Below are 55,221 nucleotides of genomic sequence, written 5' to 3' on the forward strand. Positions count from 1 at the left end.
GGTCTCCCCGCTCAGCGCCAAGCTGCTCCAGCTGCTCATCCGCATCGGTGGCGTACGCCGGGTTCTCGAGATCGGCACGCTCGGCGGGTTCTCCACGATCGCGATGGCCCGTGCGCTGCCGGGGGACGGGCGGCTGCTGACGATCGAGGCGGAGCCGCGCAACGCGGAGGTCGCCCGCACCAGCATCGCGCGGGCCGGGGTCGACGACCGCGTCGAGGTGCGGGTCGGTCGTGGCGCCGACGTGCTCCCCGACGTCGACGAGGAGTTCGACCTGGTGTTCATCGACGCCGACAAGGAATCCAACACGATCTACCTCGACCACGCGGCGCGATTGACCCGCCCCGGTGCGATCGTCGTGGTTGACAACGTCGTCCGCGCCGGACGTGTCAGCGATCCCGCGACGGAGGACGAGCAGGTGGCGGGCACCCGCCGAGGACTCGAGATGCTCGCCCGCGACCCGCGGTTCGACGCGACCGCCCTGCAGACCCTCGATCTCAAGGGCTGGGACGGGGTCGCGATCGCGCTGCGCGTCGACCCCGCGTCATAGTCCCGGCAGGCCCGCTGGCGGCATCCGCGCTCATCACTAGACTCAGAGTGGACCGACGACGCTCCACGACTCACCCTCCACAAGCAAGGAGTACCCCTGTGGCACTGATCGAGGCTGTAGGCGCACGCGAGATTCTGGATTCGCGTGGCAACCCGACCGTTGAAGTGGAGGTGCTCCTCGACGACGGCATCGTCCAGCGTGCGGCCGTCCCCTCCGGCGCTTCCACCGGCGCGTTCGAAGCGTACGAGCTCCGCGACGGCGACAAGAGCCGCTACGGCGGCAAGGGCGTGCTCAAGGCCGTCACCGCCGTCATCGACGAGCTCGGCCCCGCGATCGAAGGCGTCGACGCGAGCGAGCAGCGCATCATCGACGAGATCCTCATCGAGACCGACGGCACCGAGAACAAGTCGCGCACGGGCGCGAACGCCATCCTCGGCGTCTCGCTGGCCGTCGCGAAGGCCGCGGCCGACTCGGCCGACCTGCCGCTGTTCCGCTACCTCGGCGGACCGAACGCGCACGTCCTGCCCGTCCCGCTGTTCAACGTCATCAACGGTGGCGAGCACGCCGACAACGGCATCGACATGCAGGAGTTCTTCCTCGCGCCGATCGGTGCCGAGACCTTCAGCGAGTCGCTGCGCTGGGGCACCGAGGTCTACCACGTCCTCAAGGGCGAGCTGAAGGCTGCCGGCTACGCCACCGGTCTCGGCGACGAGGGCGGCTTCGCGCCCGACCTGCCCAGCAACCGCGAGGGCCTCGAGTTCCTCGTCAAGGCGATCGAGAAGGCCGGTTTCAAGCCCGGCTCCGAGATCGCCCTGGGTCTCGACGTCGCGGCGACGGAGTTCTTCAACGACGGCGTCTACCGCCTCGACAACAAGGACTGGAACGCCGAGCAGCTGACGGACTACTACGTGCAGCTCGTCAACGACTTCCCGATCGTCACGATCGAGGACGCCCTCGCCGAGGACGACTGGGACAACTGGACCGCGCTCACCGAGAAGCTCGGCGACAAGGTGCAGCTCGTCGGCGACGACCTGTTCGTCACGAACCCGGCACGCCTGGCCGACGGCATCCGCCGCAAGGCCGCCAACTCGCTCCTGGTGAAGGTCAACCAGATCGGCACGCTGTCCGAGACGCTCGACGCGATCGCGGTCGCGCACCGCGCCGGCTACACCACGATGCTCTCGCACCGTTCGGGTGAGACCGAGGACACGACCATCGCCGACCTGTCGGTGGCGGTCAACGCCGGTCAGATCAAGAGCGGCGCGCCCGCGCGTTCGGAGCGCGTGGCGAAGTACAATCAGCTTCTGCGCATCGAGGAGGAGCTGGGTGACGCCGCGGAGTTCATCGGCCGCGCTGCGTTCCCGCGATTCCAGGGCTGATCTGCGCTGAAACGTCATGAGAGGGGGAGCCGTGGTCAAGACGACGGCTCCCTCTTCTCGTTCCCGGCGGCGTGTCGACGTTCGCGAGTGGATGGGCGGCATCCGGGTGTCGGGCTTCGCCTTCATCATGCTGGGACTCGTCGTGCTGGCCGCCTGCGTGCTGGTCCCGTCGGTCAGCACCTACCTCGATCAGCGCGCCCAGATCGCCGCGCTGGAGGAATCGGTCCGCGTCGGTCAGGACGAGGTCGACGCCCTCTCGGCCGAGCGCGAGCAGTGGCGGGATCCGGCGTTCATCATGACCCAGGCGCGCGATCGGCTCTATTACGTGCGTCCCGGCGAAGTCGTCTACCTCATCGACGACGATCTCCCGGCATCCGCCGTGCCCGATGATCCGGCGGCGGTCTCGAGCGACGTCGAACGCACCCGCACCGACTGGATGTCGCAGTTCGTGCGTTCGGTCGTGACCAGCGGATCCGCGCGCACGGCCGCCACCGGCCCGTGAGCACCGGCGCCGTGCCGCCCCAGGAGCCAGCCAGCGGCGGACGGTAGCCTGTCAGGGTGACTGCTCCCGCTCTGACGCCCGCGACCGACGCCGACCTCGAGGTCATGCGCGAGCAGCTGGGACGCCCGATGCGCGGTGTGGTGGGCATCGCGGCGCGCTGCGTGTGCGGCAACCCGACGGTCGTGTCGACCGAGCCGCGGCTGCCCGACGGCACGCCGTTCCCGACGTTCTACTACCTGACCCACCCCGGCGCGACAGCGGCCATGTCGGCCCTCGAGGCGACCCATGTCATGCGGGAGCTCTCCGACCTGCTGGCCGACGACTCCGACATCGCCGCGGCCTATCAGCGTGCCCACGAGCGGTACCTCGCCGACCGTGCCGCGTACGGCGAGGTCGACGAGATCGCCGGCATCTCCGCCGGAGGGATGCCGACGCGCGTCAAGTGCCTGCACGCGGTCGCCGCCCACGCACTGGCTGCCGGCCCGGGGGTCAACCCCATCGGCGACCTCGCGCTGGAGCGATCCACCTGGTCGCCCGAGCGGTGCACGTGCGCGAACCCCCGGGTGGCCGCGTGACGCGGCGCGTCGGGCGGTTCCTGCGCGCGACCGTCGTCGGCGTGCTCGTCGTCACCGCGGCGACGGCGGGAGCGGTGGTGCCCCCGGCAGACCCGGCGCGTCAGGCGGAGTACTGGCTCGACGACTACGGCATCCGCACGGCGTGGCAGACCACGCGCGGTGCAGGAACGACGATCGCCGTCATCGACACCGGCATCGGACGCGGCCCGGCCGAGTTCGAGGGGGCGGTCAGCGCTGGAGCGGACTTCTCGGGCTCGGGCAGCGCCGACGGCCGCACTCCGGTGGGAGGCGACGACCGCGACCACGGCAGCTGGGTCGCTTCGCTGGCGGCGTCCCGCGGCACCGGTCCCGACACCGGGATGATCGGGGTGGCGCCCGAAGCGAAGCTGCTGTCGCTGTCGATCGGATTCGGCGGCAGCTCTGACATCCCGTTCGCCACGCAGGTCGCCGACGCCATGACGTGGGCCGTCGACCAGGGCGCCGACGTCATCAACCTCTCCTTCACGACGAACCTCCTCGAATGGGACCCGTCGTGGGACACGGCCTTCCAGTACGCGTACGACCACGATGTCGTGGTCGTCGTCGCCGCCGGCAACCGGGGGACCGGCACCGACCGCGTCGGGGCCCCGGCGACGATCCCGGGCGTCCTCACCGTCGGCGGTGTCGACCGCGGCGGAGTCGCGAGCCAAGAGGCGTCGACGCAGGGCATCACGATCGGCATCTCGGCGCCGAGCGAGGGCCTGCTCGGGGTCTCCGCCGACGGCCGGATCGTGGTGTGGGACGGAACCAGTGGCGCAGCCCCGATCGTCGCGGGCGTCGCGGCGCTGGTGCGCTCGGCGCACCCTGGACTCGACGCGAACAACGTCATCAACCGCATCATCAAGACCGCGCGGGCCGTGCCCGGCGTCTCGGCGAAACCCGACCCGCTCTACGGGTACGGGCTGCTGGATGCCGCGGCCGCGGTGACCGCCGCTGTTCCGGCCGTGTCGGAGAACCCGATGGGCGATCTCGCGGAATGGGTGCGCATCTATCGCCGTGCGGAGCAGGCGCCCGCACCGCAGCCCACGACCTCGCCCGTCGCGCTTCCGGAGCTGCCCGCCGCCGACCCTCCGTCCGAGGCCGGTTCGCCGCTGCTGCCGAGCATGAATACGCTGCTGTACGGGACGGTCCCGCTCGTGGGTGCGACCATGGCCGCTATACTGGTGGCGCTCGGCGTCACTGCTGCTGTCCGGCGCATCCGATCGGCCCGCGCGTCGCGCTAGCCGAGCCCCCGATCAAGGAGTTCTTCCGAACGTGTCCACATCTGTGCCCCAGATCCTCGTCGTCGGTGGCGGCTACGCCGGCTTCTACACTGCGTGGAAGCTCGAGAAGCACCTCCGCAAGGGTGAGGCCGAGGTCACCATCGTCGACCCGCTGCCGTACATGACCTACCAGCCCTTCCTCCCCGAGGTCGCGGCCGGTGAGATCGAGGGCCGCCACGTCGTCGTGGGTCTCCGTCGTCACCTCAAGCGCACGAACGTCGTCAACGCGAAGGTCACGAAGATCGACCACGCGAACAAGGTCGCCACGATCACGCCCGCCGAGGGCGAGCCGTGGGAGCACCGCTACGACCAGATCGTCGTGACCGCCGGCGCCGTCTCGCGCACCTTCCCCATCCCGGGCATCGCCGACAACGCGATCGGCCTGAAGACGGTCGAAGAGGCCATGGCGATCCGCGACCGCATCCTCACCAACTTCGACCGCGCGGCGAACCTCCCGGCCGGTCCCGAGCGCGACCGTCTGCTGACCGTCGTCGTCGTCGGCGGCGGCTTCGCGGGCATCGAGGTCTTCGCCGAGCTGCGCGCCATGGCGTCGTCGCTGCTGAAGAACTACCCCCAGCTGCGCTTCGAGGACACGCACTTCCACCTCATCGAGGCCATGGGCCGCATCATGCCGGAGGTTTCGCTCGAGACGAGCCAGTGGGTGCTGAAGGACCTCGCGAAGAAGGGCGCCAACGTGCACCTGGACACGCAGGTCCAGGGCGCCGAGGGCGGCAACGTCGCGCTGTCGACGGGCGAGGTCATCCCGACCGACGTCATCATCTGGACCGCCGGTGTCATGGCGAACCCGACCGTCGTCCGCGGCAGCGACCTGCCCGTCGAGGAGCGCGGCCGCATCCGCACGCGCGCCGACCTCCGGGTGGGCACGCCCGAGGAGATCGTCGAGGGCGCGTGGGCTGCCGGTGACATCTCGGCCGTCCCCGACCTGAGCGGCGGCGGCGTGGGCGGCTACTGCGTGCCCAACGCGCAGCACGCCGTGCGTCAGGCCAAGCTCCTCGCGAAGAACCTCGTCGCGGTGCTGCGCGGTGAGACGCCTCGGGAGTACTTCCACAAGAACCTCGGTGCGGTCGCCGGTCTCGGCCTCGGCAACGGCGTGTTCCAGTCGGGCAAGATCGCGATCAAGGGCTTCTTCGCCTGGGTCGCGCACCGCGGCTACCACGGCCTCGCTATGCCCTCGTGGGAGCGCAAGTGGCGCGTCGTCGGCGACTGGTGGATGAACTTCTGGCTCGGGCGCGACAACGTCGCGCTTCAGGGCACGCTCACCCCGCGCGCCGCGTTCGAGGAGTTCGCCGCACGTCCGCGCCCCGCGCAGCCGGCCGCCGAGAACCCGCAGCCGCCGATCGACCCCAAGAGCGTCGCGAAGGACGAGGGCGCCGCGGCGGTGGCCCCGGCCGAGAAGGACAACAAGGTCAACGCGAGCTGACACCCAGCCGCCGCGAGGCCCCCGCACCGCACGGTGACGGGGGCCTCGTCGTTTCTGCTCACGGCGCCCCTGGCGCGGGTTGGCGGGTCGCGCCCCTTCGCGGGCTGTGAGCGGGCGTGTGCTGCCAGGCGAGGGGCCGGCGCGGGGCCGGTAACGTGGGACCGGGCCCCCGTAGCCCAATGGCAGAGGCAGGCGACTTAAAATCGCTTCAGTGTGGGTTCGAGTCCCACCGGGGGTACGCGCGGCGTCTTCGGGCGCGGCTGCGCCACCGCGGCCGTGACCGATGCGAGCACAGCCACCAAGCCGAGGGCTTGCAGTGTGCTCAGGGTCTCTCCCGCGACGATCAGCCCGAGCAGGACGGCCACGACGGGGCTCAGCAGTCCGACGAAGGCGGGCAGGCGCGTCGGCAGCGACCGCACGCCCCGGAACCACAGCACGTAGGCGAGGGCGGTGCCGATGAGCGTGAGGTACGCGTAGGCGCCGACCTCGGTCGCCGTCGGCAGCGCGTCCGGGAGCGGCTCGACGAACGCCGTGAGCACGGCGAGCAGGAGCCCGCCGGCGAGCAGCTGCCACGCCGTCATCGCGAGCGGCGGCTGGCCGGAGCCCCAACGTTTGGTCAGCACGGTCCCGACGGCCATCGACACGGCTCCGCCGAGCGCCGCTGCGACGCCGACCGGGTCGAGGGCCGCGCCGCCCGGCGCGACGATGAGTCCGACACCGACGACCCCGGCGGCACCGGCGAGTACCGTCACGACGGGGAGACGCTCCGACAGGATCCGCCACCCGAGTACCGCTACGAGGAGCGGCTGGATGCCGCCGACGACGGCCGCGACACCTCCGGGGAGCCGATCGGCGGCGACGAAGAGGTACCCGAAGAACGCGGTGAAGTTCAGGGCGCCGAGCACCCAGGAGCGCCACCACCACGATCCGGAGGGGAGCCGCCGGGCGGCGAGGAGCAGGATCAGTCCGGCCGGCAGCGCGCGTACCGTCGCGATCAGCAGGGGATGCCCCGGCGGGAGGAACGTCGTCGTGGTGAGGTACGTGGTTCCCCACGCGACGGGCGCGATGGTGGTGAGGGCGACGAGAGCGGCACGATTGCTAAGCACTTAGCCACTATAGCGAAGTGCTTAGCGACTAGGATGACGGACATGGACCACGTGGACCGGATCCTCGAACAGTGGGCACGCGAGAAACCCGGGCTCGACGTGAGCCCGATGGCCGTCATCGGGCGACTCGGGCGGGCTGCCGCATCCGTCGATGCGCGGCTCGCCGCGACCTTCGCGAGCCACGGCATCGACGCCGCGACTTTCGACGTCCTCGCGACCTTGACCCGGCAGGGCGCGCCCTATGAGCTGACGCCGGCCGCACTCGCTGCCGACGCCATGATCACCTCCAGTGCCGTCGCGCAGCGGCTGAACCGGCTCGAGGGTCTCGGCTACGTCAGCCGCCATCCCGACCCGGCCGACGGGCGGGGCAAGATCGTCCGGCTGACCGCGGAGGGTCGCGCCGTCGTCGAACGCGTGCTCCCCGACCATCTGGAGACCGAGCGGGTAGCGCTCGCTCCGCTCTCGGACCCCGAACAGGCGCAGCTCGCCAAGCTGCTCTCCCGACTCGCCCCCGGTGGGTAAGACCTGCGAGTTCCGCCGCGCGGCGGATTCGGCCGGAGGCTCGCTGGTTAGACTGGTCGCGGAGAGAGGGGACATGCAATGGAGTGGCTGATCCCGGTCATCGTCGTCGTCGCACTGCTTGCCATCGTCGGCATCTATCTGTGGGCGACGTACAACTCGCTCGTGGCGCTGAACGTCCGTGTCGACGAGGCCTGGAGCGACATCACGGTGCAGTTGAAGCGCCGCGCCGACCTGCTCCCCAACCTCATCGACACCGTTCGTGGCTACGCCGCTCACGAGAAGGCGGTGTTCGAGAACGTCACCCGTGCCCGCGCGGAGATCCTGTCGGCGAGCGGACCCGCGGAGGCGGGCGTGGCGGAAGGCCACGTGCAGCAGGCTCTGAAGTCGCTCTTCGCGGTTGCGGAGGCGTACCCCCAGCTGCAGGCCAGCCAGAACTTCCTCCAACTGCAGCAGGCGCTCGTCGACACCGAGGACAAGATCCAGGCGTCTCGCCGCTTCTACAACGGCGGCGTGCGCGAGCTGAACACCAAGATCAAGGTGTTCCCCAACAACCTGTTCGCCCGCAGCCTCGGATTCACCGAGCGCGAGTTCTTCGAGGTCGAGAACGGGGCGGCGATCGCCGAGCCCCCGCGCGTCCAGTTCTGAGCACCCGCTCTGAGACGGCTCCGGGCGGTCGGGCGTGCCTCCGCCGGAGTCTTAGACTGACGGGATGAGCGACGACAAGGTCGGGCGGTCGTTCCTCGACGCCCTGCGCAACCGCACCGTTGCCACCGAGACGTCGACGAGCATTCCTCGCGGCCTGCGTCTCGCTACGGCGTACTCGTGGCGACTGCTCGTGGTCGCGGCCGCCGCCGGCGTGGCTATCTGGATCATCATCCAGTTGAAACTGCTCGTCATCCCGCTGCTCATCGCGATCCTCATCGCCGCGCTCCTGTGGCCCGGGCTTCTCTGGATGCTGGAGCACCGCGTGCCGCGCTGGGCCGCGATCGTGCTGAGCGTGCTCGCGACGATCGCCGTCATATCGGGCCTGCTCTGGCTCGCGATCTGGCAGATCAGCCGGCAGTGGGCATCGGTGCAGGCGCGCACGGTCGAAGCGGTCGGTCAGCTGCGCCAGTACCTCATCGACGGACCGCTCCATCTCACCTCGACGGAGATCGACGACCTCCTCCAGCAGGGCTGGGGCTTCCTCGAGCAACAGGCGTCGTTGCTGTGGTCGGGTGCCCTCGCGATCGGTTCGACCGTGGGTCATGTCGCGACCGGCGCCCTGCTGGTGCTGTTCATCCTGCTGTGCATCCTCGCTGACGGCGGGCGCATCTGGCGCTGGGTCGTCCGCCTCTTCCCGCGTCAGGCTCGGCCGGCGGTCGACGGCGCCGGGCGCACCGGATGGCGCACGGTCGTGACCTACGCCCGGACCCAGCTCCTCGTCGCGACGATCGACGCGACGGGCATCGGTCTGGGCGCCCTGTTCCTCGGCGTGCCGCTGGCCGCTCCCATCGCGGTGCTGGTGTTCCTCGGAGCGTTCATCCCGTTCGTCGGTGCCGTGGTCACGGGAGCTCTCGCCGTCTTCCTCGCGCTCGTCTACAACGGCCCCTGGATCGCCCTGTGGATGCTCGTCATCGTGCTCGGGGTCCAGCAGGTCGAGGGCCACATCCTGCAGCCGCTCCTGATGGGATCCGCGGTCAAGGTCCACCCGCTCGCCGTCGTCATCGTCGTCGCCGGGGGTGCGATGGTGGCCGGCATCCCGGGGGCCCTGTTCGCCGTGCCGCTGGCGGCATTCGTCAACGTCGTCGTGCTCTACATATCGCGACGTTCGTGGGAGACAGGGGTCGCCCCGCGACCCGATGAGATGATCTGGAGCACCGTGCCCCGAGACCGGAGGAAGAACGCATGACCGGACCCACTCCGGCCGATCTCGACGCCGCGGCAGCCGTGCTCGACGGCGTCGTCACCCGCACGCCGATGGAATACTCCGAGCACCTCTCGGATCTCCTGGGCGTGCCCGTGCACCTGAAGCTCGAGAACCTGCAGCGCACCGGGTCGTTCAAGATCCGCGGTGCGACCTACCGCCTCTCCCGCCTGACGGCGGAGGAACGCGCTCGCGGTGTGGTCGCGGCCTCGGCGGGCAACCATGCGCAGGGCGTCGCGCTCGCAGCGCAGAAGCTCGGCATCCCCGCGACGATCTTCATGCCGCTCGGGGTTCCCGTTCCCAAGCTCCTCGCGACCCGCGGTTACGGCGCGGACGTCGTGCTCGAGGGCGCGACTGTCGAGACGCCGCTCCGGCTGGCTGCGGAGTTCGCGGAGCGGACGGGCGCGGTGCTCATCCATCCGTTCGACCACCCCGACGTCATCACGGGGCAGGGGACGCTCGGGCTCGAACTCGTCGAGCAGGTGCCCGACATCGAGACGCTCCTCATCCCCATCGGGGGAGGCGGGCTCATCGCCGGTGTCGCCGCCGCGGTCAAGGGCCGCGCCGCCGCCGAGGGGCGACGGGTGCGCGTTATCGGCGTCCAGGCGGAGAACGCCGCCGCCTATCCCTCGTCGCTGGCGGCAGGGATGCCGCTGGCGGTCGAGACGACGCCGACCATCGCCGACGGCATCGCGGTCGCGCGGCCCGGTGATGAGACGTTCGCGGTGATCCGCGAGCTCGTCGACGAGGTCGTGACCGTTTCGGACGACGACATCGCCCGCGCGCTCCTGGTGCTCCTCGAGCGTGCGAAGCAGGTCGTCGAGCCGGCGGGGGCCGTCGGCGTCGCCGCGATCCTCGCGGGAAAGGTCACGGCGTCGGGGCCGACCGTCGCCGTCCTCTCCGGCGGGAACATCGATCCGCTGCTGCTGCAGCGGGTCGTATCCCACGGGCTGGCGGCATCCGGGCGCTACATGACGCTGCAGATCCCGCTGCCCGACCGTCCCGGTCAGCTCGCACGCGTCTCGGAGCTGCTGTCGGTCGCGGGGGCCAACGTGATCGAGGTGCTGCACACCCGCCACGGGCAGGGACTGCAGATCAGCGAGGTGATCCTGCAGCTGAGCGTCGAGACGCGGGGCGAGGAGCACCGCGCACAGGTGATCTCGATCCTCGAGGATGCCGGCTTCGCGCCGACGGTCGTCGCCGATTGACGGACGCCGGCGCGAAGCCGAGGGTCACTGACCCGAGTAGGTCTCGACCTTGACGATCTCCACGGAGATCTCGCGTCCGTTGGGCGCGGTGTAGGAGGTCTTGTCGCCCTCCTTGAGGCCCAGGATGGCCTCGCCCAGCGGCGACGCCTCGCTGTAGACGTCGAGTTCGGAGCCGGCGGCGATCTCGCGACTGCCGAGCAGGAAGACCTCCTCGCCGCCCGCGACGAGCGCGGTGACGACGGTGCCCGACAGCACGGTGCCATCGGACTCGGGAGCCTCGCCGACGGTGGCGTCCTTGAGCAGCTGCTGGAGCGTGCGGATGCGCGCCTCCTGCTTGCCCTGCTCGTCCTTGGCGGCGTGGTAGCCGCCGTTCTCCTTCAGGTCGCCTTCCTCGCGAGCGGCCTCGATGCGCTTGGCGATCTCTTCGCGGCCCGTGGTCGACAGGTGTTCGAGCTCCGCGACGAGACGGTCGTAGGCGTCCTGCGTGAGGAAGGTGACGGGAGCGTCGTTCGACATGTGATCTCCTTGCACTGGCGCGGCACACAGCCGCCTATGGCGAACGCCCCGGCATCCGACCGGGGCGCACAAGAAAGACCTAGACTACGGGATCCAGCAAGAGGTCACCAAACCATTCGTCGCGAGGGCGACGGTCGGGATCGTCTCGGTGAAGGCTCGCGAGACGCCGTCCGCGGCGGGGTATTCCACGACGCGCCAGCCGACGACGCCGTGCTCGGTGTCCTGCGCCTCGAGCGCGCAGGCGAGCGGCTTGTCGCGCGCGCCGCTGACCTGGAACGAGACGACGACCGAATGCTCGTCGACCACCTGGAACCCGGTCGCGTCGGTGTCGACGGAGGTGACGGCCCCGCTGACCGTCGTCCAGGCCACGAGCCCGAGGACAGCCGCACCGAGGACGCTCGCCACGGCGATCAGGATGCGGCGGGAACGCTTCTCGCGCGTCCGACCGTAGCGCTGGTCGAGCTTGAGCTGCGTCGTCATCGTGGCGGTCTCCGAGGGGGTTCTGACGGGATTAGGCTGGTGGTTCCAGGCTAAGCGCTTCTCGCGCAGATCGAGGAACCATGAACTCCCTCCTGTGGCTCACATCGGCGGCGACACCGATCCCCGAGATCACGGTCGACCCCACGTCGGTCACCCCCGGTCCGTGGGGCTTCGGAGCGATCGTGATCCTGACGATCGCGGTCGTGCTCCTGCTGCTCGACATGCTGCGACGGGTCCGTCGCGGCCGCTACCGTGCCGAGGTGCGCGAGCAGCTCGACGAGGAGGATGCCGCCGCGCGCGGCGAGCAGGACGCCGACACGCGCTGAGCCCGGACGCGGCTCAGCCCGCGTGGTATGCGGGCTGGAGCGCGATGAGCAGGCACGCCGTCCAGTGGCAGAGGAACGCCAGCACGGTGCACACGTGGAAGATCTCGTGGAATCCGAAGTGTCCCGGCCACGGGTTCGGCTTCTTCAGGGCGTAGACCACAGCGCCGCCGCTGTAGAGCAGGCCGCCGATGATCACGAGGATCATCATGGCGGCGTTGGCCTGGAACAGCGGCACGATGTACATCACGGCGGCCCATCCCAGGGCGAGGTACAGGGCGACGTAGAGCCAGCGGGGTGCGTGTATCCAGAACACGCGGAAGAAGATCCCGGCGATCGCGCCGCCCCACACCAGCGACAGCAGCAGCACGGTCTGCTCGGTGGGAAGGGCCAGCACCGCCAGCGGCGTGTACGTTCCGGCGATCAGGAGGAGGATGTTCGCGTGGTCGATCCGCTTGAGGATGGCCTTCGTGCGCGGCTTCCAGTCGAATCGATGGTAGAGCGCGGAGTTGCCGAACAGCAGCAGCGAGGTGGTCATGAACACGGCGCTCGCCCACTTCGCCGGTGCGCCCTGCGCCAGGACGATCAGGACGATGCCGGCGGCGATCGCCACGGGGAAGGTCGCCGCGTGGATCCAGCCGCGCCACGACGGGCGCAGCTCGACCTGAGCGCTGACGGCAGCGGCGTCCAGAAGGGGAAGCTGGGGCATGTCGGCGCCCTCATCGGGTGCGGGTCGGGTCACAACACGAGCGTACGCTCCGCCATATGCCAGCGTTCACATGAGGGCGGGGAGTAGCGTAGGGGAGTGGCTGCGAACCGCGGACGAGGACCCCTCTATCGACTGTATGCGTCCCGGCTGCGCCGGCACCTGACGCCGGAGACCGTTCCACATCACGTCGCCATGATGATCGACGGGAACCGGCGGTGGGCTCGCCAGGCGGGGTACCCGACGCCCGCGGAGGGGCACCGGGCCGGAGCCGCGAAGATGTACGAGTTCCTCCGCTGGTGCGACGAGCTCGGCATCCGCGTCGTGTCGCTCTACCTGCTCTCCCACGACAATCTCGCCAAGCGCGACTCGCGCGAGCTCGCCGACCTGCTCGAGATCATCGCCGAACTGGCCGAGACTCTCTCGAGCGAGCCCGGATGGCGCGTGCAGCACGTCGGCCGCGCGGCGCAGCTGCCCGAGGACCTCGCCCGGGTCCTCGCCAAGGCCGAGGACCGCACCCGGGAGAACACCGGTCTGCACGTCAATCTCGCGGTCGGTTACGGCGGGCGGGGCGAGATCGTCGATGCCGTGCGCAGCATCATCACGAGTCACCACGAACGTGGCGGGTCGATGGAGGAGCTCGCGGAGAGCCTGACGCCCGAGCAGATCGGCGAGCACCTCTACACCGGCGGACAGGCCGACCCGGATCTCGTCATCCGGACGTCGGGCGAGCAACGCCTGAGCGACTTCCTGCTGTGGCAGTCCGCGCACAGCGAGTTCTACTTCGTCGAGGCTCTCGGCCCCGACCTGCGCGAAGTGGACTTCCTGCGCGCGATCCGTGACTTCGCGACGCGCGACCGCCGCTTCGGCGGCTGACGCGCCCGTTCCGCAACGCAGAGTTCACCATCGCGAAACGTTCGCGGGCGTGTCGGTTTCGTTCGCCGCGGGTCGGCCGCCGTACTGTCATCGCAACGGGCACGGCGCCCGTTCGAGTCGGCCTTCTCACGACTCGTGACCCCTGGTCGACTCGTGTGAATCGGGTGAGACACCCGAGGCGGGGAGTGGGTTGTGGCCGCACGAGCAACAGAGCAGCAGCGTCGCGTCATCCACGGCGGAGGTGAGGAGCTCGACCAAGAGCTGCGCACCTACGTGCTGGACACGTCGGTCCTGCTGAGCGATCCGCGAGCGTTGTTCCGCTTCGCCGAGCATTCGGTGGTCGTCCCCGTCGTGGTCGTCACCGAGCTCGAGGGAAAGCGGCACGATCCCGAGATCGGGTACTTCGCGCGCCAGGCGCTCCGCCACCTCGACGACCTGCGGGTCGAACACGGCCGGCTCGACTTCCCCGTTCCCGTCGGCGAAGGCGGCACGTTGCGCGTCGAACTGACGAACACCGACCCCTCGGTGCTCCCGGCGGGGATGCGCCTGGGCGACAACGACACCCGCATCCTCGCCGTCGCCATGCACCTCGCTCAGGAGGGGCAGCCCGTCACGGTGGTGTCGAAGGACCTGCCGATGCGCGTCAAGGCGGCCTCGCTCGGCATCAGTGCCGAGGAGTACCTCGCCGAGCAGGCCGTCGACTCCGGGTGGACCGGGATCGCCGGCATCGACCTCTCGGGCGACGAGATGAGCGACCTCTACGAGAGTGAGGTCGCTACGAGCGACGAGGTGCGCGGGGTGCCCGTGAACACCGGACTCGTGATCCATTCGGAGCGGGGCTCCGCGCTCGGCCGGGTGACGGGCCCGGGCTCGTTCCGGCTCGTCCGGGGCGATCGCGACGTCTTCGGACTGCACGGACGATCGGCGGAGCAGCGGATCGCGATCGACCTCCTGCTCGACCCCGAGGTCGGCATCGTCTCGCTCGGCGGCCGCGCCGGGACCGGCAAGTCCGCCCTCGCGCTGTGCGCGGCCCTCGAATCGGTGCTCGAGCGGCAGCAGCAGCGGAAGATCATCGTGTTCCGCCCTCTCTTCGCCGTCGGGGGTCAGGAGCTCGGGTATCTTCCCGGCGACGCCCAGGAGAAGATGAACCCCTGGGGTCAGGCCATCTTCGACACTCTCGGGTCGGTCGTCTCCGGCAACGTCGTCGAGGAGATCATCGCCCGCGGCCTGCTCGAGGTGCTGCCGCTCACCCACATCCGGGGGCGTTCGCTGCACGACGCGTTCGTCATCGTCGACGAGGCGCAGTCGCTCGAGCGCAACGTCCTGCTGACGGTGCTGAGCCGCATCGGTCAGAACTCGCGTGTCGTGCTCACCCACGACGTCGGGCAGCGAGACAACCTGCGGGTGGGACGCCATGACGGGATCGCCTCGGTGATCGAGACGCTCAAGGGGCACGACCTGTTCGGGCACGTGACGCTCATGCGGTCGGAGCGTTCGGCGATCGCAGCGCTGGTCACCGACCTCCTCGAGGCGGGCGAGCTCAGCTGATCCCGAGTGAGGCCGGCCTCGGGAAGACCGGGGCCGGCCTTACTCCCAGCGGTAGCCCTCGCCGCGCACCGTCACGATGCGCGACGCGCCGACCTTGCCTCGCAGATAGCGCACGTACACGTCGACGACGTTGGAGCCCGGGTCGAAGTCGAGCTCCCAGACGCGGCTGAGCAGGGTCTCGCGACTGAGGACCTCCCCAGCGTGCCGCAGGAACTGTTCGGCGAGGGCGAACTCGCGCGCCGACAGATCGATGTCTCGCCCGTCGACCGTCGCGCGGCGGGTCAGCATGTCGAGGCTCACCCCGTCGCGGGTGATCACGGTGGCCGGGCCCGGGCTCTCGCGCAGTCGCGAACGCACCCGGGCGAGGAGCTCGGCGACGACGAACGGCTTCGGCACGTAGTCGCTCGCGCCGGCGTCCAAGCCCTCGACGGTGTCGTTCGTGCCGCTGCGCGCGGTCAGCATGATGACGGGCACGGCCGAGCCCGACCCGCGGACGCGTCGCAGCACGTCGAAGCCGTCGATGCCCGGGAGGCCCACGTCGAGGATGATCAGGTCGACCTCCTCCGTCTCGAGCAGCTCGAGCGCCGTCTCGCCGTCCTCGGCGACGAGGGGTTCGAGCCCGTCGGTGCGCAGCGCGCGCTCGAGGAGGGCGATGATGTGGGGCTCGTCGTCGACGAGCAGGATGCGGGTCATCCGATCTCCTTGCGCTGGAGGACGACTTCTCCCGCCCGGACCGGCGCCGGAAGACGCAGGCTCGAACGGAGCGGAATCGTGATGGTGAAGGTCGCGCCGCCGCCGGCGGTGTCGGTGACGGCACAGGAACCGCCGTGGCCCTTGGCTATCGCGTCGACGATCGCGAGGCCCAGCCCCGAGCCGCCGGCCGAACGGCGACGGCCGCCGCGGTCGAACCGGCGGAAGATGCGGTGCCGGGCCGCCGGCGGGATGCCGGGGCCGTGGTCGCGCACCCAGAGGTGGAAGGCTCCCGCGTAGACGCCGCTGCCGAGCTCGATGGCCGTGCCGGCCGGTGTGTGCTTCGCGGCGTTGTCGGCGAGCTGGAGCCACGCTTGCAGCAGGCGGTCGGCGTCGCCGTGGATGATGCCGCGCTGCGTCGCCTCCACCGTCCATTCGTGTCCGGGGATCACGGTGACGAGGTCGACGACCCGCTGGGTGAGGCTCTCGATGTCGACCTCGTCCATGGCGAAACGCTCGCCTTCGACCGAAGCGAGGAGGTCGATGTCGCCGATGAGACGCGTCATCCGGTCGAGCTCGCCGATCGCGATCTCGCGAACGGCGTCGACATCCGCGGGATCGGTCGCGTCGACGAGTTCGAGGTGCCCCCGCACGATGGCGATCGGTGTCTTGAGCTCGTGACGCACGTCGTCGAGCAGCCGTCGCTGCGACTCGACCGCCGCATCGAACGCGTCCTGCGCCGCCGCCTCGCGCGGCGGGGTGGCCAGGAGCGGCCAGCCCACGAGCCACACGGTCACGAGGGTGCCGGCGCCGACGGCGGCGAACACGAGGACCGCTGCCCAGGGGAGGTCTGCTCCGAGCAGGAGGAAGACCAGCAGCGAGCCGATGGCGGCGACGACGAAGCCGGCGCACACGATCACCAGGACGATCCCCAGGATGCGCGCGCGCCGGGCTTCCGACCGCGACGGGTTCACCCTCCGATTATCAACCAGGGTGGGTCATCGACAGCAGGTCGAGCTTCTCGTCGAGCTGCGCCTCGGTGAGCTCGCCCCGCTCGACGTAGCCCAGGTCGATCACGGCCTCGCGCACCGTGATGCCCTTGGCGACGGAGTGCTTGGCGATCTTCGCGGCAGCCTCGTACCCGATGAGCTTGTTCAGCGGGGTGACGATCGACGGCGACATGCCGGCGAACGCGGCGGCACGCTCGACGTTCGCCTCCAGGCCGGCCACCGTCTTGTCGGCGAGCACGCGCACGGCGTTCGAGAGAAGGCGGATCGACTCGAGCAGCGCGGTGCCCATCACCGGGATGGCGACGTTCAGCTCGAACGCGCCGGATGCTCCGGCCCACGCGACCGTCGCGTCGTTTCCGATCACCCGGGCTGAGACCATCAGCACCGCCTCGGGGACGACGGGGTTGACCTTGCCGGGCATGATCGACGACCCGGGCTGCAGGTCGGGGATGTGGAGCTCGCCGAGTCCGGTGTTCGGCCCCGAGCCCATCCAGCGGATGTCGTTGTTGATCTTCGTCAGCGACACGGCGATGGTGCGCAGTGCGCCCGACGCCTCGACGAGGCCGTCGCGGTTGGCCTGCGCCTCGAAGTGGTCCTTCGCTTCGGTGATCGGCAGTTCGGTCTCGGCCGCGAGCAGCTCGATGACCTTCTGCGGGAAGCCGAGCGGCGTGTTGATGCCCGTCCCGACGGCGGTCCCGCCGAGGGGGACCTCGCCGACGCGGGGGAGCACGGCCTGGACGCGCTCGATGCCGAGGCGCATCTGGCGCGCGTAGCCGCCGAACTCCTGACCGAGGGTGACCGGCGTGGCATCCATGAGGTGGGTGCGACCGGACTTCACGACGTCCTTCCACTCCTCGGCCTTTGTCTCGAGAGCGACCGCGAGGTGGTCGAGGGAGGGGATGAGGTCGTCGATGAGCGCCTGGGTCACGGCGATGTGCACCGACGTGGGGAAGACGTCGTTCGACGACTGCGACGCGTTGACGTGATCGTTCGGGTGCACCGTGCTGCCGAGCGCGCGGGTCGCGAGGGTGGCCAGCACCTCGTTCATGTTCATGTTCGACGACGTGCCGGAACCGGTCTGGTACGTGTCGACGGGGAAGTGCGCGTCGTAGCGCCCGGTGACGACCTCATCGGCTGCTCCGGCGATCGCGTCCGCGATGGCGGGGTCGAGCGTGCCGAGCTCCTTGTTGGCGAGCGCGGCGGCCTTCTTGATCCGTGCGAGTGCGGCGATCTGGCTCGACTCGAGTCCCGAGCCCGAGATCGGGAAGTTCTCGACCGCGCGCTGGGTCTGCGCAGCGTAGAGGGCGTCCTTCGGGACGCGGACCTCTCCCATGGTGTCGTGCTCGATGCGGTACTCGATGTCGGTCACGTCGTTGTTCCTCTCTCGGTGGGATGTCGTCAGGATGCGGCGTCGTCGTGGACGTCGCCGAGGATGATGGAAGCCTCGGCGGCGCCTTCGCCGAGGCGGTAGTTCGCTCCGATGATCGCCAGCCGCCCCTCGGCGACGGCCGTGCTGATGAGCTCGGACGCGTGGAGCAGCTGGCCGACGGTGTCGCGCAGGTGCTCGCGGCCCACGACCTCGGGGTCCACGGTCTCGGGCGTCACGCCGGCGTCGGCTCCCGCCCGCAGGACGCGGCGCACGGCGGGCACGATGGGGGAGATCTGACGCCAGATGAGCGGGGGCAGCGGGGGAGCGTCGATACCCGTGCTGTCGATCGCGGCACGCACGGCGCCGCAGGCGTCGTGGGCGAGCACGACGATCAGCGGGACGTTCAGCACGGCGACGGCGTACTCGAGGCTGCCGACGACGGAGTCGGAGATGACCTGACCGGCGTTGCGGATGACGAAGAGGTCGCCGAGGCCCTCGTCGAAGATGATCTCGGCCGCAAGGCGCGAGTCGGAGCAGCCGAAGAGCGCAGCGCGCGGAGTCTGCGAGCCGGCGATCTCGTGGCGGCGCTCGACGTCCTGTCGGGGGTGGCGCGGGGTGCCTTCGACGAATCGGATGTTTCCCGCGCGCATCTCGTCCCAGGCTTCCTGGGGGGTGGGGGATGCCGGAGCGGCCGCGGTCGACGTCATGGTGTCTCCTCCTGCAGTTCGACGATCTGGGTCGCGAGACCGCGCGCAGCGGTGCGCACGGTCTCGGCGTCGATGGCCCCGCCGCCGTAGACGAGGATGGTGTCTGCTCCCGCCTGCGTCGTCAAGGCGTACGAGATGTTCCCGGCGCGCGCGGGGTCGGGGATCTCGAAGACGTCCCACGACACGCCGTCGATGGTCTCGGTCGACGTGGTGCGCGAGCCGCTGATCTGCCGCGACGCCCAGCCTGCGTCGGCGTCGAACGCCTGCTGGACGTTGACGTATCCGCTCGCCGGGGCGTAGACGATCTCCCAGGTCTGGACGTCGTCGCCGGCGAGCTCCGCCTTGTTCACGCGCCACGTCTCGGGGACATCGGGAGCCACGAGCTGGCGGCCGATGCCGGAACCGACATCGGTGGCGACCGCCGCGACGTCGATACCGGGCTGCTCGGGGACCGAGCCGCGCGGCACCGCGAAGACGATCACCGCCACGACGGCGACCGTGACGATGAGCGCTGCGAGCAGGTTCCGGACGTTCTGACTCGAGCGATAGACCTGCGACGACGCGGCCTTCCGTGCCGCGGTCTCGTCGGGCGTCTCGGGCCGCCCGAGCTCCGCGACGACGCGGGGCCCCTTGGCCATCACGCGTCGTCCGCGCGCGTGGCGCGCGCTTCGTCGAGCCGGCGTTTGGCGCCGAGCAGCCATTCCTCGCACCGGGCCGCGAGCTGCTCGCCGCGCGTCCACAGGGCGAGGGACTGCTCGAGGGTCGGCGCCCCCTGTTCGAGTTCGGCCACGACGCGGACGAGCTCGTCGCGCGCCTGCTCGAAGCTGAGGGTCTCGACGTCGGCGGAGAGCCCTTCGGCCGGCGGAGTCATGTCAGCCATTCTAGGACGGGTCCGCCGGTGCGCCCGTCGCGTTCGCCGGTGCGCCCGTCGCCTCAGCGGGCGCGGCCCCATCGTCGACGATGCCCTCGGACCGCGCCGCGAAGGCCCCGCGGCCGACGGTGACGGTGACGTGCGCGCCCGCCGGGGCCTGCGCGGCATCGCGGATGATGACTCCCTCGTCGAGATGCGCGATCGCGTAGCCGCGGTCGAGCGTGGCGCCCGGAGACAGCGCCCGAAGAGTCGCGCGGAGCCGGGCCACGTCGTGGCCCGCGGCGTCCATGCGGCGCGTCACGACGTCTCGACCGCGCGCCGTGAGGACGTGGAGTTCGTGGGCACGGGTCGTCATGAGCGATTCCGGGTTGCGCAGCACCGGTCGAGAGCGCAGCTGCTCGAGTTGCGCGAGATCGTGCGAGACGCGCTGGGTCAGTCGCGTGCGGGCGCGGCTGCGCAGCTGCTCGACGAGCGCGCGCTGCTCCACGACGTCGGGCACGACCCGCTTGGCGGCGTCCGTCGGCGTCGAGGCGCGGAGGTCGGCGACGTCGTCGAGGAGCGGATGGTCGTTCTCATGGCCGATCGCCGAGACAACGGGTGTGGTCGCCGCGGCCACGGCGCGCAGCAGGCGCTCATCGCTGAAGCCGAGGAGCGTCTGCGGGTCGCCGCCCCCGCGCGCGATGACGATCACGTCGACCTCGGGGTCGGCGTCGAGGGTGCGCAACGCCGCGATGGTCTCGGGTACGCACCGGTCGCCCTGCACCGCCGCATGCACCGTGCGGAAGGCGACATGGGGCCAGCGCAGCTCGGCGTTGCGGTGCACGTCGCGCTCGGCGTCGCTGCGCTCACCCGTGATCAGGCCGATCGTGTGGGGGAGGAAGGGCAGGGTCTTCTTGCGCGAAGCGTCGAACAGACCTTCCGCCCGAAGCTTCGCGCGCAGACGCTCGAGCTGGACGAGCTGATCGCCGAGGCCGGTCGGGCGCATGGCCGAGACGGTGAACGAGAAGTCGCCGGACTTCACGAAGTAGTCGCTCTTGACGCACGCGACGACGCGGTCGCCGACCTGCGGGCTCGAGCCGAGCCGCTGCAGCGTGCTCGACCAGAGGCGGAACGACAGCGCGGCATCCGCTTCGGCATCCTTCAAGCGGCCGAAGACATGACCGCCGCGGAGGTTCCACGAGGTGATCTCGCCCTCGACCCATACGGCGTTCCACCGCTGTACGAAGTCGCGGATGGTCTCGTTGAGCCGCGAGATCGAGGTCGGCGTCTGGGGTGAGGAGTCGCGGGGATGAACGGCATCCGGCGGCGGCGTCTGATCGGGCGCGGTCTCGAACGACGGCATGGGGCTCCTCACGGCCGGTTCCGAGCGGCCGGCAGGATGCGCCTCGTAGAATCGAGGAGTGAGCACTCCCGCCGTCCGGCTGCCCGTTCCCCGCGTGCCGGGGCGTCACGGCCGTCTCCAGGATATCCCTGTGGGCGCCGCCAAGCGGGTGCTCCTGGCCGCCCCGCGCGGCTACTGCGCCGGGGTGGACCGGGCGGTCGTCGCCGTCGAGAAGGCCCTCGAGCGCTTCGGCGCCCCCGTCTATGTGCGCAAGCAGATCGTGCACAACGTCCACGTGGTGCGTGAGCTCGAGGAGCGGGGAGCCGTCTTCGTCGACGAGGTCGACGCCGTGCCCGAGGGCGCGCACGTCGTCTTCAGCGCGCACGGGGTGTCTCCCGCGGTGGTCTCGGCGGCGTCCGATCGGGGGCTCCAGGCGATCGACGCGACGTGTCCGCTCGTGACCAAGGTGCACCGCGAGGCCGTGCGGTTCGCGCGCGACGATCGCGAGATCCTGCTGATCGGCCACGAGGGGCACGAGGAGGTCGAGGGGACCGCGGGCGAGGCGCCCGAGCACATCACGATCGTGACGTCGCCCGAGCACGCCGACACCGTCGAGGTGCGCGACCCGTCGCGGGTCGTGTGGCTCTCGCAGACGACGCTGTCGGTCGACGAGACGATGGAGACCGTTCGGCGGCTGCGCGTCCGGTTCCCCGAGCTGCAGGATCCGCCGTCGGACGACATCTGCTACGCCACCCAGAACCGGCAGGTCGCGATCAAGAAGATCGCGGCCGAGACCGACCTCGTGATCGTCGTGGGGTCAGCGAACTCCTCCAACAGCGTGCGGCTCGTCGAGGTCGCGCTCGAGTACGGCGCCCGCGCCGCGCACCGCGTCGACTACGCCGACGAGATCCGTCAGGAGTGGCTCGACGGCGTCCGCACGGTGGGGGTCACGAGCGGTGCTTCGGTTCCCGAGGTGCTCGTGCAGCAGGTGCTCGCGAGCCTCGCGGATGCCGGTTACGCCGACGTGGACGAGGTCCGCACCGCGGAGGAAGACCTGATGTTCTCACTGCCGAAGGAACTGCGGACGGATGCCGCCGGCAAGCAGGACGCCCGCGCACGCGGCGGACGGGGCCGGTCATGAGCGAGCAGGAACGTCCGCGCCCGCAGTACGGCGAGTACGCCACCCCCGAGGAGCAGCGCGCCCGCATCGCGGCACTGGGCGGGGAAGCGCCGCACCCCGATGTGGTCGAGACGGCGCAGGTGCCGGCCGGCTCAGCGGCATCCCGTCCCCACGAGTCCGCACGACAGCAGCTTCCGTCGCCGCGGCCGACCACGTCGGCGGCTCGCCCCACGCGGCTCGCCGACCGGATCATCACGGTGGCCCTGCTCGCGTACGGGCTGGTGACGGTGCTCGGCGCCATCCCGCAGCTGGTGGACTTCACGGGCTTCGCGCAGACCTGGATGGACATGGCGGGAATCGAGGGGACGCTCGCCGACCCGGCGGGCGGGCGAGCCTGGGGCATCGCCGCCGCTGTCGTCTACGGAGCCGGTTGGCTGCTGACAGCGGTGCTGTCCTGGTGGTCCCTGTCGCTGCGCCGCCTGTCGTGGTGGATCCCGCTCGTCGGCGCGATCGTGACGTTCGTCATCGTGAGTCTGCTGCTGGCGGCTCCGCTGCTGTCGGACCCGGGCGTGATCGACGGGTTCTCGACCGGACGCTGACGCGCGCCTGAGGACGACAGAACGGCGCCCCGCGGACGAATCCGCGGGGCGCCGTTCCGTGTGGTGGGTGGTCAGCTCTGCGACTGGCCGAACGAGCCGAGCTGGCGGGTCGCCTCGACGACGCGAGCGGCCATCGCCGACTCCGCCTTCTTGCCCCAGGCGCGCGGGTCGTACGCCTTCTTGTTGCCGACCTCGCCGTCGACCTTCAGGACGCCGTCGTAGTTCTGGAACATGAACCCGGCTACCGAGCGCGTGAAGGCGTACTGCGTGTCGGTGTCGATGTTCATCTTCACGACTCCGTTGGCGACGGCGAGGGCGATCTCCTCGTCGGTCGAGCCGCTGCCGCCGTGGAAGACGAGGTCGAGGGGCTTCTCGCCGGTGCCGAACTTCGAGGCGATGCCGGCCTGGATCTCGCCGAGCAGCTCGGGCTTGAGCTTGACGTTGCCCGGCTTGTAGACGCCGTGGACGTTGCCGAACGTGAGCGCGGCGATCCAGCGCCCCTGGTCACCGAGGCCGAGGGCCTCGACGACCTGGGTGACGTCGCCGGTCGTCGTGTAGAGGGCGTCGTTCGAGCCCTCGTGCTGCACGCCGTCCTCCTCGCCGCCGACGACGCCGATCTCGACCTCGAGGATCGCGCGGATCGCCTTGATGCGGGGCAGGAGCTCCTTGGCGATCTCGATGTTCTCGGCGAGCGGCACGGCCGAGCCGTCCCACATGTGCGACTGGAAGATCGGCTGACCTCCGTCGGCGACGGCCTCCTCGGATGCCGCGATGAGCGGCAGCAGGAAGTCGTCCAGGGCCGGCTTCGGGCAGTGGTCGGTGTGGAGTGCGACCGTGATGGGGTAGTTCTTGGCGACTTCGTGCGCGAACTTCGCGAAAGCGAGCGCGCCGGTCGCGCGGCCCTTCACGGTGTGGCCGGCGAAGTAGTCGGCGCCACCGGTGGTGACCTGGATGATGCCGTCGGAGCCGGCCTCGGTCAGACCCTGGAGGACGGCGTTGATGGACTGCGAGCTGGCAGCGTTGATGGCGGGGTAGGCGAAACCACCGGCCTTCGCGCGATCCAGCATCTCTGCGTACTGTTCGGGGGTGGCGATGGGCATGGAAGCTCCTCAGATCGGCGGTGTTACCGAGCCCACTTTATCGAAGGCCGCTGCCGCCGTCGGCGGGGCGGCCGGAGAAACGACGCGGCTTGTTGCCACGGGTTCGCGGCGCGGCCGGATGTACGGAATCGTTAAGAATCCCTATTCCTTCGTGGGCGCGCGGCCGAAAGCGGCGGATCCTCGCGCTTGCCCGCACCTATGCTGTGGCCCATGGTGAGTTTGACCGCCGACATGAGTCCGCTGCATCCCGATCGAAACCTCGCACTCGAGCTCGTGCGCGCGACCGAGGCGGCGGCGATCCGTTCGGTGCCGTTCATCGGCCGCGGCCAGAAGGAGCTCGCCGATGGGGCGGCGGTCGATGCGATGCGCGCGTTCCTCACCACCGTGAACTTCGACGGCGTGATCGTCATCGGTGAGGGCGAGAAGGATGCCGCTCCCATGCTGTTCAACGGCGAGAAGGTCGGCACCGGTCGCGGACCGCAGGCCGACATCGCCGTCGACCCGATCGACGGCACGACCCTCACCGCGGAGGGGCGTAACAACGCCCTGTCCGTCATCGCGGTGGCCGACCGGGGAGCCATGCTCGACGCCTCGTCGGTGTTCTACATGGACAAGCTCGTCACCGGCCCGGCTGGTGTCGGCGTCGTCGACATCCGACTGCCGATCGCCGAGAACATCCGGCGGCTCGCGAAGGCTCTCGGAAAGCCGGTCGACGAGCTGGTGGTCTCGGTCCTCAACCGTCCGCGTCACGCGCAGCTCATCCAGGAGATCCGGGATGCCGGCGCGGGTACGCGGCTGATGAGCGACGGCGATGTCGCGGGTGGGATCAACGCGGCGCGGCACAACGCGCGCACCGACATGTGCGTCGGTATCGGCGGCAGCCCGGAGGGCATCGTCACGGCATGCGCGATCAAGGCCCTCGGTGGCCACATCCAGGGACGGCTCTGGGCGCGCGACGACGACGAGAAGCAGCGTGGGATCGACGCGGGCCTCAGCCTGGACGGTCACGTGTATGAGGCTGACGACCTGGTGCGCGGCAAGAACACGATCTTCGTCGCGACCGGCGTGACCAACGGCGAGCTGGTCGGAGGCGTTCGGCGCGAAGGCGACTACGTCTACACCGAGAGCGTCGTCCTGCGCGGCGCTTCGGGGACGCTGCGCCGGATCACCTCGGAGCACCTCACCTCGAAGTGGCTCTGACACTGGTGGCGGGCGGGGCAGTGTAACTATCACGACACGACCGCGTGTCAACCACTGATGCTCCCAGCATCGCTCTGTCACAATGGGCAGCGGTATCAACGGCGATGACCACCTTCACGTCAGCACCCGGGAGAACCATGTCGATGACAGCAAACAACCCGCCGACCGGTCAGGTCGCGGTGACGATCGACCCCGCGCGACGTCCGGACGTGCTGCTGCGTCGACGCCACCCCGAGGGGCATCAGATGAGCGCGTGGTGGATGATCGGCGCTTTCGTCGCGGTCTCCGTCGCCGTCGTCGGACTCGTCAACATGTTCCCGGCCTGACCCGCGACCCTCACTTTTTCACACGCTCCACCGCTTTTCACACGCTCCACCGCGACGTCATAGCCGTTCGCGAAGCTCGCCGACATCTGCGCTGAGCAGCTCGGGAGCTGTCGTCATCCGCGTCGATGCCTCGATCGGGCTCGGCGCATTCGTCGCCTCGAGCCGGGTCTCGTCGATGCCGGGGAACTTCCGTGCCGTCACGAGCACTCTGCTCTCCAGCGTGCCCACGAACTTGTTGTAGGACTCGACCGTCCGCTCGATCGCACGCCGCAGGTCGTTCGCGTGCGACGCGAGGCCGCCGAGCCGCTGGTACAGCTCGTTGCCGAGGTCGAACAGGCGCCGGGCTTCGTCGGAGACGTCCTGCTGCGTCCACGTGTAGGCCACGGTCTTCAGCACCGCCCACAGGTTGACCGGTGATGCGAGGGCGACGCGCCGGCTGAAGGCGTAGTCGAGCAGCGCCGGGTCTTCGTCGAGGGCGGCGGCGAGGAGCGATTCGCTCGGGATGAAGCAGACCACGAACTCGGGACTCGAGCTGAGCCCCTGCCAGTAGGCCTTCTTCGCGAGCGCATCGACGTGGGCGCGGACCGCTTTGACGTGCGCCGCCAGCAGCGCTTTGCGGCGTCGCGCCTCTTCACCCTGCGCGGTGACGGGGATCGCGCTCGCCTCGAGGTAGGAGTCGAGCGGCACCTTCGCGTCGACCGCGAGCGCCTTGTCGCCGGGGAGGCGCACGACCAGATCGGGTCGTCCCGCGCCGCTGTCGGACGAGATGCTGGACTGCAGTTCGAAGTCGACGTAGCGCGTGAGCCCCGCGGACTCGACGATGCGTCGCAGCTGCGTCTCGCCCCAGACGCCGCGCGCGGCGCTCGAGCGCAGGGCGCCGGCGAGCGACTCCGTCGTCGACCGGAGTGCCTCGTCGGTCTCGCGCCCGAGGCGCAGCTGCTCTGCGACCGAGCCGAACTGCTCGCTGCGTTCGCGCTCGAGGAGCTCGACCTTGGCCTGCATCGCCTGGAGCGACTCCTGGACCGGGGCGAGCGCACGCAGCACGGCCTGCTCGCGGCGTTCGCGTTCATCGCGAGCGGCCTGGTCGAGCCGCGCCTGGGTTCCCAGCTCGCGCTGCAGTTCACGCTGTCGTTCCAGTTGCTCGGCGTGGGCGTCGCGCTCGGCCTCGGCCACCGCCGCGCGAGCCTCGAGCCGCGCGCGGTCGGCTGCTCCCTCACGTGAGGCGCGAGCGGACCCCGCGAACCAGCCGCCGGCTGCGGCGATCGCGGCGACGACGATGAGGATGAAGACGAGAGCGGCGTCCATGCGTCCAGGATGCCGGGTGGCTCCGACATCGCCCGGAGGCGGGGTATGCGGCGCGGCGCGTTCCGCGCCGGAAGGGGGCCGGTGAGCGAGGATGTCGGTATGAACGGCTACGTGCGTCCGGCCATCGACACGCCGGTGTTCCGCGACGCCGACGGAGAGGTGATCCCGTACGGCAACCGTTGGCCGGGCTCGCCGCCCGAGGAGACGTACTCGGTCGACACGCATCCGGAGCGCTTCGCGCCGTTGCATGCGGTCGCCGACGCTCTCGTCGCGTTCCTGCGCGAGACCTTCGAGATCGAGGTCGAGGACGGCGTCCACGTCGCTGAAGACCTGAACAGGCCCAGCTCCTTCGATGTGCTCCGTGCAGTGCGCCTGCGCCCGACCGATCCGCGGTGCGCGCCCGTCACTTTCGTGTTCGACGCCTATCCGGGGCTTTCGGTGCACTCGGGACTGCTGTTCGACGCTCACTACCCGCTCTGCGGTTGCGATGCATGCGACGAGGAATGGCAGACGGTCGCACGCGAACTCGAGCAGCACGTCTTCGCGGTCGTGACCGGCAACTTCCGCGAGGCCGTCGTGCCTGATGTCGAGCTTCCGGTGCAGCACGCGTTGACCTTCCCCGAGGGAGACGCGTCCGGCCAATCGCGTGCGGAGGGCTTTCCGCCAGATCGGCTCGCCCGGGCCCGCGAGGTGCTCCACGACGTGCCGAACGGGTGGGTGGCATGGCCGCACGCGCGGCCGTCGCCGGGTGACGGCGCGTAGTTCCGCACCCACGCGCGCGGCGCCGACGCGGGGCCACGAACTGACCGAGCCGGCAGCCGAACCGGCGACCAGCGCCGGCCGGACCGGGGACCCGTCAGAACGGCGGAGCCCCCGGTGGGGTTTGTCTGTGCACGCCGAACCGGCGACCCTCACTGGCGAAGCGAAGACCCGCGCACGCCCGAGATCGCGAGCAAGCGCACGCCGAACCTGCGGCCCGTGCAAGCTGATCCCCCGACCAGCGCCTACCGAACGGCGGACTCGTCAGAACGGCGGCGGACCCGGGTCGGGTGGCTCGGCGATGGTGAAGGCGACGAGTGGTGGTGGTGCGTCTTCGCGGTAGATGCGTCCGGTCGGTGAGGTCCACACGAGCCGCCCACCCGGGAGTTGTCGGACGTGCCATCGGGTGTGGTGTTTGACGTCGTGGTGTCTCTTGCAGAGGTTCGCGAGGTTGCACACGTGCGTCGCCCCGCCCTCTGAGGCGGCGATCGTGTGGTCCAACTCGCAGCGGATGGCGGGTTGTCGGCATCCGGGGAATCGGCAGTGCCGGTCACGGGCGCGCAGCAGTCGCACCATGGCGGCGGTAGGCCGGTAGCTGTCGCATTCGAGCACGGTTCCGGTGACGGGGTGGGTGAGCAGCCGGTCCCAGGAGGTCGCGTTGCCGGCGAGCTTGCGTGCGGTGGCGGCGTCGATGGGGGAGCGCCCCGCGAGGTCGGCCGGACCCTCGTCTTGCCCCATCAGTGTGAGGGCGGACACGGCCACTTGCACGTGCGCGCGGATCGCGCCGAGCGTTCCGTCGCCGTCACCTGTGCCGGTGGGATCGAGGGCGGGTGTCCCGGCGAGGAGAAGGTCGGAGAAAACGTCGGCGCGGACCTGGTCGATGGTTCGGGCGTCACCGACGAACGACGACCCGTCGCGAATCGTGGTGTCGGCATCGGGTGCGCCACCGTTCCCGTCGGCGCCCGCGTCGGGTGCGTCGGCTCGCCCCTCAGCGACGCCGGCCGCAGCGTCAGCCTGTGCCCGCGCGTTGATGATCTCCCGCGCCTGCCGCGTCAGCCGGTCGACGATCCCATCCGCGATCACCGTCGGCAGCGTCGCGATCAGGTCCGACATCCCGTCTGCCCCGGACTGCACCCGCACGCACCGACCGGCCGCGGCCTCCTCGTGCCGCTCGGTGAACGTCCGCGGGTGCATCCGCTCCGCGATCATCCGCAACGCCTCCAGCACCCGGTTGGGCCTTTCGCCCTCGCACCGTTCGACCGCGACCCGTTCGAACTCTGCCCGCTCCTCCACGGGCACCAGGCATCCGACCTCTTGAATGACCCGCACGTGCCCGCGGACGATGCGCCCGTCCTCCCACGCCGTCATCGTCACCGGATAGTTCTCAACCAGATCGCGGGCTTCATCGATCCGGCGTTGCAGGGTCCGGTCGGTCGTGACGAACACTCCGGCGAGCTCCGCGGCGATCCCGCGAAGCGCCATCTCTCGCGCCTTGATCTTCTCCGACGACCCGGCGGCCGGGGACTCAGCCAGCTGGCCGGCGGCGGCGAGGAGACGAACCTCCCGGACCTGTGCCGCCCGTGCGGCATCCGCTATGCCCTCGGCATCCGCGACGAGCTGAGCGAGGACGTCGACGTCACCGTCGCTGCCGATCCCGCTACCGAGTCCGCCATTCGAATGCATGTTCGAATCATGTCACGGACCTCCGACATCGCTCCGGAACTGTCCCCAGGCCCGAGACCGGCGAGCGGTTCGGTCAGGCCGGGCTGAGCAGCGAAGCCCCGATCGGCTCGTGCTCGGGCACGCGCACCCCCAGCAGCATCGCGAGCTCGACGAGGTCGTGCGCGCCGGCCCGACGGGCCGCATCGATCGTGATGTGTGCGCACGCGAGTGCGTCCGCCAGGGCGTCGTGGTGAGCGAAGTCGAGGAAGCCGACGGCGGCGGCCACGAGCGGCAGTCGGTAGGAGTCGAGCTGATACGTCTTGCGTGCCAGCTGCACGCTGCACACCGAGCGGATCGCGGGGAGCGCGGCATCCGTCGCCTCGCACGCGCGGCGCAGCACGGCCATATCGAATCCGGCGTTGTGTGCCACCAGTACGTCGTCACCGATGAATTCGAGAAGCCGGGGGAGTTGCGCCACCCAGCCGGGAGCATGCTCCACCGCGTCGGCGGTGATCCCGTGGATGGACACGTTGATGTCGAAGAATCGGTCGTGGCCGGAGGGCGGGCGGATCAACCAGCCGTCGGAAGCGACGACCTCGCCGTCGCGAACGCGGACGAGTCCGACCGAGCATGCGGATGCACTGGAGGAGTTCGCCGTCTCGAAGTCGATCGCGGTGAAGTCCAGTGCCACGGGACAAGCGTCACCCGCGTTCGGAGCAGGGGAGGGGAGGCGCGCCGCCGAGCCGGGCGATCCGGATCGGTCGGAGGCGATGCCGGCGGGCCACGTAGACTGGATGCCCGTGGCTCTCACCATCGGAATCGTAGGACTGCCCAACGTCGGCAAGTCGACCCTCTTCAACGCCCTGACCAAGAACCAGGTTCTCGCCGCGAACTACCCGTTCGCGACGATCGAGCCGAACGTCGGCGTGGTGAACCTCCCCGACCCGCGCCTGAAGGTGCTGGCCGAGATCTTCCACTCCGAGCGCATCCTTCCCGCAGCGGTGTCGTTCGTCGACATCGCCGGCATCGTGCGCGGTGCGTCGGAAGGTGAGGGGCTGGGCAACCAGTTCCTCGCGAACATCCGCGAGGCCGACGCCATCGCGCAGGTCGTCCGCGGCTTCGCTGACGACGACGTCGTGCACGTCGAGGGCGCCGTGAACCCGCAGAACGACATGGAGACGATCAACGCCGAGCTGCAGCTCGCCGATCTCCAGACCCTCGAGAAGGCGATCACGCGCTACGAGAAGGAGGTTCGCGGCAAGAAGCTCGACCCCTCCGTGCTCGACGCCGCCAAGGCTGCGCAGGACGCCCTACAGCGTGGCGAGTTGCTCTCGGGATCGGGCATCGACCTCGCGCCCATCAAGGAGCTCGGTCTGCTGACCGCGAAGCCCTTCATCTTCGTCTTCAACGTCGACGAGGCCGTGCTTACGGATGACGCGCGCAAGGCGGAGCTCGCCGCGCTCGTCGCGCCCGCGCAGGCGGTGTTCCTCGACGCGAAGATCGAGTCGGAGCTCATCGACCTCGACCCCGAGGAAGCCGCCGAGCTGCTCGCGTCGACCGGTCAGGACGAGTCGGGCCTCGACCAGCTCGCGCGCATCGGGTTCGACACGCTGGGCCTGCAGACCTACCTCACCGCGGGTCCGAAGGAAGCGCGCGCCTGGACGATCGGCAAGGGCTGGAAGGCTCCGCAGGCCGCCGGCGTGATCCACACCGACTTCGAGAAGGGCTTCATCAAGGCCGAGGTCATCTCGTTCGAGGACCTCGTCGCCACGGGCTCCGTCGCCGAGGCCCGCGCGAAGGGCAAGGCGCGCCTCGAGGGTAAGGACTACGTCATGCAGGACGGCGACGTCGTGGAGTTCCGCTTCAACGTCTAGTCCTGCTCGCTCCATTCCTGCCAAAGTGGCGATGTGGAGCTTCGTGAAACACGACCTGCAGGTCCGTTGGCAAGGGTGCTGCCCGCGATCGTCATTCTTCTCGCGACATGGCTGCTCCTGTGGCTGGCTCAGGGTATTCCGGTGTTGTGCGCGCTCGCGAATCCCTGCCCGGCTCCCGATGTCCGCGTCGCCCCGGCCCTGTTGTTCGGCGCTCTGATGATCGTGCCGACCGCGGCCTTGGTCCTCACTGCTCGGGGCGGCGAGCGGGCGTGGGAGTGGCTACGGTCCCTCTCGTACATCGTGCTGGCGGGGTTGGCGGTTGTAGGGCTTTTGGCGGCGCTGTTCTCCGGCGGGTTCACCGTCCCGTTCATCTTCTGAGACCGTCGCTCGATCGGCCACGAGTCGGGGCCCCACATACGACGCGTATCGATCAAACGGTTGATCTTCCCTCGTGGGTGCTCCATATGCCTCGCTTTGTGGTGGAAGGATTTTTCCCGTCCGTTCCCCGCGGGAGACTGCAAAACACCGAGACCGATCATGAGACGTAAGGGGGGAACCGTCAGCCGCTGCCGCCAGTCCCGTTCGCGCCTCCATTCTGTCTGCTCGTACAGTCGACAACGAATCTCATCCATCGTTGTTTCGCGTCGGGGTCACCGACAGCTCTGTGCGGAATGCGGCTGAAGAAGGAATGCCATGACTACTGACTGGCCGATGTTCTGGGTGCAGGTCGTTGTCGGCCTGGGAACGCTCGCTCTCGCGTGGGTGTCGAGTTCGGCCGCGCGACGCGCTGTCGAGTCCTCGCGCGTCGCCAACGCGCTCAGCGCGAAGGCATCGGAGGATGCGGCCGCCGCGCATCGCCGCGACGCCGAGAAGAGCGAACGAGAGCAGGCCAGCAAGATCTGGGTGTCGATGATCGTGATCACGGATTCGTCGCGGGCAGGCGCTCCCATCCACGGTGTACTGCTCATTCGCAACAGCTCGGATCGTCCCGTCAGCGACATTCGTATTCTCAGCCGCGGCTGGAGCAGTGCAAAGAAGCAGTGGTTCGCCAAGGAAGAGTGTCGTATACCGGTTGTGTATCCGGGCGACACGACGGTCGCGAGTCGGAACAGCAAGACGGACTGGGACGTTCCCGAGCACTATTTCCCTCACTTCGCCGCCGACTACAACCACGCCGGTGGCCCCCGGGACGATCCCTACTACGTTCAGTCGGTGGAGTTCACCGATGCTGATGGTCGACGGTGGCGCCTGACCAGCGGGCACCGCCTGGAACGCGCCGAACCAGCGTCGTAAGGGCGGGGCATGCCCCGTTACCAGCCCCCGCACGTTCCATCAACCGGTGGGCGCCTCGCGCCGACCCTGCCTAGCGTGGATGTCATCTCGACTCGAGGAGGCAACACTATGGCCACGAACACCACCACCACGCGCAACAAGCGCCGCGCTTCCGGCGCCGGTCTGACGAACGAGCAGAACGCCGAGAGCGGCTTCCGCGCTTCGCAGAAGCTCAGCGAGAACACCCAGAAGGTGCTCGTCGACCTCATCGAGCTCTCGCTCCAGGGCAAGCAGGCGCACTGGAACGTCGTCGGACGCAACTTCCGCGACACCCACCTGCAGCTCGACGAGATCATCGACGCCGCGCGCGAGTTCGCCGACACGGTCGCCGAGCGCATGCGTGCGCTTCACGCCCTCCCGGATGGCCGCAGCGACACCGTGGCCGAGACCACGACGCTGCCCGAGTTCCCGCAGGGCGAGATCGACACGGCGGAGGTCATCGACCTGATCACCGAGCGTCTCGAGGCGACGATCGGCACCTGCCGTGACGTGCACGACGAGGTCGACGAGGAAGACCCCACGACCGCCGACATCCTGCACTCGATCCTTGAGCGCCTCGAGCAGCTCGCCTGGATGGTCAGCGCCGAGAACCGCAATCCCCAGGGCTGACAGAGCCCCAGGGCTGAGCGAAAGCCACGGCCGGCATGCCCGGCGACGAAGACCCCGCCCCGGGACCACCGCGTCCGGGCGGGGTCTTCGCGTCTCGCGTTACTCAGACCAGCTGCGGGTCGATCATCGTCATGCCCGCCGCCCCCGCGGTATCCATGGCGGGCAGGAGCCGCGCACCTTCCTCCAGCCCGACGACCCGCTGCACGAGGTCCTGCGGGCGCAGGCTGCCGTCGCCGATCAGCGCCATCATCCCGGGGTAGTCCACCGCCGCCATGCCGTGGCTGCCGAGCAGGTCGAGTTCCCACGCGATGACGCGGGCCAGGGGAGCGGCGCTGCGACCGGATGCCGAGGGCAGCAGCCCGATCTGCACGTGACGCCCTCGGCGACGAAGGCTCAGAATGGCATCGGCTGCGGTCTGCTCGCTGCCGACCGCATCGACCGAGACGTGACTGCCCCCGCCCGTCAGCTCGTGAACGACCGCCGGGACGTCCCGGCCGTCGGCGGTGACGACGTGCTCCGCTCCGAGCTCGGAAGCGGTCTGCAGAGCGGCAGGCGACCGGTCGACCGCGACGACGCGCGCTCCCAGAGCCCGCGCGATCATCACCGCGCTGAGACCGACGCCACCTGCGCCGACGACGGTGATCCACTCGCCGCCGCTCAGGGCTGCGCGGGCGATCAACGCGCGGTACGCCGTGGCGAAGCGGCATCCGAGCGCCGCCGCGGCTTCGAACGAGACGCCGTCGGGGATGCCGACGAGGTTGACGTCGGCCGCCGGCACGACCACCCGCTCGGCGAACGATCCGGCATAGGTGAAACCGGGCTGCTGCTGGTGCGGGCAGACCTGAGCATCTCCGCGCGCGCACCACTCGCAGCGACCGCATCCGATGACGAACGGCGTCGTGACGCGATCACCCACCAGCCAGCCCTCGACGTCCGAACCGACCTCCGAGATGACGCCCGAGAACTCGTGTCCCGGGGTATGCGGCAGGGCGATGTCGTCATGCCCCGCCCAGGCGTGCCAGTCGCTTCGACAGAGACCGGTGGCGCGCACCGACACCACCACCCCGTCGGCGGGGACGTTCGGATCGGCCACCTCGCGAACCGCCACCGGCCCGCGGATGCTGTCCATGACCATCGCTCGCACGATCGGCCACGCTACGCCATCGAGCGAGCGAGCGCCGCACGGTCGGCGGCAGTGTGACGCGAAGGGTCAGGCGTCGCGGAATCCCTCGAGGTCGGGGTCCCACTGCGCGGGAGGCTCGTCTTCGACGGCGTAGAGGTGAGCGCCCTCGGACCGGCGCCGGGGGTAGCTCTCGTGGGCGCGCAGATCGTCCGCGCCCTCGGAGAAGTCCGGTTCATCGGCGTCCCACTCGACGGGGGCGGACAGCACGTCGTTGCCGACGCCGATCACGAGCTCGGCCTCATCGACGCGGCCGCTCGGCTCGAGCACGATCGGAATCCGCACGGCCTCCGCACGGCCGTAGTTGGCCACGGCCGCGGTGAGCTCCACCAGTGCCTCCGCAACGTCATCCGTCGTGATCACCGTGTCGCCCGCGTACGTGATTCGTCTCATGGCAACACTGTGTCGGGTAACCGCATCCGGCACCTCACGCTTGCGCGGATGGTGATCATCGGATACTGCCCGTACCGGCGGGGGATCATCGCACGACGCTCCCGGCTGGTCAACGCGCCTGACGCGATCGGCGGCGCTGCCTACCGTGGTCGCGAGCGTCGAATCGGCGCGCCGACAGCGAGGGAGAAGTGATGAGCCAGCAGGACCCGGCGACCGACCAGGAACCGCTCTCCGAGCCGGAGGCCGTCCGCAAGGACATGCGCTACAGCCCGGCGAGCGACACCGAGACCCGCGAGAAGCAGGACGAGGCGCCGACCAGCCCCGATGAGGACGTGGACGACGACCTCGTGCGGGCTCGTCCCGGCACGGGCGGTCCTGACGACGTCGGAGACGTCGACGTGCCGGCCGGGGACCTCAACCTGCCCTGGCGCGACGACGAAGCGGGCGCCTGAGGGCTCACCGCTCGGCCACTCGGGCGGTCAGTTCCACCCAACGGTGTTGAACCACTGCGCCCGCGCCCCGGCCTCGGCGGCATCCGTCGTGCCTCGGAACGCGTCGTGGCGCGCCAGATGGCCGTCGTGCAGCTCGACGAAGGCGGTGCAGATGGGGCACAGGCCGCGCCGGAAGGGAAACCCGTCGGGCAGCGGGGGTGCCGCCTCCGCAGGCGTGCCGCTGCCGGCGCACCGAGGCGGATCTGCTTGAGCATCCGACCACATCTGGGACGTACCCAGGCGGTTGTGCAGGCCGGCGTGTCCGCGCGGGCGTGTGCAGAGCGCCGTCCCGCGGCGCGACCGGCACCATAGCGCGGTCGGGTACTCCGCTGCGGCCGGCGCGTTCACCCGATCAGATCCGGATGCCGCAGATGCCGCACTCGCCCGCGGCGGACACCTCGACGAAGCAGTCCGGGCACATGGCCCGCACGACATCCGAGGGAGCCGGCGCTTTCGGGGTGCGCGGGGTCGAGGCGCGAGGAGCGGCACGCCGGGCCGGTGCGGTGCGCGCGGCGACCACGGTGGGCTGCTTGCGTTCGGGCACGTGGGCTTCGCAGTAGAACCGGACGAAGCCGCCGTGGTTGGTCGGGTGGCGGTGCTTGACCGCCCAGAGGTGGTCGCGGTCGTGCGCGCCGGCATCGGCGGGACACGCGGCGCATCGCGCGGGATCGCCCGGCATGACGTCGGCGACGCGGTAGGGCGTCTCGTAGGTGAGGCGATCGCGCCAGTCGGCCGAGTCGACGATTCTCATGGTGGTCCTCTCCGGCACTCGCGCGCCGGATTCCAGCGTACCCGCGGCCCCGGGGAGGCGGTCCGCCCACCATCTGGTGAACATTCGCGGAACGGGGTGCGCCGCCGCGTCCGGCAGCCGGCGGCCTTTGCGACAGTGAGGGAGTCACCACCGGCGAGAGGGCGCGAATGGAACTGGCGACCCGAGCACCGATGGACGTGCTGCTGCGTCCTGCCGCGCTGGCCCGCGCCTGGATGGGGCCCGGTCGCGATCCGGAGACGATCGCCGTCCCCGGCGTGGTGCTGGGGCCGGGGGATGTGCTGGTGCGCATCGACCTCGTCACGATCACCGAGGACGACCTCGCCATCACCGACGGTGACGAGCAGTGCCCGGTCCCGACGGTTCTCGGCCGTGAGTTCGTCGGGAGGATCGCCGCGATCGGCGGCACCGTTGCGGCGGTGGACGGCATTCCACTCGAGCTCGGGGAGCGCGTCGTGAGCGCCGTGGGGCCGCATGAGCGCATCGGTGCCCACCGCGAGCTCGTGGGCGGCTTCGCGACCCATGTGCATCTCGTCGACGGCACGCCGATCGCCCGCGTGGGCGAAGCGCTCCCGGCGTGCATCCTGGCCCCCGTTCCCGGCGCTGTCGCGCGGGCGGCCGCGACCATGCGCCGGCTGGAAGAGGCCGCCGATCCGGAGGACCTCCTCGTTACGGTCGCGGGCACGGGCGCCGATCCGCTCGTGCTCTCGGCGATGATCGCCGAGACCGGCGGCCGGGCGCGGGTCGCTTCAGCCGATCCTCGGGTCCGAGCCCGCGCCGAGCGTTTCGGGGCCGCCCTGGCACCCGAGCACATCCCCGAGACGGATCTGAGCGCACGGTTCACGGCCGTGAGCCCCGGCACGCGGGAACTCGTCGTGCGGGGCGGGGCGCCGACGTCCGCCGATCTCCAGGCGGCGGTCGCGTTCATGCGTGCTCCGGGCACCCGGCGATACCCGTTCGCCGACCTCGTGTCGGCGCCGCTGCCCTTCGACCGGCTCGACGACGCGATCGAGCTCGCCCGCGCGGGCCGCCACCTCCGCGTGGCGATCGCCCCCGGAGCGTGAGCTCACGAGGGCGATCGGATGTCGTTTCGGCGGTCGGATGGAGCGGCTCAGGCGGTCTGCCCGCCGTGCTCGCCCTCTTCGATCTCCTCGACGACCTTCGCGTTGAAGGCGGGCAGGTCATCGGGCGTCCGGCTCGAGACGAGGCCCTGGTCCACGACGACCTCTTCGTCGACCCAGGTCGCGCCGGCGTTGACGAGATCGGTGCGCAGGCTCGGGAAACTCGTCAGCGTGCGGCCCGAGAGGACGTCGGCCTCGGCGAGGATCCATGCCGCGTGGCAGATCGCGCCGACGGGCTTGTGCTGCTCGAAGAACGCGCGCGTGAAGTCGACGGCGTTCGCGTCGAGTCGGAGGTTGTCGGCGTTGACGACGCCGCCGGGGAGGACGAGCGCGTCGTATTCATCGGCCTCGGCGTCGGAGGTGACCACGTCGACCTTCTGGGAGTGACCGTTCTTGCCGGTGATCTCGCCGGACTCGGGAGCGACGAGGACGACGGTGGCGCCGGCGTCGGAGACGGCCTGCCACGGCGAGGTCAGCTCGCTGTCCTCGAAGCCGTCGGTAGCCAGGAATGCGATCTTCTTGCCATCGAGAGTGCTCATGGACCCGACGCTACGCTCGGCCGGGGCACGCTGCGACGCGCTTGACAGGCTCAGCGACGCATGGTCCCCTGCGGGGTTACGATGGCGATATGTCCACCGCATCCACGCCCCAGCCTCAGACCCTGCAGCCGGTTCCCGATGAGAAGAACCTGCTGATCACCGCGAACGACGACGCAGGCTCGTGCTGCGGCGGGGGATGCTGCTCGACCTCCTGAACGTCGCTTCGAGGCGATGACGAAGCCGCCGGTGCGTGATGCACCCGGCGGCTTCGTCGTTCGCGTTCGGCGATGCCGGACGCCGGCTCAGTGCGGGGCTGGCGCACCCTCGGGACTGTCGGCCGGCTTGCGGATGAGAAGCGCCCCGATGATCAGCGGCGACGCGATGATCGCCGCGACGAGGAAGGCGGCACGCGCACCCGCGGCGCCCGCTGCCGTCGTCCCGGGGTCGAGCGCTCCCGCCTCGGCGGCGGACATGACGGTGATGAGCAGTGCGATCCCCGCGGCTCCCGCGACCTGCTGCACCGTGGAGACGATCGCGCTGCCGTACGAGTAGAACCGCGGCTGCAGCGAACCCAAGGATGCCGTGAAGAGCGGCGTGAACGACATCGCCAGGCCCAGCGAGAGCGTGGTCTGCAGCGCCAGCAGCAGCCACACGGACGTGTTCTCGGTGAGAGTCGTGAAGCTCCACAGGACGCCGGTCACGATGACCGCGCCGGGAACGAGGAGCACGCGCGTGCCCCAACGGTCGTAGACGCGCCCGATGAAGGGGCCGGCGATGCCCATCGCGAGCGAGCCCGGGAGGACGAGGAGCCCGGACTCGAGTGCGGAGAGCCCGAGCACGTTCTGCATGTACAGCGGCAGCAGCGTGATGGCACCGAAGAACGCCATCGACATGACGGCCAGCTGAGCGACCGACAGCGAGAAGTTCGCCGAACGGAACACGCGCAGGTCGAGCAGCGCATCGTCGCTGCGCTGGAGCGCGATCTGTCGCCAGACGAACGCGCCGAGGGCGATCACGCCGACGGACAGAGCGATGATGAGCGGCAGGTTCGACGCCGGGGCCGCGGCCTCGGCGTCCCCGCCGCCGTGGCCTGCGGCGCCGATCTGGCTGAGCCCGAACACGAGCCCGCCGAAGCCGAAGGCCGACAGGACGACGGAGAGGATGTCGAGGGGCGCACGTCGCGTCTCGCCGAGATTATGGATCCAGCGGACCCCGATCGCGAGAGAGACGAGGGCGATGGGGAGGACGACACCGAAGATCCATCGCCAGCTGAGGGTATCGAGGAGGAATCCGGAGAGGGTGGGGCCGATCGCCGGCGCGAGCGACATGACGATGCTCACGCGCCCCATCATCCGGCCGCGGGCGTGCGGCGGAACGACGGTCATCAGCGTCGTCATCAGCAGGGGCATCATGATCGCCGTGCCCGAGGCCTGCACCACGCGCGCAACCAACAGGAACCCGAAGCCGGGCGCGAGGACGGCGATGAGCGTTCCCGTCGAGAACAGGGTCATCGCGGCCGTGAAGACGGCGCGGGTCGTCAGCCGCTGCAGCAGGAAGCCGGTGATCGGGATGACGACGGCCATCGTGAGCATGAACGCGGTCGTGAGCCACTGTGCCGCGACCGCCGTGATCCGGAAGTCGGCGATGAGATGGGGGATCGCGACGCCCATCGTCGTCTCGTTCAGGATCGCGACGAAGGCCGCGACGAGCAGGAGCCAGATGACCCGGTTCGCCTCGGGTGAGACGACGGTCGGCGCAGCCGGGGGCGCGGTGGACGTGGATGCGGTGGTGGACGACGGCGCGACGGCCATGGGCAACTCCTCGGTCGGAAGATCGGTCGTCACCCGAGGGCGGACTCCGCAGGGCCAACGCCCCGACGGGTCGATTATTCCCGGGGGCGACGACACGGCGCCAGCGTTCGCTCCGGGTCGATCAGCGCGGGCGCGCGCGATGGATCACCAGAGGCGGGCGATGTCCCACAGGTCCGTCGTCGCGGGATCGGCCGGCCGGTGGCCCGGCGCTCGTTCCCGGAAGTCGCGCACCAGCTCGCCGACCCGGCGGCGGTACTCGGGATCGGGGTGGGTCGCGGCGATGCGCACGAGCGGCGGGATGTCCATGTCGAGCACGAGGCGCACGCGGGCCGCGGCTGCAGCACGGGCATCAGCGGCGTCGAGGACGGCCAAGCCCGATCTCAGCGCGTCCAGATAGTCGGTCAGCACCGGCAGCTGCGCGCGGTGCTGGGTGATCGACGACCCGTCGGCGCGTTCGCGCCAGTGCACGACGACGTCGGGGATCACGTCGAACGCACGGGCGCGCGTGTACATCTGCTGTGCGACCAGCTGGTCCTCGTACAGCCGGTTCTCGGGGAAGCGCAGGCGGTGACGACGCCAGAACTCGATGCGGCTCGCTTTGGACCACGCGACGATGTTGCCCGAGGCTTCCGGATGGTCCGCGAGGGTCACCCCGGTGCGTGCCGGCCGCGTGGATGCCGCGACCCAGGGCTGCACGGGCCCCGGGACGTAGCCCTCGTCGGTCGGTCGCAGCCGAACGTATGCCCCGGCGACGAAGTCGGAGCCGGAGCCGTCGAGCGTGCTGACCCACCGCTGGAGCGCCGACGGGGTGAGGACGTCGTCGGCGTCGAGGAAGGCGACGAACGGCGTGTCGACGCGGTCGAGCCCCGCGTTCCTCGCGGCCCCCAGCCCGACGGGACGGTCGTGCGCGAGCACACGGAAGCGCTCGTCGGACGCGGCCGCCGCGGCGAAGACCTCGCCGGTCATGTCGCGCGAGCCGTCGTCGATGAGGATCGCGGTCCACTCGACGAGGGTCTGGGCGCGAAGCGACTCCAGTGCCTCTTCGGCATAGGGGGCGACGTCGCGGCCGGGGACGATGACGGTGACGACGGGCGGGCTCACGACCCCGATCGTACTGCCGAGACGGCGTCGGCCACGGCGACGGCCAGCGCCACCGCATCGGGCGGCGCCGCGCGATCGAAGCTGAACCTCACCGCGGTGCGGGCGTCGTCGGGACCCATGCCCATCGCGGTCAGGACGTGCGAGGGCTCGTCGCTGCCCGCGGCGCAGGCCGACCCGCTGCTCGTGACGATGCCGCGCCGTTCCAGCTCGAGGAGCACGGCCTCGCCCGAGGTCGCAGCGAACGTGAACGAGGCGAGGCCCGGAAGCCTCCGTTCCGGGTCGCCGGTGATGCGCGCGCCGGGGACGGTGTCGAGCACGCGAGCCGTGAACGCGTCGCGCGCGGCGGTGGCACGCGCAACGGCGTCGCGGCGCTCGCGCTCGGCGAGTTCGAGCGCGACGGCGAGCCCGACCGCCCCCGCGACGTTCTGCGTGCCGGAGCGCCGGCCGCGCTCCTGGCCTCCACCGTGCAGCACGGGTTCGAGCGGAAGCCGGCCGCGCACGCCGAGGACACCGATGCCCTGGGGCGCGCCGATCTTGTGCCCCGCGATGGAGAGCGCCGAGGCGCCGGTGGCGGAGAGCGGCAGCCACCCGGCGGCCTGGACGGCGTCAACGTGAAGCGGTACCGACGCAACGGCTCGCGCGATCTCGGCGACATCCTGGACGGTGCCGACCTCGTTGTTGGCGTAGCCGACGCTCACCACGGCGGTGTCATCGCGCACGGCCCGCGCGACGGCATCCGGTGTCACGCGCCCCGCGGCGTCGACGGGGAGGGCGTCGACCTCGTATCCGTGGATCCGCTCGAGATGACGGCAGACGGCGAGCACCGATTCGTGCTCCACTGCGGTCGTGACGATGTGGCCGGGGCTGCGCCCTCGGGCCCCGAGGGCGATGCCGGCGATCGCGAGATTGTTCGCCTCCGTGCCGCCGGAGGTGAAGACGATGTCACCCGCGCGCATGCCGAGCACCGTCGCGGTCCGGCGGCGGGCGTCCTCGAGCGCTCCCGCCACATCCTCGCCGACCGTGTGAACGCTCGAGGGGTTGCCGAATCGTCCCGTGAGGAAGGGAGCCATCGCCTCGAGCACCTCGCGGCGCACCGGACCGCCGGCGGCGTGATCGAGGTAGAGCATCAGTGCGCGTCGACGACGAGGTCGAGGCCGAGATCGAGGGACGGCGCGGAGTGCGTGAGCGCTCCGACCGAGATGACGTCGACGCCGGTCTCGGCGATCGCGCGCACGCTCTCGAGCGAGACCCCACCCGATGCCTCGACGGTGGCGCGATCCCCGACGAGCGCGACCCCGCGGCGCAGGTCATCGAGCGAGAAGTTGTCGAGCATGATCGTGTCGACGCCCGCCGCGAGCACGGGCTCGATCTGATCGACCCGATCGACCTCCACCTCGACGTGGGTGGTGTGCGGGAGGCGAGTCATCGCCCGCCGCAGCGCTTCGGTCAGCCCGGTGCCGTCGGCGGTGATGACGCCGAGGTGGTTGTCCTTGAGCATGACGGCATCCGACAGGGAGAACCGGTGGTTGTGGCCGCCGCCGTCCCGGACGGCCTGCCGCTCGAGCGCGCGGAGCCCCGGTGTGGTCTTGCGGGTGTCGGCGATCCGCGCACGGGTGCCCGCGACCGCGTCGACATAACGGCGCGTGAGCGTGGCGATGCCGGACATCCGCTGGGTGAGGTTCAGGCCGACCCGTTCGGCGGTCAGCACCGCGCGAGCCGGCCCGCGCACCGTCGCCACCGTGTCACCGAGGCGGATGCGGGTGCCGTCGGGCACGTCGATCACGACCTCGCACGCCGGGTCGGTGAGTGCGAAGGCGGCCGCGAACACCGACACGCCGCTGAGGATGCCGTCGACGCGGGAGACCAGCGCGGCTGTCGCGCGCGCCGAGGCGGGGATGAAGGAGTTGCTGGTGAGGTCGCCCCAGGGGGCGTCTTCGTCGAGGGCGGGGCCGACGACGGCGGCGATCTGACGGGCGGTGAGCATCATGCGACCTTCTCGGGCAGGACGGCGGGAGTGAGGGCGGCGTCGACGAACGGGACGGCGGACGCGTCGTCGCGACGGTGGTGGGCCCCGATCGACCGGGGCCGTTCGAGGGCGGCCGCGGCGACCGAGCGGGCCACCAGCAGCAGATTGGCGTCCTCGTGCTCGCGGCGCGAGCGGGGTGGTGCTGCGGCGTCGGTCCATGCGTCGAGAGCGCCGAGCGCGAGCGCGAGCCCGGCGGCATCCCGCTGCAGGCCGACGTACTGCCACATCAGCGTCTGCAGTGCCTCGCGGCTGAACGGCTCGGTCGTCGGCGTCCGTCGGGGGACCGCCGTCGCGGCGGCCGGCGTTCGAGCCGACTGCGCAGCGCCCGGGAAGACGGGAGCCACCCGTCGCGCGCCACCGGTGATCGCGTCGGCCGCGCGCGTGCCGAACACGACGGCCTCCAGCAGCGAGTTCGACGCCAGACGATTGGCCCCGTGCACGCCGGTGCGCGCCACCTCGCCGACCGCGAACAGCCCGTCGAGGTCGGTCCGGCCGTCGAGATCCGTCGCGACCCCGCCCATCATGTAGTGCGCCGCCGGAGTAACGGGAACCGGATGCCGGGACCAGTCCCACCCGCGCGCCCGTACGGCCGCGTCGATCGTCGGGAAGCGGGCCGCGAGGAACGCCGCGGTCGCCGACGGCGTCTCACGGAGCCCCGTAGCGTCGAGCAGCACCGGTCTTCCGTCCTGACGGGCCATCGCGGCCGCGATCGCTCGCGCCACGACGTCTCGTGGCGCGAGTTCCGCGTCGGGATGCGCCTGGATGCAGAAGCGGTGCCCGCGCTCGTCGACGAGGACGGCGCCCTCGCCGCGCACGGCTTCGGACACCAGCGTCCCGTCCGTCAGCGCGGTGGGGTGGAACTGCACGAACTCCAGGTCGGTGACGGTCGCGCCGGCGCGCAGGGCGAGGGCGACCCCGTCGGCCGTCGCGACCGCGGGATTGGTCGTGTGCGCATACAGCTGGCCCGCTCCGCCGGTGGCCAGGACCACCGCATCCGCCGCCAGCGTCTCGCTGCGCTCGCCCGAGAGAACCCGCACCCCTCGCACCGCTCCATCCGACACGACGAGGTCGGTGACGAGCGCGTCGCTGCGGATGTCGACGGGCGCGCGCTTCAGCGCCCGGTTCAGCGCCCGCTGGATAGCGTCGCCCGTCGCGTCGCCGCCGGCGTGCAGGATGCGCGGAACCCGGTGGGCTCCCTCGAGTCCGAGGCGCAGCGCGCCGCTGTCGTCGCGATCGAACGCGACCCCGATCGCCTCGAGCGCGCCGACGGCGTCCGGACCCGCGGCCGCGAGCACGCGGACCGCGTCGCGCTCGCCGAGGCCCGCACCGGCGCGCAGGGTGTCGTCGACGTGGGCGAGCACCGAGTCGCCCAGGGCCGTCACCGCGGCGATGCCGCCCTGCGCGTAGGCCGTGCTCCCCTCGCCGAGCGCCCCCTTCGTGACCAGCACGACCTCGCAGCCGGTGTCTGCCGCTCGCAGGGCGCACATCCCGCCGGCGAGGCCCGAGCCGACGACCACGACCCGTCGGGTCACGGCCGCGCCGCCAGCATCCGTTCGAGCGCGGCCCGCGCGGGTACCGCGACATCGTCGGAGACCTGGATGCGGTTGGGCGTCCGCCCCGCGCGCAGCTCGTCGAGGACCCACGCGAGGTAGCCGGGGTGGATCCGGTACATCGTCGAGCACGGGCACACCACGGGGTCGAGGCAGAAGATGTGGTGCTGCGGGTACTGCGCGGCGAGCCGCTGGACGAGGTTGATCTCGGTGCCGACCGCGAAGACCGAGGGCTCGGTCGCACCGTCGATCGCGCGGCGGATGTACTCCGTCGAGCCCGCCTCGTCTGCGGCGTCCACGACCGGCATCGGGCACTCGGGGTGGACGATGACGCGGACGCCGGGGTGTTCGGCGCGGGCGCGCTCGATCTGATCGACGGTGAAGCGGCGGTGCACCGAGCAGAATCCGTGCCAGAGAATGACCCGCGCGTCGCGCACGGACGCCTCGTCGTTGCCGCCCAGGGGGCGCCGAGGGTTCCACATCGGCATCCGGTCGAGGGCGACCCCCATCGCCTTCGCCGTGTTGCGGCCCAGGTGCTGGTCGGGGAAGAACAGGACGCGCCGCCCGCGGGCGAACGCCCAATCGAGCACCGTGCGCGCGTTCGACGAGGTGCACACGATGCCGCCGTTGCGGCCGACGAATCCCTTGATGGCCGCTGACGAGTTCATGTACGTGACGGGGACGATCGGGAGCAGCCCCTCCGCGTCGGGCTCGTCGAGGTCGCCGTAGATCTCCGCGAGCTGCTCCCAGCACTCCTCGACCTCATCGATCGAGGCCATGTCGGCCATCGAGCACCCGGCGGCGAGGTTCGGCAGGATGACGGCCTGCTCGGGCTGCGACAGCAGGTCGGCGGTCTCCGCCATGAAGTGCACGCCGCAGAAGACGATGGCCTCGGCCTCGGGGTGCGCCTTCGCCGCTTCGGCGAGCTGGAACGAGTCGCCCACGTAGTCCGCGTGCCGAACGACCTCCTCGCGCTGGTAGAAGTGCCCGAGGACGACGACCCGGTCGCCCAGGGCGGCTTTGGCTTCGGAGATGCGCCCGTTCAGCTCCGCCTCGTCGGCGGTCCGGTAGTACTCGGGGAGCTCACCCTGGCGCGGTGATCCGGTCGGGATGACATCGCCCATGGACGATCCCGGTCCGTAGCCCGGTCGCGTGTCGAAGCTCCAGGGCCCGACGGCGAGATCGGTGGTGCACGTCTCGGAGGTCGACGCCCCGGCGACGATCGCCTGGATGCCGTGGTCGACACTCGGGTCGATGGGTCGCGGCGACAGCGTGAGCGGAGAAGTGGTCATGCGCGTTCCTTCATCGGGGGAGCGGGCCGCGGTCGGCGAGCTCGACGTCGTGGTTGTAGCGGTACAGGCGGGCGGGACGGTGGCTGCCGGTGCGGAACTCGCGCGTCGGGATGAGGGTGCCCGACCCCTCGACCTGACGGCGGAAGTTGGCCGGGTCGAGGCGCTTGCCCCCGATGGCCTCGTAGACCTCGCGGAGCTCGGCGAGGGTGAACAGATCGGGCAGGAGTCCGTGCGCGATACGGCTGTAGCCCACCTTGTTGCGCAGCCGCCACAGCGCGTACTCGATGATGCTGCGGTGGTCGAACGCCAGCTCCGGCAGGTCCGCCGTGTCGAACCAGGCGACGTTCTCGTCCTCGGGGAGCGGTGTCGACGCGACGTCTTCGCGCACGAGCGCCCAATAGACGATCGACACGACGCGCGAGGGGGAGCGTCCGACGTCGCCGAAGACGTAGAGCTGCTCGAGATAGCTCGGGGCCAGCGCGGTGGTCTCGGCGAGGGTCCGGGATGCCGCGGCCTCGAGGTTCTCCGACACGTCGAGCCATCCGCCGGGAAGAGCCCACTGCCCGGCGTGGGGGTCGCGCGTGCGACGGACGAGGGGGAGGACGACGGACGGGAGATCGCCGCCACCGTGTCGGAGGCTGAAGATGACCGTCGACACGGCGACCCGGATGTCGTCGTGCGGCGCATCGCCGGTGCTTCGTGTCATTGTGACCCTAACTGATCGCGACGATCTTATAGTCATAGCGACACGAACGGCAAAACGGGGGACTCACAGCGGAAGCCCGTACGCTGGCAGCCGTTCCCGAGGAGGTCCTGTGCTGCTGGTCGACGTCATCGTCGTGATCCTCCTCGTCGGCTTCTTCGCCATCGGCGTCACGCGAGGCCTCGTCGCGATCGCGGGATCGCTCGCCGGGCTCGTGATCGGCTCGCTCCTCGCGGTCTGGGCCGTTCCCCTCATCGCGCCCGGTGTCGCCGACTGGGAGTACCGGTCGCTCGTGCTCGCCGTGTGCGCCATCGCGATCATCGTCCTGTGCACGGTGCTCGGCACGGCGATCGGCGCTGCCCTGCGCCGCGGGGTCGACCGGGCCAAGCTCCGCGTCCTCGACCGCATCCTCGGGGCCGGTGGGGCGACGATCGCGGGCGGTCTCGTCCTCCTGCTCGGCGCCGGCGCGGTCACCGCGAGCGGCATGCCGCTGGTCGCCACCGCGGTGGCCTCGTCGCGCGTGCTCTCCTTCATCGACGGCCTCACCCCCGACCCGGTCGACACCGCGCTCGCCGAGGTGCGCGGGTTCGTCATCGACGAGGGCATCCCGCGCATCGGCGAGCTCCTCCGCCCCGAGGTGGAGCCGACCGCCCCTGCGGTCGCACTCGACGACCCCGAGCTGCAGCGCGCCGCGGCATCCGTCGCCCGCATCAGCGGCACCGCCTATGCCTGCGGCGTGTCGATGACCGGTTCGGGCTTCGTCGCCGCCGACGGTCTCATCGTGACCAACGCACACGTCGTGGCGGGCGTCGACACGCCCGTCGTCGAGCTTCCCGGCCGCGACGCTCGCGAGGGGCGCGTGGTCTACTTCGACCCGGTCGACGACCTCGCCGTCATCGCGGTGTCCAACCTGGGTGCGACACCGCTCCCGGTCGTCCCGCCGGTCGCCGCAGGCGCCGCCGTCGCCGTCCAGGGCTATCCGCTCGGGGGCCCGTTCACGAGCGGAGCCGCCTTCGTGCTGTCGGTCGGTTCGGCGCCGGTCCCCGACATCTACGACCAGTCGAGCACGCCCCGCGAGATCTACGCGCTCGACGCCGATGTGCGGCCGGGCAACTCCGGCGGGCCGCTGCTGACCGACGCCGGTGAGGTCGCCGGCGTCGTGTTCGCGCGCGGTGCGGATGGCGAGCGACGCGGATATGCGATGACGACGACGGAGCTGCTGCCCGTGCTCGCGGGAGTCTCCGCGGACGCTCCCGCCGTGCGTCCCGGGAGCTGCACCCGCTGATCGGCGGCGCCGCGCCCATCGCCCGCGCGTTCTCGCGAGCGGTGACGCTATGCTGATCGCGCAACTGAAGACAGGCCGCATGACGCACGCGGGAGAGCCCCGGAGCAATCCGGGCACCGAAGGAGCAAGCCTCCCCGCCAATCTCTCAGGTCCGCGTACCGCGCGCGTCCGGCCGCTCTGGAAAGCGATCCCCTCGGGGGTCCGCCGACGGTGAAAGCCGGGTTCGCCCGGTGAAACTCTCAGGCCCAAGACAGAGGGGGAGTTCCGGATGCCGCAGCCGTGGCAGCCGCCCGCCCGCAACGGGAGAACTCATGTCAGATCCCCGCTCCACCGTCCTGCATCATCGTCACGCCGCTCTCGGCGCGTCCTTCACCGACTTCGGCGGCTGGCTCATGCCCGTCCGCTACACCTCAGACCTGGCCGAGCACCACGCGGTGCGCACCGCCGCCGGCCTGTTCGACATCTCGCACATGGCCGAGTTCGAGGTGACCGGGTCGGTCGCCGGCGAGTGCCTCGACGCCGCGCTCGCGGGGGCGATCTCGACGATGCGCGTCGGGAAGGCGAAGTACTCGCTCGTCCTCGCCGACGACGGCGGCATCGTCGACGACGTCATCGTCTACCGCATCGGCGACGAGCGCTTCCTGATCATCGCGAACGCCGGCAACCGCGCGGCGGTGTGGGCCGCGCTGCAGGAGCGGTCCGAAGGCTGGGATGCCGAGGTCCGCGACCTGACCGACGACTACGCCCTCCTCGCCGTCCAGGGCCCCGCGGCGCTGGCCGTGCTCGAGGCCACCCCGGGTCTGTCGACTCCCGGCGTCGCACTCGCCGACACGCGCTACTACGCGTGGACGGCGGGCGAGTTCGCTGGCGAGCCCGTGCTCCTGGCTCGCACCGGGTACACCGGCGAAGACGGGTTCGAGCTGATGATCCCGGCGGGCACGGCCGAAGCCCTCTGGGACGCCCTGCTCGCGGCCGGGTCGCCGCTCGGGCTCGCGCCTGCGGGACTCGCCTCGCGCGACACGCTTCGGCTCGAGGCCGGGATGCCGCTCTACGGACACGAGCTGTCGCTCGACATCGCTCCCGCACAGGCGGGCCTCGACCGTGTCGTCGCCGCCGACAAAGGCGCGTTCGTCGGCCGAGAAGGCCTGGCCGCGCGCGCACCCGATCGTGCTCCCGTGCTCGTCGGTCTCGTCTCCGAGGGCCGCCGCGCCGGCCGAGCGGGCTACGCCGTGCTCGGCCCCGACGGCGAGCGCGTCGGCGAGGTCACCAGCGGCGCGCTGAGCCCGACGCTCGGGCATCCCATCGCCATGGCTTACGTGGCACCCGAACACGCCGCGCCCGGCACCGAGCTCGGTCTCGATGTCCGCGGTACCCGCATCCCCGCCACCGTCACCACGCTGCCGTTCTACCGGAGGAAGAAATGACCGATCTCGACGCCTTGAAGTACACCGCCGAGCACGAGTGGGTCGCCCTCTCGGGTACCACCGCGACCATCGGCATCACCGATTACGCCGCCGAGAAGCTGGGCGACGTCGTGTTCGTCGATCTCCCCGCCGTCGGCACGGCCGTCACCGCCGACACCGTCTGCGGTGAGATCGAGTCGACGAAATCGGTCGGCGAGCTCTACGCCCCGCTCAGCGGAACGGTCATCGAGATTAACGAAGCGGTCGCCGACGACCCGTCGCTCGTCAACGCCGGTCCGTTCGGCGACGGATGGCTGATCCGCATCGAGATCGAGCCCGCCGACGCGGACGCGCTGCTCGACCGCGCGGCGTACCTCGCGCTCACCGGCGGAGACCGATGACCTCCGCTTTCGCCGCCCGGCACATCGGCACCGACGGCGACGCGCAGCGGCGGATGCTCGACGCCCTCGGGTATCCCGACGTCGACGCCCTGCTCGCGCGAGCTGTGCCGGCCGCCATCCAGGTCGAGGCGGTTTCCGACAGCGTCATCCCGGCGGCGGTGGCGGAGCACGAGGCACTCGCGGAGCTGCGGGCGATGGCGTCGCGCAACCGTCCGGCGCGGTCCATGATCGGCCTCGGGTACTACGACACCTTCACGCCCGCCGTGATCCAGCGCAACGTCCTCGAGAACCCTTCCTGGTACACCGCGTACACGCCGTACCAGCCGGAGATCTCGCAGGGCCGGCTGGAGGCGCTCATCAACTTCCAGACGATGGTCACCGACCTGACCGAGCTGGCGACGGCGAACGCGTCGATGCTCGATGAGGCCACGGCCGTCGTCGAGGGCATGCTCGTGGCACGCCGGGCGTCGAAGTCGCGGAGCAACGTGTTCCTCGTCGACGCCGATGCGCTGCCGCAGACGAAGGCGCTGCTCGGACATCGTGCCGAGGCGCTCGGCATCGAACTGCGCGAGGTCGACTTCGCCGGCGCCGCCGCGCGCCCGTCCGACGAGCCGGTTTTCGGGGCGTTCGTGCAATACCCCGGAGCGTCCGGCCGGGTGTGGGACCCCAGCACCGTCATCGGCGAGGTGCAGGCCGCCGGCGGTCTCGTCGTCGTCGCCGCGGATCTGCTCGCGCTGACCCTGCTGCGATCACCCGGCTCGCTCGGCGCGGATGTGGCCGTCGGCACGACGCAGCGTTTCGGCGTACCTATGGGCTTCGGCGGCCCGCACGCCGGGTACATGGCGGTGCGCTCCGGTCTCGAACGGCAGCTGCCCGGGCGCCTCGTGGGCGTCTCGGTCGACGCCGCGGGCGATCCGGCGTACCGGCTGTCGCTCCAGACCCGCGAGCAGCACATCCGGCGCGAGAAGGCGACGTCGAACATCTGCACCGCGCAGGTGCTGCTCGCCGTGATGGCGTCGATGTACGCCGTCTACCACGGGCCGGACGGGCTGCGGCGCATCGCCGAGTCCGTCGCCGGGCACGCGGCCCTGCTCGCCGAGTGGCTGGCCGACGCCGGGGTCGAGGTCGAGCACGACGCCTTCTTCGACACGCTCACCGTGCGGGCATCCGGACGGGCCGCCGAGGTCGTCGCAGCGGCCCGGGAGCTCGGGTATCAACTGTGGCACCGCGATGCCGACACCGTCGGGGTCTCCGTCGACGAGACGACGACCGTCAGCGATCTGCACGCGATCGTGCGTGCGTTCGGCGGTCCCGAGCAGCGGGCCTTCGCATTCGTGGCCGGGTCCACGTGGCGCGACCGGCATGCCCCGGCCTCGCTCCAGCGCGAAGACGAGTACCTCACGCATCCGGTCTTCACCAGCCATCACTCCGAGACGGCGATGATGCGCTATCTCAAGCGCCTCGCCGACCGCGACTACGCGCTCGACCGCGGGATGATCCCGCTCGGGTCGTGCACGATGAAGCTCAACGCCGCGACCGAGATGGCCCCGGTGACCTGGCCGGAGTTCGCGCGCGTGCATCCGTTCGCCCCCGCCGACGACGTGCGCGGGTATCTCGACCTCGTCGAGCAGCTCGAGGCCTGGCTCGCCGAGGTCACGGGGTACGACGCCGTGTCGCTGCAGCCCAACGCCGGCTCGCAGGGCGAGCTCGCCGGGCTCCTCGCGATCCGCGGCTACCACCGATCGCGCGGCGACCACGACCGCACCGTCTGCCTCATCCCGTCGTCGGCCCACGGCACCAACGCCGCCTCCGCCGTGCTGGCGGGCATGCGCGTCGTCGTCGTCGCCTGCGACGAGGCCGGCAACGTCGATCTCGACGACCTTCGCGCCAAGATCGACGAGAACGCCGCGGCGCTCTCCGCCCTGATGATCACGTATCCGTCCACCCACGGCGTCTATGAGCACGAGGTGCTCGCGATCACCGAGGCAGTGCACGCCGCGGGCGGCCAGGTGTACGTCGACGGCGCGAACCTCAATGCGCTCCTCGGGTACGCCCGCTTCGGCGATCTCGGCGGTGACGTGTCGCACCTCAACCTCCACAAGACCTTCGCCATCCCGCACGGCGGCGGCGGACCGGGTGTGGGTCCCGTGGCGGCCAAGGCCCATCTGGCCGCGTTCCTGCCGTCGCATCCGTTCGCGCAGCGCGCGGAGCACGCCGGCGGGTTCGTCTTCGCGGGCGGTCCGGTCTCGGCGGCGCCCTACGGCTCGGCATCCATCCTCCCGATCTCGTGGGCGTATGTGCGCATGCTGGGTGCAGCCGGGCTGCGGTCGGCCACGGGAGCGGCTGTGCTCGCGGCGAATTACGTCGCGGTGCGGCTGCGTGATCACTACCCGGTGCTCTACGCGGGTGAAGGGGGGCTCGTCGCCCACGAGTGCATCCTCGACCTCCGCCCGCTGCGCGAGCGCACCGGCATCACCGTGGACGACGTCGCGAAGCGGCTGATCGACTACGGCTTCCACGCGCCGACGATGTCGTTCCCCGTGGCGGGAACACTCATGGTCGAGCCGACGGAGTCGGAGGATCTCGCCGAGATCGACCGTTTCGTCGAGGCGATGATCGCCATCCGCGCCGAGGCCGAGCGGGTCGCCGCGGGGGAGTGGCCCGCCGACGACAACCCGCTCGTCGGAGCTCCGCATACGGCAGAGGCGGTGGTCGCATCGGATTGGTCGCACGCGTACTCCCGCGAGGAGGCCGTCTATCCCGTGCGAGCCCTCGTCCGGGGCAAGTACTGGCCGCCGGTGCGCCGCATCGACCAGGCCTACGGCGACCGCAACCTCATGTGCGCCTGCCCGCCCCCGGAGGCCTTCGCCTGACGCCGGGGTGAGTTCGCGAGAACGCACCGTCCCGTCGAGCACGCACCGTCTAACGTGCGTGCTCGGCGCGGGGGTGCGTTGTCGGCGGGCGCGACGGGTCAGAAGAGGGCGGGCCACCACGACGCGGCGAGCGGATAGCCGATGAAGGCGATGAGATCGATCGCGACGTGCGCGACGACGAGCGGCATGACCCGGCCCCAGCGGTGATAGACCCACCCGAAGACGACGCCCATGGCGATGTTCCCGAAGATCGGACCGATGCCCTGGTACGCGTGGTACGCCCCGCGGAGCGCCGCCGTCGACAGGATGATCGTCCAGGTGCTCCAGCCGAGCCGACGCAGCCGGTCGAACAGGTAGCCGATGAAGATGACCTCTTCGGTGAGGCCGGCCCGCAGCGCCGCGAGGGTGAGGAGGAGGATGGCCGTCCACCCGCCGTCGAGGGGCGCGGCCCCCACCTGGACGGTGATCCCGAGAGCGCGCCCGAGAGCGTAGAGCCCGAGTCCGGGCACGCCGATGAGGATGACGAGCAGGATGCCGGCGCCGGCATCCTTCCCGAACATGCGGAAGTCCAGGCCGATCCGGCGCAGCGCCGAGCGGCCGGGCTCCCAGAGGAAGTAGATCGCCAGAGCGACGGGCGCGAGGTTGAAGATGTTCGCGAAGACCTGGGAGACCACCTGCCACGGGTCGACGGTCGCCGCGCCCGGATTGAGCGAGGTCGACTGGTCGCCGAGGCTCACCGGGCTCGTCACCGCCTCGAGGAACGACAGCACCGAGAAGAACGCCGACCGGCCGACCGAGAGCGCCAGGATGAGGGCGATCTCCCACCACAGGCGGGTCCGTGACACGTGCGACATTGTTCCTCCCGGGTCGATGTTAAGCGGGGGGCCAGCGGGTCACGGGCGGCGGCGTTTGCGCGCGGGCGTCTCGGTCGCCAGGACGTGCTGCAGCGGCTCGGGATCGGCGAGGCGGCCGATAGCGAGCATGGTCTCGACGCGGTCGATGCCCGGGATCGGCCAGACCTGCTCGACGAGCAGTCGCTGCAGATCGGAGTGGTCGCGGACGCGGAACCGCGCCATCAGGTCGTACCCTGCCGCCAGGACGATGACCTCGGTCATGGCGTCGATCGCCTTGAGCGCGGTCAGCACCGCGGCGGCGTCGGCGTTCCCGGTCAGCCGTAACGGCATCACGACGAGCATCGGATAGCCCAGCGCCGCCCAGTCGAGCTCGATCGTGTGCCGGCGGATGACGTGCCCGCGTTCCATCCGCGCGATGCGTTCCGCGACCGCCGGAGCCGACATCCCGACGTCCGCCGCGATGCTGCGCATCGACGCGCGGGCGTCCTCGTGCAGGCGATGCAGGATCCGGCGGTCGACGTCGTCGATCTCGAGGACCTCGCGCTCGGGTTCGAGCAGCGAGCGCAGGTGCGCTGGATCGGTCGTCATGCCCCTCCCCGGGGTGTGTCGGCGAAGCCGCTGCGTTCGAGCTCCCGGAGGACGTCGAGGGTGAACTGGACGTGGTCGAGGAAGTCTTCGATGTAGCCGTGCTCATCGTCGCCGTGCATGTTCCCGGCAGGTCGCAGGGTGCCGGTGGGGGAGATGATGGGGGCTCCGAGGTGCTCGAGGAACAGGGCGCCGGGACCCGCTCCCGTCATCACGTCGTAGACGACCGCCTCGGCGCCGAAGGCATGCCCGGCAGCGCGCACGACGGCCTCGCCGAAGGCGGACTCGACCGGAGAGTACGCGGGCGCGAGGGCGCGGATGACGGATACCGAGATGTCCGGATGCCGTGCGGCGAGGTGGGCGCGGACAGCATCCACCACGCGCTCCGGCTGCATCCCGGGGACGAGGCCGAAGCGCACGCGTGCTGAGGCCGACGCCGGAATGCTCTGCCGCACGCCGTCGTCGAGGTCGAATCCGGAGAGACTCATCGACGGCTCGAAGACGAACCGCGTCGAGAGCTCCGAATCCGTCCCCGGTAAGTACGGCGTCACGCCGTCGCGGGCGATGGACGCTCCGGGCAGGGTGATGTCCGCCGTGCGGCGACGCGCGCGTTCGTCCGGGACGATCGCCTCATCCCGCACGCCGGCGACCGCGATCCGGCCGTCGTCGGTGCGCATCGACGAGATCGCCGCCATCAGCTCAAGCGGTGCGGATCGGAGGATCGAAGAGTACGACGGATGCTGCGCGGCAGCGAGGATGTCGAGCGACAGCTCGACCTCGAGCGAGCCCCGGCATCCGAACCCGACGGCCGGACGCCCGTCCTCCTCGCGGAGGTAGCTCTCCCACAGGCACGCGTCGGCGCGCAGCTCGGCCGCGTGCGCGGCGAGGACCGTGTCCAGGCCCGGGCTGCCGATCTCCTCGCACGGGTCCGCGAGGTAGATGACGCCGAACGGGGTCTGCCCGTCGTGGTCCTCGATCCAGAGGCGAAGCGAGGCGAGGCGGCCCGCCACGTCGGCCTTGTCGTCGCACGCGCCGCGCGCGTACATCGCACCGTCCCGGATCTCCGCGGCGTACGGCAGCGAGGTCCAGCGCGCCGGATCGCCCTCGGGCTGGACGTCGTAGTGGTTGTACAGCAGCAGCGACGCATCGCGCGTCCCGGCGCGGAAACCGACGACGACGGGGCCATAACCGGGGATGTCGTAGCGCACGACGCGGTCCATCAACGGCGCGAGGCGCTCCTCGATCCAGTCGGCGGCCGCTGCGATCGCGTCGAGTCGACCGGCGACCGTCGGGAACCGGCACAGTTCCCGCCAGCTCGCGACGATCTCGTCGGCGCGGTCGTCGATCCGGGGGTCGCGCGCCATCCTCACTTGCCCCGGGGCAGCGAGACGGGCACGAGGTCGTAGGGATAGTCCGAGATGAGCTCGTAGCCGTCCTCGGTCACCAGCACGATGTCCTCGAGGCGAACGCCGCCGAAGCCCTGGCGGTAGCAGCCCGGCTCGATGGCGATGACGTCACCGGCGACGAGGACGGCATCGTTCTGGTTGAGGCTCGGCGGTTCGTGCACCTCGAGGCCCACGCCGTGTCCGAGCGAGTGGAAGTACCCCTCGTCGAGCACCTCACCCGGCTTCTTCGTCAGCTGGGTGGGCTGGCCGGCGGCCTCGATGGGCTCGCACGAGATGCGGTGCAGCTCCGCCACCGGCAGCCCCGGACGGATCGCGGCGAGCGTCGCGTCGAACGACTTCTTGACGATGTCGTAGTAGAAGGCGAGCTCGTCGTCGATGTCGCCCTTGACGAAGGTCCGGGTCATGTCCGAGTTCCCGCCCGAGGCGATGTCGCGCGGGCAGATGTCGACCGTGACGGGCTCGCCTTCGAAGATCTGACCCGATCCGGCGTGGTGCCCGATGCACGTCTGCGCTCCGTGGGCGACGATCATGCCCGCGTCTTCGCAGCCGTTGCGGAGGAAGACCGACCGGATGCGGTCCTTGAGGTCCTCGCAGGTCAGCGGCGCGCCGTCGAGCAGAAGGCCGCCGTCGGCGTCGACGGTGGCGCGG

General features: G+C 70.6%; 59 protein-coding genes, 1 tRNA gene and 2 riboswitches (2 of these 62 running past the window's edge). Of the genes, 30 read left to right on the forward strand and 30 right to left on the reverse strand.

What is annotated here, in order from left to right; all coding sequences use genetic code 11:
* The 7 genes from CI089_RS09570 to CI089_RS09600 all read left to right on the forward strand — a co-directional run.
* A protein-coding gene (locus CI089_RS09570) for an O-methyltransferase (RefSeq protein WP_094262435.1) crosses the window boundary here: on the forward strand, positions 1–547 show its 3' portion. Its footprint begins 131 nt before the window's first position; only the last 547 of its 678 coding nucleotides appear in the window; its start codon lies off the left edge, out of view; its stop codon occupies positions 545–547.
* Between the two features lie 98 nt (positions 548–645).
* Positions 646–1,926, forward strand: coding sequence for a phosphopyruvate hydratase (gene eno, locus CI089_RS09575; RefSeq protein ID WP_023950384.1), 1,281 nt, complete (start codon positions 646–648; stop codon positions 1,924–1,926).
* Positions 1,927–1,957: 31 nt separating this feature from the next.
* On the forward strand, positions 1,958–2,428 hold the full coding sequence (locus CI089_RS09580) for an FtsB family cell division protein (RefSeq protein WP_256977765.1): 471 nt from the start codon (positions 1,958–1,960) through the stop codon (positions 2,426–2,428).
* 104 nt (positions 2,429–2,532) lie between these two features.
* On the forward strand, positions 2,533–3,003 hold the full coding sequence (locus CI089_RS09585) for a DUF501 domain-containing protein (RefSeq protein ID WP_094262436.1): 471 nt from the start codon (positions 2,533–2,535) through the stop codon (positions 3,001–3,003).
* Positions 3,000–4,265: a S8 family serine peptidase gene (locus CI089_RS09590; protein WP_256977767.1), complete on the forward strand. Its 1,266-nt coding sequence runs from the start codon at positions 3,000–3,002 to the stop codon at positions 4,263–4,265. The genes CI089_RS09585 and CI089_RS09590 overlap by 4 nt, the downstream gene beginning before the upstream one ends.
* 43 nt (positions 4,266–4,308) lie before the next feature.
* The gene (locus CI089_RS09595) at positions 4,309–5,745 is read left to right on the forward strand and encodes an NAD(P)/FAD-dependent oxidoreductase (RefSeq protein ID WP_094261401.1); all 1,437 of its coding nucleotides are present in this window, start codon (positions 4,309–4,311) and stop codon (positions 5,743–5,745) included.
* Between the two features lie 165 nt (positions 5,746–5,910).
* Positions 5,911–5,983, forward strand: a tRNA-Leu gene (locus tag CI089_RS09600).
* Here the strand turns inward: CI089_RS09600 and CI089_RS09605 are convergent.
* Entirely contained in the window at positions 5,943–6,851 is a 909-nt protein-coding gene (locus tag CI089_RS09605) for an EamA family transporter (RefSeq protein WP_094262438.1), read from the reverse strand. The two genes, CI089_RS09600 and CI089_RS09605, sit on opposite strands and share 41 nt — an antisense overlap.
* A 42-nt stretch (positions 6,852–6,893) precedes the next feature.
* Between CI089_RS09605 and CI089_RS09610 the strand changes: the two genes are divergently transcribed.
* The 4 genes from CI089_RS09610 to ilvA all read left to right on the forward strand — a co-directional run bounded on the left by CI089_RS09610 (position 6,894) and on the right by ilvA (position 10,487).
* A complete protein-coding gene (locus CI089_RS09610; protein ID WP_094261402.1) occupies positions 6,894–7,373 on the forward strand; it encodes a MarR family winged helix-turn-helix transcriptional regulator in 480 nt (159 codons plus the stop codon).
* Between the two features lie 78 nt (positions 7,374–7,451).
* The gene (locus CI089_RS09615) at positions 7,452–8,018 is read left to right on the forward strand and encodes a LemA family protein (protein ID WP_023950398.1); all 567 of its coding nucleotides are present in this window, start codon (positions 7,452–7,454) and stop codon (positions 8,016–8,018) included.
* Positions 8,019–8,082: 64 nt separating this feature from the next.
* The gene (locus CI089_RS09620) at positions 8,083–9,264 is read left to right on the forward strand and encodes an AI-2E family transporter (RefSeq protein WP_094261403.1); all 1,182 of its coding nucleotides are present in this window, start codon (positions 8,083–8,085) and stop codon (positions 9,262–9,264) included.
* The gene (gene ilvA, locus CI089_RS09625) at positions 9,261–10,487 is read left to right on the forward strand and encodes a threonine ammonia-lyase (RefSeq protein ID WP_094261404.1); all 1,227 of its coding nucleotides are present in this window, start codon (positions 9,261–9,263) and stop codon (positions 10,485–10,487) included. The genes CI089_RS09620 and ilvA overlap by 4 nt, the downstream gene beginning before the upstream one ends.
* 24 nt (positions 10,488–10,511) lie before the next feature.
* Here the strand turns inward: ilvA and greA are convergent, their stop codons facing one another.
* Both greA and CI089_RS09635 read right to left on the reverse strand, forming a co-directional pair.
* Positions 10,512–11,003, reverse strand: a complete 492-nt coding sequence (gene greA / locus CI089_RS09630) for a transcription elongation factor GreA (protein ID WP_023950404.1) — start codon at positions 11,001–11,003, stop codon at positions 10,512–10,514.
* Between the two features lie 84 nt (positions 11,004–11,087).
* Positions 11,088–11,483, reverse strand: coding sequence for a DUF4307 domain-containing protein (locus CI089_RS09635; RefSeq protein WP_094261405.1), 396 nt, complete (start codon positions 11,481–11,483; stop codon positions 11,088–11,090).
* Between the two features lie 80 nt (positions 11,484–11,563).
* On the opposite strand from CI089_RS09635, the gene CI089_RS09640 reads away from it, so the two are divergent.
* Complete coding sequence (locus CI089_RS09640) at positions 11,564–11,809, forward strand: hypothetical protein (protein ID WP_023950407.1); 246 nt, start codon at positions 11,564–11,566, stop codon at positions 11,807–11,809.
* 13 nt (positions 11,810–11,822) lie between these two features.
* On the opposite strand, the gene trhA is transcribed toward CI089_RS09640, so the two are convergent.
* Positions 11,823–12,515: a PAQR family membrane homeostasis protein TrhA gene (trhA, locus tag CI089_RS09645; RefSeq protein WP_094262439.1), complete on the reverse strand. Its 693-nt coding sequence runs from the start codon at positions 12,513–12,515 to the stop codon at positions 11,823–11,825.
* 96 nt (positions 12,516–12,611) lie between these two features.
* Between trhA and CI089_RS09650 the strand changes: the two genes are divergently transcribed.
* Positions 12,612–13,388: an isoprenyl transferase gene (locus CI089_RS09650; protein ID WP_094261406.1), complete on the forward strand. Its 777-nt coding sequence runs from the start codon at positions 12,612–12,614 to the stop codon at positions 13,386–13,388.
* A gap of 192 nt (positions 13,389–13,580) precedes the next feature.
* Positions 13,581–14,936 carry a PhoH family protein gene (locus tag CI089_RS09655; protein WP_373441595.1) on the forward strand — a complete coding sequence of 452 codons (1,356 nt, stop codon included), beginning with the start codon at positions 13,581–13,583 and terminating at the stop codon, positions 14,934–14,936.
* A gap of 39 nt (positions 14,937–14,975) precedes the next feature.
* Here CI089_RS09655 and CI089_RS09660 read toward each other — a convergent pair whose 3' ends face one another.
* The 7 genes from CI089_RS09660 to xseA are packed head-to-tail and all read right to left on the reverse strand — an operon-like array spanning position 14,976 to position 20,925.
* On the reverse strand, positions 14,976–15,629 hold the full coding sequence (locus CI089_RS09660) for a response regulator transcription factor (RefSeq protein WP_094261407.1): 654 nt from the start codon (positions 15,627–15,629) through the stop codon (positions 14,976–14,978).
* Entirely contained in the window at positions 15,626–16,600 is a 975-nt protein-coding gene (locus CI089_RS09665; RefSeq protein WP_179223306.1) for a sensor histidine kinase, read from the reverse strand. The genes CI089_RS09660 and CI089_RS09665 overlap by 4 nt, the downstream gene beginning before the upstream one ends.
* A 10-nt stretch (positions 16,601–16,610) precedes the next feature.
* Complete coding sequence (locus CI089_RS09670; RefSeq protein WP_094261408.1) at positions 16,611–18,005, reverse strand: class II fumarate hydratase; 1,395 nt, start codon at positions 18,003–18,005, stop codon at positions 16,611–16,613.
* A 29-nt stretch (positions 18,006–18,034) separates the two neighbouring features.
* On the reverse strand, positions 18,035–18,712 hold the full coding sequence (locus tag CI089_RS09675) for a carbonic anhydrase (RefSeq protein ID WP_094261409.1): 678 nt from the start codon (positions 18,710–18,712) through the stop codon (positions 18,035–18,037).
* The gene (locus CI089_RS09680; RefSeq protein WP_094261410.1) at positions 18,709–19,350 is read right to left on the reverse strand and encodes a DUF4245 family protein; all 642 of its coding nucleotides are present in this window, start codon (positions 19,348–19,350) and stop codon (positions 18,709–18,711) included. The genes CI089_RS09675 and CI089_RS09680 overlap by 4 nt, the downstream gene beginning before the upstream one ends.
* The gene (locus tag CI089_RS09685) at positions 19,350–19,583 is read right to left on the reverse strand and encodes an exodeoxyribonuclease VII small subunit (RefSeq protein ID WP_023950420.1); all 234 of its coding nucleotides are present in this window, start codon (positions 19,581–19,583) and stop codon (positions 19,350–19,352) included. The genes CI089_RS09680 and CI089_RS09685 overlap by 1 nt, the downstream gene beginning before the upstream one ends.
* A gap of 10 nt (positions 19,584–19,593) precedes the next feature.
* The gene (gene xseA, locus CI089_RS09690) at positions 19,594–20,925 is read right to left on the reverse strand and encodes an exodeoxyribonuclease VII large subunit (protein ID WP_094261411.1); all 1,332 of its coding nucleotides are present in this window, start codon (positions 20,923–20,925) and stop codon (positions 19,594–19,596) included.
* Positions 20,926–20,983: 58 nt separating this feature from the next.
* Between xseA and CI089_RS09695 the strand changes: the two genes are divergently transcribed.
* Positions 20,984–22,045, forward strand: a complete 1,062-nt coding sequence (locus CI089_RS09695; protein ID WP_179223307.1) for a 4-hydroxy-3-methylbut-2-enyl diphosphate reductase — start codon at positions 20,984–20,986, stop codon at positions 22,043–22,045.
* Positions 22,042–22,623: a DUF6264 family protein gene (locus tag CI089_RS09700; RefSeq protein WP_094261413.1), complete on the forward strand. Its 582-nt coding sequence runs from the start codon at positions 22,042–22,044 to the stop codon at positions 22,621–22,623. Before CI089_RS09695 ends, CI089_RS09700 begins: the two co-directional genes overlap by 4 nt.
* A gap of 71 nt (positions 22,624–22,694) precedes the next feature.
* On the opposite strand, the gene fbaA is transcribed toward CI089_RS09700, so the two are convergent.
* Positions 22,695–23,723, reverse strand: coding sequence for a class II fructose-bisphosphate aldolase (gene fbaA, locus CI089_RS09705; protein WP_094261414.1), 1,029 nt, complete (start codon positions 23,721–23,723; stop codon positions 22,695–22,697).
* A 210-nt stretch (positions 23,724–23,933) separates the two neighbouring features.
* On the opposite strand from fbaA, the gene glpX reads away from it, so the two are divergent.
* Both glpX and CI089_RS09715 read left to right on the forward strand, forming a co-directional pair.
* Positions 23,934–24,923 (forward strand): class II fructose-bisphosphatase, encoded by a 990-nt coding sequence (glpX, locus tag CI089_RS09710; protein WP_036304839.1) that lies wholly within the window; start codon positions 23,934–23,936, stop codon positions 24,921–24,923.
* Positions 24,924–25,066: 143 nt separating this feature from the next.
* Entirely contained in the window at positions 25,067–25,249 is a 183-nt protein-coding gene (locus CI089_RS09715) for a hypothetical protein (protein WP_023950432.1), read from the forward strand.
* A 57-nt stretch (positions 25,250–25,306) separates the two neighbouring features.
* On the opposite strand, the gene rmuC is transcribed toward CI089_RS09715, so the two are convergent.
* Positions 25,307–26,554 (reverse strand): DNA recombination protein RmuC, encoded by a 1,248-nt coding sequence (rmuC, locus tag CI089_RS09720; RefSeq protein ID WP_094261416.1) that lies wholly within the window; start codon positions 26,552–26,554, stop codon positions 25,307–25,309.
* 99 nt (positions 26,555–26,653) lie between these two features.
* Between rmuC and CI089_RS09725 the strand changes: the two genes are divergently transcribed.
* On the forward strand, positions 26,654–27,316 hold the full coding sequence (locus tag CI089_RS09725) for a DUF6226 family protein (protein WP_094261417.1): 663 nt from the start codon (positions 26,654–26,656) through the stop codon (positions 27,314–27,316).
* A 261-nt stretch (positions 27,317–27,577) separates the two neighbouring features.
* Here CI089_RS09725 and CI089_RS09730 read toward each other — a convergent pair whose 3' ends face one another.
* Positions 27,578–28,996: an HNH endonuclease signature motif containing protein gene (locus CI089_RS09730; RefSeq protein ID WP_094261418.1), complete on the reverse strand. Its 1,419-nt coding sequence runs from the start codon at positions 28,994–28,996 to the stop codon at positions 27,578–27,580.
* A gap of 73 nt (positions 28,997–29,069) precedes the next feature.
* A complete protein-coding gene (locus tag CI089_RS09735; protein WP_094261419.1) occupies positions 29,070–29,666 on the reverse strand; it encodes an exonuclease domain-containing protein in 597 nt (198 codons plus the stop codon).
* Between the two features lie 109 nt (positions 29,667–29,775).
* On the opposite strand from CI089_RS09735, the gene ychF reads away from it, so the two are divergent.
* From ychF to CI089_RS09755, 4 genes are all read left to right on the forward strand, one after another.
* A complete protein-coding gene (gene ychF / locus CI089_RS09740; RefSeq protein WP_094261420.1) occupies positions 29,776–30,849 on the forward strand; it encodes a redox-regulated ATPase YchF in 1,074 nt (357 codons plus the stop codon).
* Positions 30,850–30,924: 75 nt separating this feature from the next.
* Positions 30,925–31,227 carry a hypothetical protein gene (locus tag CI089_RS09745; RefSeq protein WP_094261421.1) on the forward strand — a complete coding sequence of 101 codons (303 nt, stop codon included), beginning with the start codon at positions 30,925–30,927 and terminating at the stop codon, positions 31,225–31,227.
* A 315-nt stretch (positions 31,228–31,542) separates the two neighbouring features.
* Positions 31,543–32,142: a hypothetical protein gene (locus CI089_RS09750; RefSeq protein ID WP_143738982.1), complete on the forward strand. Its 600-nt coding sequence runs from the start codon at positions 31,543–31,545 to the stop codon at positions 32,140–32,142.
* A gap of 108 nt (positions 32,143–32,250) precedes the next feature.
* Positions 32,251–32,790 (forward strand): Dps family protein, encoded by a 540-nt coding sequence (locus CI089_RS09755; RefSeq protein ID WP_094261423.1) that lies wholly within the window; start codon positions 32,251–32,253, stop codon positions 32,788–32,790.
* Positions 32,791–32,893: 103 nt separating this feature from the next.
* Here CI089_RS09755 and CI089_RS09760 read toward each other — a convergent pair whose 3' ends face one another.
* Both CI089_RS09760 and CI089_RS09765 read right to left on the reverse strand, forming a co-directional pair.
* Positions 32,894–33,934, reverse strand: coding sequence for a zinc-dependent alcohol dehydrogenase family protein (locus CI089_RS09760; protein ID WP_094261424.1), 1,041 nt, complete (start codon positions 33,932–33,934; stop codon positions 32,894–32,896).
* Positions 33,935–34,000: 66 nt separating this feature from the next.
* Positions 34,001–34,363 (reverse strand): hypothetical protein, encoded by a 363-nt coding sequence (locus CI089_RS09765; protein ID WP_094261425.1) that lies wholly within the window; start codon positions 34,361–34,363, stop codon positions 34,001–34,003.
* 191 nt (positions 34,364–34,554) lie between these two features.
* Between CI089_RS09765 and CI089_RS09770 the strand changes: the two genes are divergently transcribed.
* Complete coding sequence (locus tag CI089_RS09770; RefSeq protein ID WP_094261426.1) at positions 34,555–34,815, forward strand: hypothetical protein; 261 nt, start codon at positions 34,555–34,557, stop codon at positions 34,813–34,815.
* A gap of 391 nt (positions 34,816–35,206) precedes the next feature.
* Here the strand turns inward: CI089_RS09770 and CI089_RS09780 are convergent, their stop codons facing one another.
* Positions 35,207–35,605: a glucose-6-phosphate dehydrogenase gene (locus CI089_RS09780; RefSeq protein ID WP_094261428.1), complete on the reverse strand. Its 399-nt coding sequence runs from the start codon at positions 35,603–35,605 to the stop codon at positions 35,207–35,209.
* A 167-nt stretch (positions 35,606–35,772) separates the two neighbouring features.
* Between CI089_RS09780 and CI089_RS09785 the strand changes: the two genes are divergently transcribed.
* Positions 35,773–36,687, forward strand: coding sequence for an alcohol dehydrogenase catalytic domain-containing protein (locus tag CI089_RS09785; RefSeq protein WP_094261429.1), 915 nt, complete (start codon positions 35,773–35,775; stop codon positions 36,685–36,687).
* Positions 36,688–36,734: 47 nt separating this feature from the next.
* Here CI089_RS09785 and CI089_RS09790 read toward each other — a convergent pair whose 3' ends face one another.
* Positions 36,735–37,283, reverse strand: a complete 549-nt coding sequence (locus tag CI089_RS09790) for a type 1 glutamine amidotransferase domain-containing protein (protein WP_094261430.1) — start codon at positions 37,281–37,283, stop codon at positions 36,735–36,737.
* 89 nt (positions 37,284–37,372) lie between these two features.
* Here CI089_RS09790 and CI089_RS16620 point away from each other — a divergent pair, with 89 nt between their 5' ends.
* Positions 37,373–37,498 (forward strand): hypothetical protein, encoded by a 126-nt coding sequence (locus CI089_RS16620; RefSeq protein ID WP_256977771.1) that lies wholly within the window; start codon positions 37,373–37,375, stop codon positions 37,496–37,498.
* Between the two features lie 87 nt (positions 37,499–37,585).
* Here CI089_RS16620 and CI089_RS09795 read toward each other — a convergent pair whose 3' ends face one another.
* From CI089_RS09795 to CI089_RS09825, 7 genes are all read right to left on the reverse strand, one after another.
* A complete protein-coding gene (locus tag CI089_RS09795; protein WP_094261431.1) occupies positions 37,586–39,094 on the reverse strand; it encodes a DHA2 family efflux MFS transporter permease subunit in 1,509 nt (502 codons plus the stop codon).
* A 144-nt stretch (positions 39,095–39,238) separates the two neighbouring features.
* Positions 39,239–40,195 (reverse strand): glycosyltransferase family 2 protein, encoded by a 957-nt coding sequence (locus tag CI089_RS09800; RefSeq protein WP_094261432.1) that lies wholly within the window; start codon positions 40,193–40,195, stop codon positions 39,239–39,241.
* Positions 40,192–41,322 carry a cysteine desulfurase family protein gene (locus CI089_RS09805; protein ID WP_094261433.1) on the reverse strand — a complete coding sequence of 377 codons (1,131 nt, stop codon included), beginning with the start codon at positions 41,320–41,322 and terminating at the stop codon, positions 40,192–40,194. Before CI089_RS09805 ends, CI089_RS09800 begins: the two co-directional genes overlap by 4 nt.
* Positions 41,322–42,179: a carboxylating nicotinate-nucleotide diphosphorylase gene (gene nadC, locus CI089_RS09810; protein WP_094262442.1), complete on the reverse strand. Its 858-nt coding sequence runs from the start codon at positions 42,177–42,179 to the stop codon at positions 41,322–41,324. The genes CI089_RS09805 and nadC overlap by 1 nt, the downstream gene beginning before the upstream one ends.
* Positions 42,179–43,753 (reverse strand): L-aspartate oxidase, encoded by a 1,575-nt coding sequence (gene nadB, locus CI089_RS09815; RefSeq protein WP_256977772.1) that lies wholly within the window; start codon positions 43,751–43,753, stop codon positions 42,179–42,181. Before nadB ends, nadC begins: the two co-directional genes overlap by 1 nt.
* Positions 43,750–45,063 (reverse strand): quinolinate synthase NadA, encoded by a 1,314-nt coding sequence (gene nadA / locus CI089_RS09820; RefSeq protein WP_094261434.1) that lies wholly within the window; start codon positions 45,061–45,063, stop codon positions 43,750–43,752. Before nadA ends, nadB begins: the two co-directional genes overlap by 4 nt.
* A gap of 10 nt (positions 45,064–45,073) precedes the next feature.
* Positions 45,074–45,769, reverse strand: a complete 696-nt coding sequence (locus tag CI089_RS09825) for an NUDIX hydrolase (RefSeq protein ID WP_094261435.1) — start codon at positions 45,767–45,769, stop codon at positions 45,074–45,076.
* 109 nt (positions 45,770–45,878) lie between these two features.
* Between CI089_RS09825 and CI089_RS09830 the strand changes: the two genes are divergently transcribed.
* The 4 genes from CI089_RS09830 (at position 45,879) to gcvP (ending at position 51,728) form a co-directional block, all read left to right on the forward strand.
* Positions 45,879–47,051: a MarP family serine protease gene (locus CI089_RS09830; RefSeq protein ID WP_094261436.1), complete on the forward strand. Its 1,173-nt coding sequence runs from the start codon at positions 45,879–45,881 to the stop codon at positions 47,049–47,051.
* Between the two features lie 79 nt (positions 47,052–47,130).
* A riboswitch (glycine riboswitch) is annotated at positions 47,131–47,222 on the forward strand.
* Between the two features lies 1 nt (position 47,223).
* A riboswitch (glycine riboswitch) is annotated at positions 47,224–47,312 on the forward strand.
* A 50-nt stretch (positions 47,313–47,362) separates the two neighbouring features.
* A complete protein-coding gene (gcvT, locus tag CI089_RS09835; protein ID WP_094261437.1) occupies positions 47,363–48,475 on the forward strand; it encodes a glycine cleavage system aminomethyltransferase GcvT in 1,113 nt (370 codons plus the stop codon).
* On the forward strand, positions 48,472–48,855 hold the full coding sequence (gene gcvH / locus CI089_RS09840) for a glycine cleavage system protein GcvH (RefSeq protein WP_094261438.1): 384 nt from the start codon (positions 48,472–48,474) through the stop codon (positions 48,853–48,855). The genes gcvT and gcvH overlap by 4 nt, the downstream gene beginning before the upstream one ends.
* On the forward strand, positions 48,852–51,728 hold the full coding sequence (gcvP, locus tag CI089_RS09845; RefSeq protein WP_094261439.1) for an aminomethyl-transferring glycine dehydrogenase: 2,877 nt from the start codon (positions 48,852–48,854) through the stop codon (positions 51,726–51,728). Before gcvH ends, gcvP begins: the two co-directional genes overlap by 4 nt.
* Positions 51,729–51,826: 98 nt before the next feature.
* Here gcvP and CI089_RS09850 read toward each other — a convergent pair whose 3' ends face one another.
* The 4 genes in view from CI089_RS09850 to CI089_RS09865 are tightly spaced (at most 39 nt apart) and all read right to left on the reverse strand, a layout consistent with a single transcriptional unit that may run on beyond the window.
* Positions 51,827–52,582, reverse strand: coding sequence for a CPBP family intramembrane glutamic endopeptidase (locus CI089_RS09850; RefSeq protein WP_094261440.1), 756 nt, complete (start codon positions 52,580–52,582; stop codon positions 51,827–51,829).
* A gap of 39 nt (positions 52,583–52,621) precedes the next feature.
* Complete coding sequence (locus CI089_RS09855; RefSeq protein ID WP_094261441.1) at positions 52,622–53,170, reverse strand: Lrp/AsnC family transcriptional regulator; 549 nt, start codon at positions 53,168–53,170, stop codon at positions 52,622–52,624.
* A complete protein-coding gene (locus tag CI089_RS09860; protein ID WP_094261442.1) occupies positions 53,167–54,531 on the reverse strand; it encodes a M20/M25/M40 family metallo-hydrolase in 1,365 nt (454 codons plus the stop codon). Before CI089_RS09860 ends, CI089_RS09855 begins: the two co-directional genes overlap by 4 nt.
* Positions 54,532–54,533: 2 nt before the next feature.
* A protein-coding gene (locus CI089_RS09865; RefSeq protein ID WP_143738983.1) for a M24 family metallopeptidase crosses the window boundary here: on the reverse strand, positions 54,534–55,221 show its 3' portion. 473 nt of this gene lie beyond the right edge of the window; the window shows 688 of its 1,161 coding nt (coding positions 474–1,161); its start codon lies off the right edge, out of view; the stop codon is at positions 54,534–54,536.

The sequence above is a fragment of the Microbacterium sp. Yaish 1 genome, from assembly GCF_002245215.1.
GTDB lineage: Bacteria > Actinomycetota > Actinomycetes > Actinomycetales > Microbacteriaceae > Microbacterium.

Bases quoted from the DNA above. Each gene is read 5' to 3' on its own strand.
- CI089_RS09585 (WP_094262436.1), top strand. From the start codon at position 2,533: ATGCGCGAGCAGCTGGGACGCCCGATGCGCGGTGTGGTGGGCATCGCG.
- CI089_RS09610 (WP_094261402.1), top strand. From the start codon at position 6,894: ATGGACCACGTGGACCGGATCCTCGAACAGTGGGCACGCGAGAAACCC.
- CI089_RS09615 (WP_023950398.1), top strand. From the start codon at position 7,452: ATGGAGTGGCTGATCCCGGTCATCGTCGTCGTCGCACTGCTTGCCATC.
- CI089_RS09620 (WP_094261403.1), top strand. From the start codon at position 8,083: ATGAGCGACGACAAGGTCGGGCGGTCGTTCCTCGACGCCCTGCGCAAC.
- ilvA (WP_094261404.1), top strand. From the start codon at position 9,261: ATGACCGGACCCACTCCGGCCGATCTCGACGCCGCGGCAGCCGTGCTC.
- greA (WP_023950404.1), bottom strand. From the start codon at position 11,003: ATGTCGAACGACGCTCCCGTCACCTTCCTCACGCAGGACGCCTACGAC.
- CI089_RS09635 (WP_094261405.1), bottom strand. From the start codon at position 11,483: ATGACGACGCAGCTCAAGCTCGACCAGCGCTACGGTCGGACGCGCGAG.
- CI089_RS09640 (WP_023950407.1), top strand. From the start codon at position 11,564: ATGAACTCCCTCCTGTGGCTCACATCGGCGGCGACACCGATCCCCGAG.
- trhA (WP_094262439.1), bottom strand. From the start codon at position 12,515: ATGCCCCAGCTTCCCCTTCTGGACGCCGCTGCCGTCAGCGCTCAGGTC.
- CI089_RS09660 (WP_094261407.1), bottom strand. From the start codon at position 15,629: ATGACCCGCATCCTGCTCGTCGACGACGAGCCCCACATCATCGCCCTC.
- CI089_RS09675 (WP_094261409.1), bottom strand. From the start codon at position 18,712: ATGACGTCGACCGCGGCCGCTCCGGCATCCCCCACCCCCCAGGAAGCC.
- CI089_RS09680 (WP_094261410.1), bottom strand. From the start codon at position 19,350: ATGGCCAAGGGGCCCCGCGTCGTCGCGGAGCTCGGGCGGCCCGAGACG.
- CI089_RS09685 (WP_023950420.1), bottom strand. From the start codon at position 19,583: ATGACTCCGCCGGCCGAAGGGCTCTCCGCCGACGTCGAGACCCTCAGC.
- xseA (WP_094261411.1), bottom strand. From the start codon at position 20,925: ATGCCGTCGTTCGAGACCGCGCCCGATCAGACGCCGCCGCCGGATGCC.
- CI089_RS09700 (WP_094261413.1), top strand. From the start codon at position 22,042: ATGAGCGAGCAGGAACGTCCGCGCCCGCAGTACGGCGAGTACGCCACC.
- fbaA (WP_094261414.1), bottom strand. From the start codon at position 23,723: ATGCCCATCGCCACCCCCGAACAGTACGCAGAGATGCTGGATCGCGCG.
- glpX (WP_036304839.1), top strand. From the start codon at position 23,934: ATGGTGAGTTTGACCGCCGACATGAGTCCGCTGCATCCCGATCGAAAC.
- CI089_RS09715 (WP_023950432.1), top strand. From the start codon at position 25,067: ATGACAGCAAACAACCCGCCGACCGGTCAGGTCGCGGTGACGATCGAC.
- rmuC (WP_094261416.1), bottom strand. From the start codon at position 26,554: ATGGACGCCGCTCTCGTCTTCATCCTCATCGTCGTCGCCGCGATCGCC.
- CI089_RS09725 (WP_094261417.1), top strand. From the start codon at position 26,654: ATGAACGGCTACGTGCGTCCGGCCATCGACACGCCGGTGTTCCGCGAC.
- CI089_RS09730 (WP_094261418.1), bottom strand. From the start codon at position 28,996: ATGCATTCGAATGGCGGACTCGGTAGCGGGATCGGCAGCGACGGTGAC.
- CI089_RS09750 (WP_143738982.1), top strand. From the start codon at position 31,543: ATGACTACTGACTGGCCGATGTTCTGGGTGCAGGTCGTTGTCGGCCTG.
- CI089_RS09755 (WP_094261423.1), top strand. From the start codon at position 32,251: ATGGCCACGAACACCACCACCACGCGCAACAAGCGCCGCGCTTCCGGC.
- CI089_RS09765 (WP_094261425.1), bottom strand. From the start codon at position 34,363: ATGAGACGAATCACGTACGCGGGCGACACGGTGATCACGACGGATGAC.
- CI089_RS09770 (WP_094261426.1), top strand. From the start codon at position 34,555: ATGAGCCAGCAGGACCCGGCGACCGACCAGGAACCGCTCTCCGAGCCG.
- CI089_RS09780 (WP_094261428.1), bottom strand. From the start codon at position 35,605: ATGAGAATCGTCGACTCGGCCGACTGGCGCGATCGCCTCACCTACGAG.
- CI089_RS09785 (WP_094261429.1), top strand. From the start codon at position 35,773: ATGGAACTGGCGACCCGAGCACCGATGGACGTGCTGCTGCGTCCTGCC.
- CI089_RS09790 (WP_094261430.1), bottom strand. From the start codon at position 37,283: ATGAGCACTCTCGATGGCAAGAAGATCGCATTCCTGGCTACCGACGGC.
- CI089_RS16620 (WP_256977771.1), top strand. From the start codon at position 37,373: ATGTCCACCGCATCCACGCCCCAGCCTCAGACCCTGCAGCCGGTTCCC.
- CI089_RS09795 (WP_094261431.1), bottom strand. From the start codon at position 39,094: ATGGCCGTCGCGCCGTCGTCCACCACCGCATCCACGTCCACCGCGCCC.
- CI089_RS09805 (WP_094261433.1), bottom strand. From the start codon at position 41,322: ATGCTCTACCTCGATCACGCCGCCGGCGGTCCGGTGCGCCGCGAGGTG.
- nadC (WP_094262442.1), bottom strand. From the start codon at position 42,179: ATGCTCACCGCCCGTCAGATCGCCGCCGTCGTCGGCCCCGCCCTCGAC.
- nadA (WP_094261434.1), bottom strand. From the start codon at position 45,063: ATGACCACTTCTCCGCTCACGCTGTCGCCGCGACCCATCGACCCGAGT.
- CI089_RS09825 (WP_094261435.1), bottom strand. From the start codon at position 45,769: ATGACACGAAGCACCGGCGATGCGCCGCACGACGACATCCGGGTCGCC.
- gcvT (WP_094261437.1), top strand. From the start codon at position 47,363: ATGTCAGATCCCCGCTCCACCGTCCTGCATCATCGTCACGCCGCTCTC.
- gcvH (WP_094261438.1), top strand. From the start codon at position 48,472: ATGACCGATCTCGACGCCTTGAAGTACACCGCCGAGCACGAGTGGGTC.
- gcvP (WP_094261439.1), top strand. From the start codon at position 48,852: ATGACCTCCGCTTTCGCCGCCCGGCACATCGGCACCGACGGCGACGCG.
- CI089_RS09850 (WP_094261440.1), bottom strand. From the start codon at position 52,582: ATGTCGCACGTGTCACGGACCCGCCTGTGGTGGGAGATCGCCCTCATC.
- CI089_RS09855 (WP_094261441.1), bottom strand. From the start codon at position 53,170: ATGACGACCGATCCAGCGCACCTGCGCTCGCTGCTCGAACCCGAGCGC.
- CI089_RS09860 (WP_094261442.1), bottom strand. From the start codon at position 54,531: ATGGCGCGCGACCCCCGGATCGACGACCGCGCCGACGAGATCGTCGCG.